Origin of the sequence: Nocardia sp. Root136, assembly GCF_001427185.1 — a bacterium.
Classification (GTDB): Bacteria; Actinomycetota; Actinomycetes; order Mycobacteriales; family Mycobacteriaceae; genus Nocardia; species Nocardia salmonicida.
Genome location: NZ_LMFE01000001.1, coordinates 1,948,265 through 2,005,935, shown reverse-complemented (window position 1 = coordinate 2,005,935; position 57,671 = coordinate 1,948,265). Strand labels below are relative to the sequence as shown.

The 57,671-nt window shown below is 68.5% G+C and carries 46 protein-coding genes and 1 tRNA gene (1 of these 47 cut by a window edge); 19 read left to right on the top strand and 28 right to left on the bottom strand.

Annotated features, from left to right (window positions below; all coding sequences use genetic code 11):
* Positions 1 to 90: 90 nt before the first annotated feature.
* The gene (locus ASD42_RS09325) at positions 91 to 990 is read left to right on the top strand and encodes a hypothetical protein (RefSeq protein WP_056812796.1); all 900 of its coding nucleotides are present in this window, start codon (positions 91 to 93) and stop codon (positions 988 to 990) included.
* Between the two features lie 12 nt (positions 991 to 1,002).
* Here the strand turns inward: ASD42_RS09325 and mtnC are convergent, their stop codons facing one another.
* From mtnC to ASD42_RS09305, 4 genes are all read right to left on the bottom strand, one after another.
* Positions 1,003 to 1,692 (bottom strand): acireductone synthase, encoded by a 690-nt coding sequence (gene mtnC / locus ASD42_RS09320; protein ID WP_056812793.1) that lies wholly within the window; start codon positions 1,690 to 1,692, stop codon positions 1,003 to 1,005.
* Complete coding sequence (locus tag ASD42_RS09315) at positions 1,689 to 2,258, bottom strand: 1,2-dihydroxy-3-keto-5-methylthiopentene dioxygenase (RefSeq protein ID WP_056812790.1); 570 nt, start codon at positions 2,256 to 2,258, stop codon at positions 1,689 to 1,691. Before ASD42_RS09315 ends, mtnC begins: the two co-directional genes overlap by 4 nt.
* Complete coding sequence (locus ASD42_RS09310) at positions 2,255 to 4,054, bottom strand: bifunctional S-methyl-5-thioribose-1-phosphate isomerase/methylthioribulose 1-phosphate dehydratase (RefSeq protein ID WP_056812787.1); 1,800 nt, start codon at positions 4,052 to 4,054, stop codon at positions 2,255 to 2,257. The genes ASD42_RS09315 and ASD42_RS09310 overlap by 4 nt, the downstream gene beginning before the upstream one ends.
* An 83-nt stretch (positions 4,055 to 4,137) precedes the next feature.
* Positions 4,138 to 6,498 carry an arylsulfatase gene (locus ASD42_RS09305; protein ID WP_056812784.1) on the bottom strand — a complete coding sequence of 787 codons (2,361 nt, stop codon included), beginning with the start codon at positions 6,496 to 6,498 and terminating at the stop codon, positions 4,138 to 4,140.
* 264 nt (positions 6,499 to 6,762) lie between these two features.
* On the opposite strand from ASD42_RS09305, the gene ASD42_RS09300 reads away from it, so the two are divergent.
* From ASD42_RS09300 to ASD42_RS35190, 4 genes are read left to right on the top strand one after another with little or no spacing between them, the layout of a single operon-like run.
* Positions 6,763 to 8,340 (top strand): ABC transporter substrate-binding protein, encoded by a 1,578-nt coding sequence (locus tag ASD42_RS09300; protein WP_056812780.1) that lies wholly within the window; start codon positions 6,763 to 6,765, stop codon positions 8,338 to 8,340.
* Complete coding sequence (locus tag ASD42_RS09295; protein ID WP_056812778.1) at positions 8,337 to 9,296, top strand: ABC transporter permease; 960 nt, start codon at positions 8,337 to 8,339, stop codon at positions 9,294 to 9,296. Before ASD42_RS09300 ends, ASD42_RS09295 begins: the two co-directional genes overlap by 4 nt.
* Positions 9,293 to 10,159 carry an ABC transporter permease gene (locus ASD42_RS09290; protein ID WP_056812776.1) on the top strand — a complete coding sequence of 289 codons (867 nt, stop codon included), beginning with the start codon at positions 9,293 to 9,295 and terminating at the stop codon, positions 10,157 to 10,159. The genes ASD42_RS09295 and ASD42_RS09290 overlap by 4 nt, the downstream gene beginning before the upstream one ends.
* A complete protein-coding gene (locus tag ASD42_RS35190; RefSeq protein ID WP_056812772.1) occupies positions 10,156 to 12,093 on the top strand; it encodes a dipeptide ABC transporter ATP-binding protein in 1,938 nt (645 codons plus the stop codon). Before ASD42_RS09290 ends, ASD42_RS35190 begins: the two co-directional genes overlap by 4 nt.
* A gap of 50 nt (positions 12,094 to 12,143) precedes the next feature.
* Here the strand turns inward: ASD42_RS35190 and ASD42_RS34320 are convergent, their stop codons facing one another.
* From ASD42_RS34320 to ASD42_RS09270, 4 genes are all read right to left on the bottom strand, one after another.
* Complete coding sequence (locus ASD42_RS34320) at positions 12,144 to 12,299, bottom strand: hypothetical protein (protein ID WP_156677410.1); 156 nt, start codon at positions 12,297 to 12,299, stop codon at positions 12,144 to 12,146.
* A 307-nt stretch (positions 12,300 to 12,606) separates the two neighbouring features.
* Entirely contained in the window at positions 12,607 to 14,349 is a 1,743-nt protein-coding gene (locus tag ASD42_RS09280; RefSeq protein WP_056812769.1) for an NTP transferase domain-containing protein, read from the bottom strand.
* A 96-nt stretch (positions 14,350 to 14,445) separates the two neighbouring features.
* Positions 14,446 to 14,736, bottom strand: coding sequence for an MGMT family protein (locus tag ASD42_RS09275; RefSeq protein WP_056812765.1), 291 nt, complete (start codon positions 14,734 to 14,736; stop codon positions 14,446 to 14,448).
* Positions 14,737 to 14,739: 3 nt separating this feature from the next.
* On the bottom strand, positions 14,740 to 15,528 hold the full coding sequence (locus ASD42_RS09270; protein ID WP_056812762.1) for an alpha/beta fold hydrolase: 789 nt from the start codon (positions 15,526 to 15,528) through the stop codon (positions 14,740 to 14,742).
* A gap of 115 nt (positions 15,529 to 15,643) precedes the next feature.
* On the opposite strand from ASD42_RS09270, the gene ASD42_RS33720 reads away from it, so the two are divergent.
* The 4 genes from ASD42_RS33720 to nudC all read left to right on the top strand — a co-directional run bounded on the left by ASD42_RS33720 (position 15,644) and on the right by nudC (position 25,422).
* The gene (locus tag ASD42_RS33720) at positions 15,644 to 19,468 is read left to right on the top strand and encodes an ATP-dependent helicase (RefSeq protein ID WP_084787124.1); all 3,825 of its coding nucleotides are present in this window, start codon (positions 15,644 to 15,646) and stop codon (positions 19,466 to 19,468) included.
* Positions 19,465 to 23,085, top strand: coding sequence for a UvrD-helicase domain-containing protein (locus ASD42_RS09260; RefSeq protein ID WP_056812759.1), 3,621 nt, complete (start codon positions 19,465 to 19,467; stop codon positions 23,083 to 23,085). The genes ASD42_RS33720 and ASD42_RS09260 overlap by 4 nt, the downstream gene beginning before the upstream one ends.
* Positions 23,086 to 23,280: 195 nt before the next feature.
* The gene (locus tag ASD42_RS09255; protein WP_056812756.1) at positions 23,281 to 24,336 is read left to right on the top strand and encodes a potassium channel family protein; all 1,056 of its coding nucleotides are present in this window, start codon (positions 23,281 to 23,283) and stop codon (positions 24,334 to 24,336) included.
* Between the two features lie 195 nt (positions 24,337 to 24,531).
* A complete protein-coding gene (gene nudC / locus ASD42_RS09250; RefSeq protein ID WP_235569351.1) occupies positions 24,532 to 25,422 on the top strand; it encodes an NAD(+) diphosphatase in 891 nt (296 codons plus the stop codon).
* 9 nt (positions 25,423 to 25,431) lie between these two features.
* On the opposite strand, the gene ASD42_RS09245 is transcribed toward nudC, so the two are convergent.
* A complete protein-coding gene (locus ASD42_RS09245; RefSeq protein WP_056812750.1) occupies positions 25,432 to 25,665 on the bottom strand; it encodes a mycoredoxin in 234 nt (77 codons plus the stop codon).
* 158 nt (positions 25,666 to 25,823) lie between these two features.
* Between ASD42_RS09245 and ASD42_RS09240 the strand changes: the two genes are divergently transcribed.
* From ASD42_RS09240 to ASD42_RS09230, 3 genes are all read left to right on the top strand, one after another.
* The gene (locus ASD42_RS09240) at positions 25,824 to 27,980 is read left to right on the top strand and encodes an ATP-dependent DNA helicase UvrD2 (protein ID WP_056812748.1); all 2,157 of its coding nucleotides are present in this window, start codon (positions 25,824 to 25,826) and stop codon (positions 27,978 to 27,980) included.
* A 110-nt stretch (positions 27,981 to 28,090) separates the two neighbouring features.
* Positions 28,091 to 28,417: a hypothetical protein gene (locus ASD42_RS09235; protein ID WP_156677409.1), complete on the top strand. Its 327-nt coding sequence runs from the start codon at positions 28,091 to 28,093 to the stop codon at positions 28,415 to 28,417.
* Positions 28,418 to 28,555: 138 nt separating this feature from the next.
* Positions 28,556 to 28,879 carry a WhiB family transcriptional regulator gene (locus ASD42_RS09230; protein WP_101468522.1) on the top strand — a complete coding sequence of 108 codons (324 nt, stop codon included), beginning with the start codon at positions 28,556 to 28,558 and terminating at the stop codon, positions 28,877 to 28,879.
* Positions 28,880 to 28,951: 72 nt separating this feature from the next.
* On the opposite strand, the gene ASD42_RS09225 is transcribed toward ASD42_RS09230, so the two are convergent.
* The 3 genes from ASD42_RS09225 to ASD42_RS09215 form a co-directional block, all read right to left on the bottom strand.
* Positions 28,952 to 30,304 carry an ABC1 kinase family protein gene (locus tag ASD42_RS09225; RefSeq protein ID WP_056812742.1) on the bottom strand — a complete coding sequence of 451 codons (1,353 nt, stop codon included), beginning with the start codon at positions 30,302 to 30,304 and terminating at the stop codon, positions 28,952 to 28,954.
* Positions 30,305 to 30,362: 58 nt separating this feature from the next.
* A complete protein-coding gene (locus tag ASD42_RS09220) occupies positions 30,363 to 31,244 on the bottom strand; it encodes a TOMM precursor leader peptide-binding protein (RefSeq protein WP_056812739.1) in 882 nt (293 codons plus the stop codon).
* 209 nt (positions 31,245 to 31,453) lie between these two features.
* On the bottom strand, positions 31,454 to 32,911 hold the full coding sequence (locus tag ASD42_RS09215; RefSeq protein WP_056812736.1) for a zinc-dependent metalloprotease: 1,458 nt from the start codon (positions 32,909 to 32,911) through the stop codon (positions 31,454 to 31,456).
* Between the two features lie 128 nt (positions 32,912 to 33,039).
* Here ASD42_RS09215 and ASD42_RS09210 point away from each other — a divergent pair, with 128 nt between their 5' ends.
* Complete coding sequence (locus ASD42_RS09210) at positions 33,040 to 34,065, top strand: YlbL family protein (protein ID WP_084787052.1); 1,026 nt, start codon at positions 33,040 to 33,042, stop codon at positions 34,063 to 34,065.
* Position 34,066: 1 nt separating this feature from the next.
* Here ASD42_RS09210 and ASD42_RS09205 read toward each other — a convergent pair whose 3' ends face one another.
* Positions 34,067 to 34,645, bottom strand: a complete 579-nt coding sequence (locus tag ASD42_RS09205; RefSeq protein ID WP_056815859.1) for a PPA1309 family protein — start codon at positions 34,643 to 34,645, stop codon at positions 34,067 to 34,069.
* Positions 34,646 to 34,801: 156 nt separating this feature from the next.
* Here ASD42_RS09205 and ASD42_RS09200 point away from each other — a divergent pair, with 156 nt between their 5' ends.
* Entirely contained in the window at positions 34,802 to 37,786 is a 2,985-nt protein-coding gene (locus ASD42_RS09200) for a UPF0182 family protein (RefSeq protein WP_056815857.1), read from the top strand.
* A 70-nt stretch (positions 37,787 to 37,856) separates the two neighbouring features.
* Here ASD42_RS09200 and ASD42_RS09195 read toward each other — a convergent pair whose 3' ends face one another.
* On the bottom strand, positions 37,857 to 38,399 hold the full coding sequence (locus ASD42_RS09195; protein WP_056812727.1) for a transglycosylase family protein: 543 nt from the start codon (positions 38,397 to 38,399) through the stop codon (positions 37,857 to 37,859).
* Positions 38,400 to 38,755: 356 nt separating this feature from the next.
* On the opposite strand from ASD42_RS09195, the gene ASD42_RS09190 reads away from it, so the two are divergent.
* Positions 38,756 to 38,829 (top strand) — tRNA-Met (locus tag ASD42_RS09190).
* A gap of 52 nt (positions 38,830 to 38,881) precedes the next feature.
* Here ASD42_RS09190 and ASD42_RS09185 read toward each other — a convergent pair.
* The 4 genes from ASD42_RS09185 to ASD42_RS09170 are packed head-to-tail and all read right to left on the bottom strand — an operon-like array spanning position 38,882 to position 43,177.
* Entirely contained in the window at positions 38,882 to 39,139 is a 258-nt protein-coding gene (locus ASD42_RS09185; protein ID WP_056812724.1) for an HPr family phosphocarrier protein, read from the bottom strand.
* A 26-nt stretch (positions 39,140 to 39,165) separates the two neighbouring features.
* Entirely contained in the window at positions 39,166 to 41,397 is a 2,232-nt protein-coding gene (locus tag ASD42_RS09180; RefSeq protein ID WP_056812720.1) for a PTS fructose transporter subunit IIABC, read from the bottom strand.
* 44 nt (positions 41,398 to 41,441) lie between these two features.
* Complete coding sequence (locus ASD42_RS09175) at positions 41,442 to 42,413, bottom strand: 1-phosphofructokinase family hexose kinase (protein ID WP_056812717.1); 972 nt, start codon at positions 42,411 to 42,413, stop codon at positions 41,442 to 41,444.
* Positions 42,410 to 43,177 carry a DeoR/GlpR family DNA-binding transcription regulator gene (locus ASD42_RS09170; protein WP_056812714.1) on the bottom strand — a complete coding sequence of 256 codons (768 nt, stop codon included), beginning with the start codon at positions 43,175 to 43,177 and terminating at the stop codon, positions 42,410 to 42,412. Before ASD42_RS09170 ends, ASD42_RS09175 begins: the two co-directional genes overlap by 4 nt.
* Positions 43,178 to 43,438: 261 nt before the next feature.
* Here ASD42_RS09170 and ASD42_RS09165 point away from each other — a divergent pair, with 261 nt between their 5' ends.
* Positions 43,439 to 44,257, top strand: coding sequence for an amino acid-binding protein (locus ASD42_RS09165; protein WP_056815855.1), 819 nt, complete (start codon positions 43,439 to 43,441; stop codon positions 44,255 to 44,257).
* 6 nt (positions 44,258 to 44,263) lie between these two features.
* Here the strand turns inward: ASD42_RS09165 and ASD42_RS09160 are convergent, their stop codons facing one another.
* Complete coding sequence (locus ASD42_RS09160) at positions 44,264 to 44,488, bottom strand: hypothetical protein (protein ID WP_131816792.1); 225 nt, start codon at positions 44,486 to 44,488, stop codon at positions 44,264 to 44,266.
* A gap of 79 nt (positions 44,489 to 44,567) precedes the next feature.
* Here ASD42_RS09160 and ASD42_RS09155 point away from each other — a divergent pair, with 79 nt between their 5' ends.
* Both ASD42_RS09155 and ASD42_RS09150 read left to right on the top strand, forming a co-directional pair.
* Positions 44,568 to 45,743 (top strand): alpha-hydroxy-acid oxidizing protein, encoded by a 1,176-nt coding sequence (locus tag ASD42_RS09155; RefSeq protein ID WP_056812708.1) that lies wholly within the window; start codon positions 44,568 to 44,570, stop codon positions 45,741 to 45,743.
* A 135-nt stretch (positions 45,744 to 45,878) separates the two neighbouring features.
* A complete protein-coding gene (locus ASD42_RS09150) occupies positions 45,879 to 46,634 on the top strand; it encodes a DUF6319 family protein (RefSeq protein WP_056812705.1) in 756 nt (251 codons plus the stop codon).
* 13 nt (positions 46,635 to 46,647) lie between these two features.
* On the opposite strand, the gene ASD42_RS09145 is transcribed toward ASD42_RS09150, so the two are convergent.
* Positions 46,648 to 48,153: a GGDEF domain-containing protein gene (locus tag ASD42_RS09145; RefSeq protein WP_056812702.1), complete on the bottom strand. Its 1,506-nt coding sequence runs from the start codon at positions 48,151 to 48,153 to the stop codon at positions 46,648 to 46,650.
* On the bottom strand, positions 48,153 to 48,314 hold the full coding sequence (locus tag ASD42_RS34315; RefSeq protein WP_156677408.1) for a hypothetical protein: 162 nt from the start codon (positions 48,312 to 48,314) through the stop codon (positions 48,153 to 48,155). Before ASD42_RS34315 ends, ASD42_RS09145 begins: the two co-directional genes overlap by 1 nt.
* A gap of 131 nt (positions 48,315 to 48,445) precedes the next feature.
* Between ASD42_RS34315 and galK the strand changes: the two genes are divergently transcribed.
* Positions 48,446 to 49,552, top strand: a complete 1,107-nt coding sequence (gene galK, locus ASD42_RS09140; RefSeq protein WP_084787123.1) for a galactokinase — start codon at positions 48,446 to 48,448, stop codon at positions 49,550 to 49,552.
* Between the two features lie 2 nt (positions 49,553 to 49,554).
* On the opposite strand, the gene ASD42_RS09135 is transcribed toward galK, so the two are convergent.
* The 7 genes from ASD42_RS09135 to ASD42_RS09105 all read right to left on the bottom strand — a co-directional run.
* Positions 49,555 to 51,135 (bottom strand): alkaline phosphatase D family protein, encoded by a 1,581-nt coding sequence (locus ASD42_RS09135; RefSeq protein WP_056812699.1) that lies wholly within the window; start codon positions 51,133 to 51,135, stop codon positions 49,555 to 49,557.
* A 37-nt stretch (positions 51,136 to 51,172) separates the two neighbouring features.
* On the bottom strand, positions 51,173 to 51,505 hold the full coding sequence (locus tag ASD42_RS09130) for a hypothetical protein (protein ID WP_131816791.1): 333 nt from the start codon (positions 51,503 to 51,505) through the stop codon (positions 51,173 to 51,175).
* A 65-nt stretch (positions 51,506 to 51,570) separates the two neighbouring features.
* Entirely contained in the window at positions 51,571 to 53,031 is a 1,461-nt protein-coding gene (locus tag ASD42_RS09125; RefSeq protein ID WP_056812693.1) for a PepSY-associated TM helix domain-containing protein, read from the bottom strand.
* 200 nt (positions 53,032 to 53,231) lie between these two features.
* Entirely contained in the window at positions 53,232 to 53,792 is a 561-nt protein-coding gene (locus ASD42_RS09120; RefSeq protein ID WP_056812690.1) for a hypothetical protein, read from the bottom strand.
* A gap of 55 nt (positions 53,793 to 53,847) precedes the next feature.
* The gene (locus tag ASD42_RS09115) at positions 53,848 to 55,506 is read right to left on the bottom strand and encodes an acyl-CoA synthetase (RefSeq protein ID WP_056812687.1); all 1,659 of its coding nucleotides are present in this window, start codon (positions 55,504 to 55,506) and stop codon (positions 53,848 to 53,850) included.
* A gap of 126 nt (positions 55,507 to 55,632) precedes the next feature.
* Entirely contained in the window at positions 55,633 to 57,261 is a 1,629-nt protein-coding gene (locus ASD42_RS09110; RefSeq protein ID WP_082843897.1) for an acyl-CoA synthetase, read from the bottom strand.
* A gap of 101 nt (positions 57,262 to 57,362) precedes the next feature.
* Positions 57,363 to 57,671, bottom strand: the 3' portion of a protein-coding gene (locus ASD42_RS09105; protein ID WP_056815846.1) for an ArsR/SmtB family transcription factor. The gene runs 186 nt beyond the window's last position; only the last 309 of its 495 coding nucleotides appear in the window; the start codon falls outside the window, past its right edge; it ends in the stop codon at positions 57,363 to 57,365.

Below are 57,671 nucleotides of genomic sequence, written 5' to 3'. Positions count from 1 at the left end.
TTTGTGCGCGCCCTGTGGACATGTCCGTTTGTGGCCGATTGGATAGGGATGTCGGTGACAGTCGGCTCGAATCGGAAAACGGGGATATTGATGAGGGTGACGGAGCATGGGCAGGATGCCCACATAAGTTTGGCCGCCGCGGGTGACAGCGTCTCGGCGACCTTCGCGGTCTGCGACGCGGAGGGCAGGGCGATCTGGTACGGCCCGTTCATCGACGCCGACGCCGACCATCCCCGCGGTGACCAGCTCGCGGCCGCGATGGGCGCCGCGGGCCGCGCGATCTGGCTCGCGGGCCGAGCCCGCGAGGACACCGGAGTCGAGAAGGTGACACTGCACCTGACAGTCAGCGAGGACGGACTCGACGCCATCACCCTGGCCTGCACCGCGTCGATGGCCGGGCTGGCCCTCGATCTGGTTGTCTCCGAAGATAATCCGGCACTGGACTGGTGCCAGGCGTTCGGCAGGCTCGACTGGACGTCGGGCCCGTTGATCGGCCTCGTCGATCCGGAAGTACCACAGACGATCCCGACGCTGCGGGCGATCACCGGCGGTCTCGATCAGCAGTCCGAACCACAGGAGAGGCTCGACATGCACGAACTAGCACTTGATCCCTCGATGGAATTGCGCTCGGCACTGGAAAGTTTGCTGCTGCACGACGCGATCGGCATGGACGCCAAGATGCGCCACGCCATCGCCGCCGTCGTCCACCTCGCCGTCGACACACCGCACGGCCCGCCCGAGGACGCCGAGGAATTCCTCGGCCGCCTCGACGCCTCCTGGCTGGTAGCGGCCTGGCTCGGCCACGACACCGAACTCTCCCTCATCGCCACCCTCGCCGCAGGCGAGATCCCCGCCCTGTCCTGGTGCGAACTGATGTTCACCACCACGCTGGCGCCGTGGTCGACGAGCCCGGTCGCCGTCCACGCACGACGGGTGTTCGGGACAGTCCAGCGGGGACCGCTCGGCGCGGTCAGGGCGCACGTCGGCTGAGAGCGCGCCACCTCAGTATTCGGCGACCTCGACCTCGGCGAACGAACTCACCCAACGATGCGGTGGCCGTGGTGGATTCGGTTCGCCGTGTCGGTGCACGCCGACAGCCTGCCAACCCGCGGCCACCGCGGCATCGAGTTCGTCGGCATGGTCGGACAGGAACAGGATGTCCCGCGCCGGGACGCCGATCCGGTCGGCGATGAGCTCATAGGAACCCGCCTCCCGTTTGGCGCCTGCGCTGACCAGGTCGAAGTGATCGGTGATCAAGCTGGACAGGTCGCCGGCCTCGGCGAAGGTGAACCAATCTCGTTGGTTGCGTTCGGAACCCGAGGAATAGACGAACAGTCGGTAGCCGTCGGCATGCCATGTTTTCAGCGCGGGTACCACATCGTCGAAGAAGCGTCCGTGTAGTGCGCCTGCGCGGAAGCCCTCGGCGCAGATCGCGCCCTGGGCGGCTTTGAGGGGCTCGGCCTTCACGTCGGAATGCAGCCAGGCGATGAGGATCGCGGCGACTCGGTCGGTGTCCGCGGTGGGTTCTCCGGCCAGTTCGCGGGTCCGCGCGATCACCGCTTCCGCGGGGCCGGAGGCATTGTCGGCCAGCCAGGCGGGCAGGTGCTGTTCGGTGTAGCCGTAGAGGTCGGTGCGGACCGCGTCGGTGGGGCTGGTGGTGCCCTCGATGTCGAGGACGATCGCGCGGGTCACGCGAGCAGTTCGTCGAGGGTCGGGAAGCCCGCGCTGATCTTGTCGCCGGTGAAGTCGCCGACCCAGCCGTCGGCCTCCTCGAAGAAGCGGATGGCGATGAAGTCGGGGGTGGTGCCCATGTCGAACCAGTGCAGGGTGCCCGCCGGGACCGAGAGCAGGTCGCCCGCTTCGCAGACCGTCGCCAGCACGGCGTCGCCCACGTGCAGGTAGAAGCAGCCGCGGCCGGCGGCGAAGAAGCGCACCTCGTCCTCGGCGTGGCGGTGCTCGTCGAGGAACTTCGCGCGCGCACCGGCGGCGGTGGCAGGCCACTCCGGGTTGTCGGCATCGGGATGGATGCGGGCGACGTCGATGTGCTCGTAGCGGCCCGAGGCGTTGAGTTCGGCGATCTGCGGGCCGTAGTGGGCGAGCAGGGTGTCGGAGTCGGTCGCGGCGGCATCGGCGAGCACGGCCCAGTGCGAGTAGGCGATGCCGTGTTGTGCCAGCTCGGCGCCGATCTCGGTGGGGTCGGTGGTGCGCACCCGGACGTCGGCGGGGTTGTCGGCGGCCATCACTTGCAACAGGGTCATGTCGGTCCGATCTCGAGAGGCATGGCGTCGGTACGTCCCGTACGGGCGATCAACTCGCACAGGGCTTCCAGGCATTCGGCGCGATCGCGCGCCTGGGCAAGAGTGTCACCCCAGGTGGTGATCCCGTGCCCGGTGATGAACAGAATCGGTGGGGCGTCGGGGTTTTCGCTGAGGTAGGTGTCGATGTCGGCGCCGATGCGCGCCACATCCGGCCAGTTCGGGAAGACCGGGATCACGACCGTCGACGGGTCGGTGAGGCCGAATCCCTTGAGCAGTTCGAAACCGCTGATCCGCAGCGGGGTCACCGCGCCGCCGGGCCGCGCGGAAGTAGTCGCCAGCGCGGTGGCGAACGGGGAGTGCACGTGCACGACCGCGCCGGCGGGACGGGTGCGGTAGACGGCGGTGTGAATGCTGGTCTCCGCGGACGGCTTCCGGCTCTGACCTGGGCGCGCGATGGTGTCGGCGATCGCGACGAGCACCGTGTCGTCCGCGCCGAGTTCGCCTTTGGACAGGCCGCTGGCGGTGACGAGGGCATCGGCGGGGTCGATCCGCACCGAGATATTGCCCGCGGTGCCCGGCATCCAGCCCCGCTCGTAGAGTTGGCGTGCGGTAGCGGCGATCGCCTGTCCCCGCGCGGCGAGGGGCCTGTCGGGGTTCTCGACGGTGGCCGCCGACGCACGGCCGTGCTCGTCATAGGTATCCGAGTTCCGGTAGACCACACCGTTTTCCGTGACGACGGCGGTGACCAGATCGGTCGGCGTCACATCGAAGGCCGGGTTGAACACCGCGGTCCCCGCCGGTGCGGTGTCGACGCCGCCGAAGCCGGTCACCTCGGCGGCGGCCCGCTGTTCCACCACGATCTGCGCGCCGGTGGCCATCGCGGTATCACGGGTGGATTCCGGGGCGACCACGATGAACGGGATGCCGTGGTGACGGGCGGCCAGGGCCAGGGTGAAGGTGCCGATCTTGTTGGCGACGTCGCCGTTGGCGGTGATCCGGTCGGCGCCGACCAGCACGGCGTCGACCTGTCCGGTCGCCATCGCCCAGGCGGCGGCGGAATCGATGGTCAGCCGATGCGGAATGCCCGCCTCGGCCAGCTCCCACGCGGTGAGCCGCGCGCCCTGCAACAGCGGGCGGGTCTCGTCGACGATCACGTCCTCGACGACACCGCGTTCGTGCAGCACCCGCAACGCACCGATCGCGGTCCCCACCGCGCTGGTGGCCAGGCGTCCGGTGTTGCAGTGGGTGAGCAGTCGGAGCGGCCGCGCACCGCACAGATGTTGCACCAGGTCAGCTGCATGGGTGGCGGCGGCCAGGTTGACCCGCCCGTCCTCGGCGAGCATCTCGAGGGTCTCGGCGAGCACCGCGTCGGCACCATCGGCGACCCTGCCACGCACCCGGTCAACTGCCCACGCCAGATTGACTGCCGTGGGGCGCGCTGCGGCGATGCGATCGGCTTCGGCCTGGACGGCAGCTACATCGACCACGCGGCGAGTGCGGATCTCGGTTTCGCCGGGCAGGCTCTGAACTGGGCTGCCCCCGTTATCGGGTATGCCGTCGGTCGAGTCACCCGCCTCGCCGGGCACGCCGTCGTGAGTGTGCGCCCTGGTCGCGATGACCACGCCGAACGCGCCAGCGATCCCGATCGCGGGAGCGCCGCGAATGGCGAGGGTGGTGATCGCCTCGATGACCTCGTCGACGGTGCGCAGGCGAAGTTCTCGCACCTCGTGCGGCAGTCCGCGCTGGTCGATGGTGACGAGGGCACCGTCGTCCCAGATCAGGGAACTGTCGTCCATCTCCGGCGTCCTGTCTGCGTGGCATTTTCTGGCTGGTAAACGGTATCCGACCTGGTCGCGACTCGATCCGCGGGGCCGGTCGATCACTCCGCGGCGTACTCGGCCTCCCGCTCCACCGCGTCGATCGTGCGCTGCGGGACCTGCACGGGACCGGGGGTGTAGGTGATCGCGCGCAGGCCGCCGGAATAGCGGAACGGTCCGCGGCGCTCGCGCAGCTCCCACGAGACCGGACCGCGCGCGTCGACGCCGACGGAGATCCCGGTCCACGGCGCCATGCCGACCAGTTGCACCTGGTCGGTGAGCTCCGCGAGCGGCGTGCCGTCTACCTGGATGGTGAAGTCCCAGCGCAGACGCGGCTCGACGGTGGCTCGCACGGTGATCTCGCGCGTCCCGATGGGCAGAGGCACGCCGACTGACGCGTACCGCCCGTAGCTGTTCACGCCGAGCACTACTTCGCCGTCCTCGATGTAGAGCAGGTACCCGCCGAGCAGGTCACCGTGTGCGACGAGGACTCCTTCGTCGCCGGGCTGATAGCCGTCGACCACCCGCTCATCGGGTACCGCCGTACCGCGTGCCGACGCCGTGCCGGTCAAGTCGGTGGTGATCGTGAAGTCGCGGAAGGCGATGAGGCGTTGGGAGCGGTAGCGCTCCAGGGTGGGGGTACCGGGCAGCAGCCGCACCGGAGCGGCGAAACGCGCCTCCTCCGGGCGACGGCGGAACAGGTCGGCGCGGGTCAGCAGCGGGAACACGGTGTTGGCCCACGCTGATTCGTCCCAGGCGTCGGCCAGTTCGGCGGCCTTGTCCGGGTACTGCGCCGAAAGATCGTGCAGCTCTGTGGGGTCGGCGCGCACGTCGAACAGCTGCCAGTTCGGCGCGTCGATGTCGGCGTCGGCATCGTGCAGCGACAGCAGCTTCCAGCCGTCGCGGTAGAAGCCGCGGTGACCGGTCATCTCCGAGTACTGCTCGGTGTGCCGCGTCGGGGCAGCCTGATCGCGCAGCAGCTCGGCCGCGGAGACGCCGTCGAAGTCTTTGGCGGGCAAGCCGTTACGCGCAGAAGGACGGTCCAGACCCGCCAGCTCGAGCAGTGTCGGCGCCAGATCGGTGACGTAGGCGTATTCGTGGCGGATGCCGGAATCGGTATCGGTGCGGGGCAACCCCTTCGGCCACGACACGACCAGCGGCACCCGCACACCACCGGCGAACGTCTGGCCCTTGTAGAACCGGAACGGTGTGTTGGACGCCTGACCCCAGCCGCGCGGGTAGTGCACGCCCAGCTTCGCGGTGCCGATCAGGTCTTCGTCGTGGGGGACATCGCCCACCCAGTCTGGGTCGTCGACGTGGGCGAATTCGGCGAAGTAGGAACGGGTGCCCTCCGGTCCGCCCTCCGCGGTGCCGCCGTTGTCGGAGGTGAACACGATGATGGTGTTGTCGAGTTCGCCGAGGTCTTCGAGCAGGTCGACGATGCGTCCCAGGCTCTGGTCGATGCTGTCGACCATGCCCGCGTACACCTCCATGTACTTGGCGTAGCGCCGCTGCTCGTCGGCCGACAGCGAATCCCACTCCGCCGCTTCGTAACCCGGCTCGGTGTTACGTGGCTTCTGCTCGGTACCCGGCGGGAACAACCCCTGCGCCAGCTGCTCGGCGAAGCGGCGCCTGCGCAGTTCGTCCCAGCCCTCGGCGTAGCGACCGCGATACTTGGCCTGGTCCTCGGCCTTGGCCTGCAGCGGTCCGTGCATCGCGACGTGCGCGAAGTACAGGAAGAAGGGCTTGTCCGTGTCGTGCGCGCGCAGATCCTTGATGTAGGACAGTGCCTTGTCGGTGAGATCGTCGGTGAGGTAATAGCCCTCCGGATACTCTTCGACATCGACCACCGAGCTGTCCGACACCAGCTGATTGGGGTAGTAGAAGGAGTTCAGCCCCTCCAGCGACCCGTAGTAGCGGTCGAATCCGCGCTGGGTCGGCCAGGAGTCCCGATGCGCGGACGGGTTCATCGTGGCGTCGCGCACCAGATGCCATTTGCCCACCGCGTAGGTGGCGTAACCGTTGTCGCGCAATATCTCCGGCAGCGTGAGTACGTCGTCGGCCAATTCCAGCCGCAGCCCCGGATAGCCGGGGTCGGCGTTGGCGACGAAGCCGAAACCCGCACGGTGGGAATTGATTCCGGTCAGCAGTGCCGCGCGCGAGGGCGAGCACAGCGGAGTCGTGTGATAGTTCGACAGCCGCACACCCTCGGCCGCGAGACGGTCCAGTGTCGGTGTCTCGATCTCCGAACCGAACGGGCCGATATCGCTGTAACCCATGTCGTCGACGGGGACGACGACGATGTTCGGCGAGCCCTCGGGCGCGGTGGGCGGGTAGGTCCAATCGGGAGTCGACTCCGCGGACGTGCGACCGGCCGAGCCGCCGAAGGATGCGTAACCGCGAGCATGGGGTGGAACAGGCATTCTGGCAGTAAAGGTGACGTATCCGCTGGTCACCAGGGTTATGTGCAGTGTGCGTGGAATCGGTGACCGGTACGTCGCAACTTGTTAGCGTCACTGCCGTGCCCACGAATCAGCCACCCTGCTGCTGTTCGTGTCGCGTCCTGCGCGGCTGACGAACGCCCACGACGTTCGCGGCCGAGCCGATGTGTTCCCTTTCCTGCGGTGCGCTGTGCGTACCCTCCTCGGCCCGCCGCGCGGGCCGATGCGTCTTCGAGGATCTTCACGATGAGTTCAACGGCGAGTGGCTTCGGCCGCCGAAATTTCTTGCGCACCAGCGGCATCGCCGCCGCGGCCATCTTCGGCGGCGCCGCACTGGCGGCCTGCACCTCGGCGGTCTCGGAACAGAAGGCGGGCGGCGACGACGCCACGCCGGTGCGCGGCGGCACCCTGAAGGTAGGCATCCGGGAGGACTTGGTGCCCGCGAACCTGCTCACCAACACCGCGGCGACCCCGGTCGTGATCGGCCTGGTCTACGAATCGCTGATCCGCTACCCGAACGACACCCTCGAACCGCAGCCGTTGCTGGCCAAGTCGTGGCAGCTCGCCGCCGACGGTCGTTCGCTGAGCCTGGACCTGCGCGACGACGTGAAGTTCCACAGCGGGCGCCCCTTCACCGCCAAGGACGTGGAGTTCTCGCTGCGCACCTACGCCGACGCCAAATGGTCAGCGCAGCTGCGTAGCTCGGCGGCCGCCGTCACCGGTTTCGACATCGTCTCGCCGACGCGGATCGTGTTGCAGCTCGCCCACCCGCTGAGCAATATCTACGACCTGCTCGACACCGTGCCGATCCTGGACAGCGAGACCGCCGACAAGCTCGGCACCGGCGACACCTATATCGGCACCGGCCCCTTCAAATATGTGCAGCGCGTGCCGAACTCGCAGCTGATCTTCGAGAAGAACCCGAACTACTGGGTGCCCGAGCGCCCGTACCTCGACCGGGTCGAGGTCTCGATCATCCCCGACCCGAACGCGCTGCTCAACGCGTTGAAGTCCGGTCAGATCGCCGCGGCGCGCGAACTCGGCTACCGCGATGCCGAAAACCTCGGCAAGAGCGGCGGATTCACGGTGCACGATCTCGAGGGCGCCGAGCTGCAAGCCTATGTCGGCGTCAATGTGACCGAGCCGTCGCTGGCCGATGTCCGGGTCCGCCAGGCCATCGCCTTCTCGCTCGACCGCGAACGCATCATCAACGAGGTGTTCCGGGGCGCGGGATATCCGCTGAACGTGCCGTGGCCGAAGAACTCGCCCGCCTTCGACGAATCCCGCAACGCCAAGTACAAGCGTGACATCGACAAGGCCAAGCAACTCCTCGGCCAGGCGGCCAAGCCGCCGAAGCTGCCGCTGACCTTCGCCCCCGGTTACGGCGAGGTCGCCCAGATCGTGCAGGCCAACCTCGCCGACGTGGGCATCGAGGTCGACCTCGACCCGGTCGACGCCGCCACCTTCGTCAAGCAGCTCACCGGCCAGCAATTCCGTGGCCTGTGGGTCACCGACCATTCGTGGGCGCAGTTCGTCCCGTCGACGCTCACGGTGAGCGCCTACCCGTTCAACGCCCGCCGCAATGCCTCGCGCTACGAATCACCGGCCTACACCGCGGCCGCCGACACGGCATGGCAGCTGGCGCAGGGCACCGGCCCCGATGCGGTGCGCGCCTACCAGGCCGTCACCGACCAGTTGCTGGAAGGGCTGTTCCTGATCGAGATCGGCGTGCGTTTCCAGCAGTACTCCACCGTCAACAAGGTGCACGGTTTCGCCTGGACCAAGCGCCGCGAACCTGTTCTCACCGACACCTTCCTGTCATGACGCGCTACCTGCTACACCGCCTCCCGTCGGCGCTGCTGGTGCTGTTCGGGGCCTCGGTGCTGATCTTCCTGCTGCTGCGGCTCGTCCCCGGTGACCCGGCCACCATCCTGGCCGGCAACGACGCGACACCGCAGACCATCGAGGTGATCCGTCATCAGCTCGGCCTCGACCGGTCGATCCCGGTGCAGTACCTGCAGTGGCTGGGCGAGGTGTTCACCCTCGACCTCGGTCGCTCCTACATCATCGGCGGTGAGATCACCGACCTGGTCGGCCGTGGGCTCACCAATACGCTGGTGCTCACCGTGACCGCGCTGCTGCTGGCCGTGCTGGTGAGTCTGATCGTGTCGGTGGCGTCGGTGCTGTGGCCGAGCCGCTGGTTGAATACGGTTGTCGCCGCGGCGAATACGGCCGCGGTCGCGTTGCCGACCTTCGTGGTCGGCCCGTTGCTGGTGCTGGTGTTCGCCGTCGCGATTCCGGTGCTGCCCGCCGGCGGGGTGCCGCCGGACGGATTCATCGCGCGACCCGATATCGCGGTGCAGTATCTGTTGCTGCCCGCGATCTGCCTCGCACTGCCGGTGTCGGCGGCGCTGACCCGGTTCCTCACCGAAGCGCTGCGCACCGAACTCGCGAAACAGTATGTGCTGACGGCACGTTCCCTCGGTGTCGGCTATCGCGAGATCGTCACCCGTGGCGCCCTGCGCAACGCGCTGCCGACCATGCTCACCGTGCTCGGCATCCAGGCCGGGCAATTGCTCGGTGGCGCGGTGCTGGTCGAAGCGGCCTTCGTGTGGCCGGGGATCGGGCAGCTCATCGAACAGGGCATCAGTCGTCGCGACTATCCGCTCGTGCAGGTGCTGTTGCTGCTGTCGGTGGCGGTGTTCGTGGTGATCCAGCTGATCACCGATGTCGCGCACGCGTGGCTGGACCCGCGGATTCGGATCGGAGGACGGTCATGACGACGACAACCGAGAAACCTGTTGTCACAGCGAATGATTCACCGCGCCGCGAAGGTCCGCTGTGGGCGCTGCGCCATGGACAGGGACTGGCCGGGGTGCTGCTGGTCGTCGTGGTGGCGCTGGCCGGGGTGTTCGCCGGACTGCTCAGCTCCTACGATCCGCTCACCCAGATCCCCGGCGCCAACCTGCTCGGGCCGAGCGCGCAACACTGGCTCGGCACCGACCATCTCAACCGTGATGTGGCCGCGCGCGTCCTGGCCGGTATCCGGATCGACCTGCTGATCGCGCTGCTCGCGGTGCCGATCGGCGCCGTGATCGGTGCGCTGATCGGGCTGGCCGCCACCGTCCACCCCGTCGCGGACGTGACCGTCCAGCGGGTGTTCGACCTGATTCTGGCCTTCCCCACACTGATCTTGGGCATCACGCTCGCCGCGATCACCGGGCCCGGCTGGCACGCGGTGGTCATCGTGATCGTCGCCGCCGAGATCCCGATCTTCGGTCGCCAGATCCGCACGGCGGTACTGGCCGTGCGCGAACAACCGTTCGTCGAAGCCTCGGAGGTGATCGGCGCCGACACCTGGTGGACCTTGCGCAAGCATGTGCTGCCCAATGTGATCGAGCCGCTCGGCGTGCAGTTCGCGCTGTCGCTGTCGGTGGCGGTGTTCATCGAGGGCGCGATGAGTTTCATCGGCATCGGCGTACTGCCGCCGCAGCCCTCGCTGGGATCGCTGATCGCGGCCTCGATCGCCAACCTGGACGCGAATCCGTGGATCGCGATCGGACCGTTGGTCGTGGTGGCCGCGTTGACCCTGGGATTCCTGTTGATCGCCCAAGCACTGGGCCGGGCAAGGAGATTGGCATGAGCGCACCATCTGATCCGCTCGACCCCGTGCTCGAGATCGACGAGTTGACGGTGGGGTTCGGCGACAAGATCGTCGTCGATGGGGTGAGCTTGCGGGTGCGCCGGGGTGAAGTCGTCGCCCTGGTCGGTGAGTCCGGTTCGGGGAAATCGCTCACCGCGCGATCGGTGCTCGGGCTGCTGCCGGAGACCGCGCGGGCAGGCGGGTCGATCCGGCTCGGGGGCACGCAGGTCATCGGGGCCGCCGAATCCGCGTTACGGGATCTGCGCGGTACCAAGGCCGCCATGGTCTTTCAAGAGCCGCAGACCGCGCTGAATCCGGTGCAGAAGATCGGCACCCAGATCGCGCAGGCGCTGCGCGCGCACGGCGTGACAGACAAGGCTGTCGCTCGCACCCGCGCGATCGATCTGCTGACGGCGGTGGATATTCCGGAACCGGACAAGCGCCTCGACTGGTACCCGCATCAACTCTCCGGCGGACAGAAGCAGCGCGTGGTGATCGCACTCGCCCTGTCCGGCGAGCCCGACCTGCTCATCGCCGACGAGCCGACCACCGCGCTCGATGTCACCGTGCAGGCCGAGATCCTCGATCTGCTGCGCTCCCTACAACGGCAGCGCGGCACGGCGATTCTGTTCATCACCCACAACCTCGGCGTGGTCGCGGAGATCGCCGACCGGGTCGTGGTGATGCGCGAGGGGCGGGTGGTCGAGGAACAGACGGTGTTCGGGTTGTTCGCCGAACCGGGCGAGGACTACACCCGGACGTTGCTGGCCGCGGTGCCGCGATTGCCCCCGGTGTCGTCGCGGGGCGAAGAGTCGGCGCCTGTCGCCGAGGTGGATGCAGTCAGCCCGGGTGGTGCGGAGGCCGAGCTCGCCACTGAGGCAACGGATGACGACCCGACGACGGTGCGGCACGAGGACGAAGCCGGTGAGGTCGACGCGTCCGACGGCGGCGACGACGAGTCGGCGGACCTCATCGACGATTCGGATGACGTCCCGGCGGAACCCTCGGACCGGAGCGTTCGCCGGATTCTGCGCCGGGTAGTGGTGCGTGGGCCCGCTGTTGTCGCCGAAAAGGGCGGGGGGCGAGGCGAATCCGAATACCGCGACGTGCTGCGGATCGACGACCTCTCGGTCGTCTACCCGGGCCGCCACGGCGCTGCGCCTTTCCCGGCACTGCAGGATATTTCGCTCACCCTCGGTCCACGTGAAGTTCTCGGGCTCGTCGGTGAATCCGGGTCGGGCAAGAGCACGCTGGGGCGCACCGCGCTCGGGCTCGTTCCCGCCACCTCGGGACGCGTCGAGCTACAAGGTGTCGTGCTGGCCGGATTGTCGCGCCGCGAGCTGCGCGGACTGCGCAAGCACGTCGCGCTGGTGCATCAGGACGTGAGCGCCTCACTCGATCCGCGGCGCACGGTCGCCGACGCGATCGGGGAACCCTTGCAGGTGCATCGGGCCGCGTCGGGCACGCTGTTGCAGGCCAAAGTCGCGACCTTGCTCGAATCGGTCCGACTGCCAAGGGATTACGCGCAGCGCAGGCCGGGAGAGTTGTCCGGTGGGCAGCGTCAGCGAGTGGCGTTGGCTCGCGCGCTGGCCTTGGCACCGCGACTGCTGGTCGCCGACGAGCCGACCAGCGCGCTCGACGTATCGGTGCAGGCGCAGGTGCTCGACCTCTTCGCCGACCTACGCGCCGAATACGGCTTCGCCAGTCTGTTCATCAGTCACGATCTGGCCGTGGTGCACCAGGTCGCCGACCGGGTAGTGGTGCTGCGGCAGGGCCGGATCGTCGAAACCGGCGAGGTGCGCGCGGTATTCGCCGCACCGGCTCAGGAGTACACCCGCCGCCTGGTCGACGCGGTGCCCGTCCCCGATCCGGCCACGGCTCGGCGTGAGCTGGACGGATCCGCGGCAGGCGCGCCAGTGCGCATCGGGGCATGACGTGGACGAGCCGCCGGTAGCGATACCGGCGGCTCGTCGACACACGTATATCAGTGATGGCCGGGGCGGCGCTGCTCACGCCGATCGTCCTGGCCTGCTCGCGTCATGCCTTGCGAGTCCTGCCCCTGCTCCTGCCGCTGCTCCTGCTGCTGGCGCGGCATCTGCTTGGGCATCTTCTTCGGTGCTTTTTTAGACTTGTCAGCCATCTCCACACGGTCCTTTCCGAGGGATAAGTGATTAAGCCTTCAACGCACTGTCCGACGCAATCCACCTCGCGTGCGGGGCGTCCCACGCCTGACTCGACCAACAATAAGCACCATTACGGCGTGAGGGTAGACCTGCGCTGAAAATAGGTTTCTGACCTGGGAAAATTCGGCGTGTCAGTCCTCGATCCATTCCGCATTACCGGAACGGACCCAGTGGACCACCTATTCCGGGCTTCGCCATTCTGTGACATTGCGAGAATTGCGGCGAGAACGGGGGATTCGATCTCGATCATTGTCGAGAACTCGGTCAGGAAGGGAGGGGGATGAATTCGACGGTTGCTCCGTCGGTGGCGTTCGGGGGAACGATGACCAAGCCGTCGCGGTCTATCAGGCCGGCCAGGTGAGCCGTGCGGACTACCGGGTCGCCGAGCCAGCCGCCGTCGGGGGCGTAGCGGGCGGGGGTGATGCGTTGGACCGGGGCGGTGATCTCGGCGGCGTTGTGGAGTGGGCCCAGGATCTTTCGGGGGAGGGGGGCGCCGGTGCGGGCGGCGACGATCGCGGGGGTGAGGGAGAGGAGGACGGCGATGGCGGCGAAGGGGTTGCCGGGGAGGCCGAGAACGGTGGGGCCCGTGGGGAGTTCGGCGACAACGGTGGAACCGCCTGGGCGCAGGGCGAGTCGGGGGACCAGGACCCGGGCCTCGGCTCGGGCGATGGCGGTACGGAGTTGGTCGGCAGCGCCGCCGCCGGTGGCGCCGACTACGACGAGTAGGTCGAAATCGGAGGTGTCGGTGAGCATGTCGTCGAATCCGTGCGCGGTGTCGCGCAGGTGGACCCGGTCGACGACGCGAACGCCGCAGCCCGCGAGGAGATCTGGCAGGACGGGGCCGATCGAGTCGCGGGTCTGGCCGGTCTGGAGGGGGCCGGTGCTGCGAATTTCGTCGCCGGTCATGACAATTCGCGCGCGAACGGGACCACGGACGGTGCCCGTGATGACCTCGACCGAGGCCGCGGCCGAACGGAGGGCGGCGGTGACCCGAGTGCCCGCCGGGGCGACGAGATCGCCGATCTTCCTGTCCTCGCCGCTTTTTCGGACATCGCCGCGAAACGGGGTGTCGGGGAGTCGGGCCAGCTCGTCGCCGGTGATGGTGGCGAATTCGTCGCGCACTACCGAGGTGGTGCCGTCCGGAACGTGGGCGCCGGTGGCGATGCGTACCGCCTCGCCCGAGCGCAGGCCCTCCGGCCGCGCGCCGCCAGCGAAGCCGACGTCGCGCCGCAACTGCCACGGACCGTCGCCGCAGACGGCGTAACCATCCATGGCGGAGACGTCGAAGCGGGGCAGTGGGCCCGCCGCGGTGATCGCCGCCGCCAGTGCGGCACCGGGGACTTCGCTCAGCGCGGCCTCGTAGGCGACCAGGGGAGTCAGGCCGGTGCCGAGGCGTTCGCGCGCTTCGGTGAGGTCGAGGCGGGCCGACGCGCGGTCGGTGGCCAAGGATTCACGGGCGCGGCGGACCTCTTCCTCGGTATCGCAGTCGGCGATATCGGGGAGTTCGACCAAGACGGTCTCGGCGGGCACGATGGCCTTCATCGGCTGGTTCACCAGTGAACCCAGTCCCGCCACCGCCGCCACCAGCGCGCTGCGTCGCCAGACGCCGACGAGGTATTGCGGGCGACCGGAGGCGTCGATCGCGAAAACGGCATCGGCGGTGGAATCGGTTGCCCTGCGCAGCAATTCGTGGACGGTGGCATCGGTGAGGAACGGCATATCGGCGGCCAGCACGACAATCCACGGGGCCGTGGTGTCGAGTGCGCTCAGACCGGTGCCGATCGCCGCGACGGGCCCGGAACCCGGCGGCACCTCACGAACCTGCCGGAACCGCGAATCGAGTGCGGGACGGTACGGGCCGACCACCACCACCTCGGCGCAGTCGCGCACCGAATCCAGCGCGGCATCGAGCATCGATCGCCCACCGATCACGATCGCCGGCTTGTCGACCCCACCCATCCGGCTGGCGCGTCCGCCCGCGAGCACGATGGCATCGACGGCGGTCATCGGCTGATCCTGAATCGGGTAAACGGCACGAAAGTCATGCTAGTAGGCGTGCTGCCGGTGCTCGAGCTGCCCGCGCGGTCGAGGGTGGCAGGTCGCTCAGAGTCGCGCGGTGCGCAGAACGACACGACCGTCGACGACCGGAACACCTTCTTCGGTGAGCAGCCGCAGCTGGCGGGTGGCCAGGTGCGCGGCGGGGCGGCCGCTGGCGCCGATGACGCGGTGCCACGGCAGATCCGCGGAGTCGGTGCGCATGATCCAGCCGACGGTGCGAGCCGAGGACAGCCCGGCCGCGGCGGCGATATCGCCGTAGGTCGAGACACGGCCCGGTGGGATGGCGGCGACGAGTTCACGGACCTTCTCCACCTGCTCCTCCGTCGTGACAGCCACGGGCTACAGGACCTTGGCGATCAGCGCGGCGGTGTCGGCGGGGCGGGCCTGGGCGACCATGTGGTCGCAGTCCCAGACCTCGGCGGTGAAGTCGTCGAGGTGGGCGGTGAGGGCGGCCAGGAACTCCTCGGTGACATAGGGCGGCTGCACCTTGGCGGCGCGGACCAGCACCGTCGGCAGGTCGGCGGGCGGCAGGACGAACCCTCGCGCCAGCTGGCCCCAGTAAGAGGTGATCGCGGGCTGGAAAATGCGCCAACCCACGCGGCCACCCTCGGTCGGCACGAGGTGCTCGGCCAACTCCCGTTCCAGGGTCTCTGGATCGACTTCGTCGGGTCCCCACGCGCTGACCTGCTTGTCGGAGCGGGCTTCGGCGAGATCGGTGTAATCCGGGGAGGCGAGATTGGCCAGGGCGATCTGCTCGATCAGCTTCGCGTCGATGCCGATGGCGGGATCGAGCAGGACCAGCGCACGCACGAGGTCGGGGTGCTGCCTGGCCAGATGGATGCCGGTGGCGCCACCGAACGAGTGGCCGACCACGACGACGGGTCCGTCGGTCTCGGCACGAAGCAGCTCCGCGAGATCGGCGACGATCGTTTCGAAATCCCATGGCGGCAGCGAGGTGGAGCGGCCGTGTCCACGCAGGTCGGGGGCGATGATCCTGGCCTCGGGCAGGTGCTCGGCGGCCAGGGTTTCCCACCGGTTGCCGTGGCCGGTGAGACCGTGCAGGGCGAGGACGACGGGACCGTCGGCGGGGCCGAATCGGTGCACATGAAGCGACGACACGACACCCATTCTGGCCGGTCGCGCACAGTCTCGCAGCGTGTCCCTCCGGTAGGGGTGCGCCGGAGTGTCGGACTGGTCTGTTGCAATAGCCGATGTGGTGCGATCGGATAGCTCGGTGCGACTCGTGCGCCGGACAACGCGGGCGCCCCGGCCGCGGGCCTGGGGTGCGTCCGTTCGCGCGCTGTTCGCCGAGCAGGCCCAGCCCGCGCCGCCACGTCCGGGGTGGCGGCCGTGGCAGGTGATGGGCGGGCCGGGGACGGGTAAGACCTCGCTGCTGATCGACCTGGTGACCGCGCGGATCGTCGACGGCGCCGACCCGGCCTCGGTGCTCGTCCTCACCCACACCAAGCACGCCGCGGCCGCGTTGCGCGATGCGATCACCCATCAGCTCGGTCCGGCCGCGGGTGGCATTCCGGGCGCGAGCCGGGAACCGATGGTGCGCACGCTGCACTCCTACGCGTTCTCGGTACTGCGTCGGCATGCGGAGCTGCACGGCAATCCGCCGCCGCGACTGCTCACCGGTGCCGAACAGGACGCGGTGCTCCGGGAGATGCTGCGCGGCGATCTCGCCGACATCGAAGCCGGGGCCGGGGGATTGTGGCCGCCGCGCCTGCAGCCCGCGCTCGCATTGGGTGGGTTCGCCGAGCAACTGCGCGATCTGATGTTGCGCGCCACCGAGCGCGGACTCGGGCCGGAGGACCTGATGGCACTCGGTCGTGAACACTACAACGACGCGTGGGTGGCGGCCGGGCGGTTCTTCCAGCGCTACGAACAGGCGTCGATGCTGCGCTGGTCGGTCGGTGTCGCCGCGCCGGAGGCCACCGCGCCCGCCCTCGACGCCGCCGAACTGGTCGGTGCGGCGCTCGACGCCCTGGCCGGTGACCGGAATCTGCTTGCCGCCGAACGAGATCGGATTCGCTACCTGCTCGTCGACGACGCACAGCACCTCGACCCGCAGGCCGCGACACTTGTGCGCGCCATCGGCAGCGGCAGCGCGAGCACCGTCGTCACCGGCGACCCCGACCAGGCGGTCTTCACCTTCCGCGGCGCGGATTCGCACTTCCTCACCGACCTCGACACCGCCGCGTCGCGTCGAATCATCTTGCGGCACAACCATCGCAGTGGCGCGCCGATTCGCTTGGCGAACGCCCGCATCGCGGCGAGGTTGCCGGGCAGTGCCCGACACCGGGTGCTGCCGGGGCAGGAGAACGAACCACCCGAGCCCGTAGCAGGTCAGGAGCCGGGACTCGAGGGTGACGTCGATCTGTTCGCGCACGCCGACCTACCCGAGGAACCACGCCGTCAGCGGGCAGCGGACCGCGAAGTCAGCGCGGAATCCGCGCGGCCCGATTCAGCGGCATTCGACGAAATACCCGACAAGGACATCTGGCCGGGGCATCTGCCGCCCGATGACGAGCCGCCGCCCGATGACGAATGGGCGGCCCCGGAGGATCCGCATCCCGTCGACGAGTCGAGTGTGCGGGTGCGGGTGCTGTCGACGCCGGCCAAGGAAGCGGCGCTGATCGCTGATCACCTCCGCCGCGCGCACCTCACCGATGGGGTGCCGTGGTCGGCGATGGCGGTGATCGTGCGGTCGGTGCCGTTGTCGCTGGCGCCGTTGCGGCGGGCATTGCTGGCGGCGGGGGTGCCGGTGCGCAGGCCCGCGGTGGCCGAGCCGTTGGCGCGGCGGCGTGGAGCGGCGTGGATGGTGCTCGCGCTGCGGGTGCTATTGGCGGGGGACCCGTCGCGGCCGGGCTCGCGGCGGGCGATCGACGCGATGTTCTCGCCCGACGATGCGATGGATCTGCTGTCCGGGCCGCTCGGCGGGGCCGACCAGATCGCGCTGCGCCGACTGCGCCGGGGTGTGCGACGCAGCGTGCTCGACCTGGAACGCACGGGTGCGCTCGCCGAGCCCTTCGTCGACGGCGCCGACCAGTTCCTGCTCTGGGAGGAGGCCGCGCCCCCGCCGGAAATGCCGGAGCCCGAACCGGATCCGGTCGACGACGAATGGCTCCCGCCACCGGACCCGGACGACCCGCTGCGCCCGGAACCCGAACCGGACTGGGATATCGCCGAGCGACTACCCGACGATATCGACCTCCTCGATGTCGAGAACCCGCCTGCCGCGAACACCGTCGTGGAAGTAGTACGCCCCGAAGCGCCCGCGGTGGCGCTGATCGACCAATCCTCTGCCGAGGTCCTGCGCGACCTGATCGTCGGCGTCGGCGAACAGCGGTTGCTCGACGGGCTCACCGAAGTCGAAGCCGCGCCGCTGCGTCGGGTGTTGCGTGCGGTGGCGAAGGCCAAGGAGACGCAGGCCAGAGGACAGGGTCTCGAAGACGTGCTGTGGACGCTGTGGACGAATTCGCGGCTGGAGCGGCGCTGGTTCCGGCAGTCACGGCGCGGCGGGGCCTCGGGCATGCAGGCCGATCGTGATCTCGATGCCGCCGTCGAATTGTTCGACGCCGCAGCCGCTTACGTCGACCGGCTGCCGAAGGCGAGCATCGACGGGTTCGTCGAATACCTTCTGCACCAGCAACTTCCACAGCAGGGTAGGCCGCTGACCGCGGAAGGCGAGGCGGTGACCCTGCTCAGCGCGCACGCCGCCGCGGGCCGGGAATGGGACGTGGTGGCGGTGGCCGCCGTGCAGGAGGGCATCTGGCCGAACCCGCGATCGCGGGGCACGTTGCTCCACACCGAGGACCTCGTCGACCTGGTCGGCGGGGTCGATCCGAGCGCGACGGTGAGCCGGGCCGCGCCGATCCTGGCCGAGGAACGCAGGCTGTTGCTCGTGGCGTGCAGTCGGGCTCGGCAGTCACTGCTGGTCACCGCTGTCGAATCCGCCGCGGGAGACCAGGATCTGGTGCCGTCGCGGTTTCTCACCGAACTCGTCGGTGACGACGACAGCGGCGAACCCGGCGCGCTGCCGGTCGCCGATCCCGGACGTGCGCTGGTCATGCACGCGCTGGTCGCCGAATTGCGCGGGGTGGTGTGTGATCCCGGGGGCGACCCCGAACGTCGTGATCGGGCGGCACGTCAACTGGCCCGGCTGGCCGACGCGGGCGTGCCCGGCACCGACCCCGGCGACTGGTACGGCACCGCCGAACTCAGCTCGCAGCGCGAGCTCTGGGACGACGACGATTCGCCGATCGGGCTGTCTCCGTCGACGGTCGAGCTGTTGCGCACCTGTCCGCTGCGGTGGGCGCTGGAACGGCACGGCGGTACCGACGGCGACAACCCGCACGCCGTGAAGGGCAATCTCGTGCACACGCTCGTGCAGGCGCTGGCGGGCGATGTCCCCGAGGCGCAGGTGCGCGCGGCACTGGACCAGGCGTGGAAAACGGTCGACCCGGCCGACGGCTGGCATTCGCGACAGGAACTGCGCCGCACCGAGACGATGCTGGAGACCTTCCTCTCCTGGGTCCGCACCACGCGCGGTGAGCTCACCCAGGCCGGAGTGGAAGTGCCGGTGGACTGCGTGTTGCCCGCGCGCACCGAAGGCGCACGAGCCGTGCGGATTCGGGGGCGCATCGATCGGCTCGAACGAGATGCGCAGGGGCGCTTCGTCATCGTCGACGTGAAGACGGGCAAGACGCCGGTCAGTGAGAAGGCGGTGGCCGATCACGCTCAGCTGGCGACCTACCAGGTGGCGGCCGCGCACGGCGCGCTGGACGAGGAGGAGTCCGAGGAGCCGACCCCGGTGGTCGATCCCGGTGGCGCGCGGCTGGTCTATGTCGCCAAACCGAACCGCAAGACCGGCGCGGCCGAACGCACACAGAACGCGCTCGACAGCGACGGACTCGACCAGTGGCGCACCACCATTCACGATGCGGCCGACGCGACGCGCGGTCCCGGATATCTGGCGGTGCGCAACGACGGGTGCAGGCACTGCCCGGTCGCGGGCAGTTGCCCGGTGCAGGACACCGGACGGCAGGTGACCGACGAGTGAGCGGCGTGCGCGTCACCCCGCAGCGGTTGGCCGACGCGCTCGGCCTGCCACCACCGACCGATGAGCAGGCGGCGGTGATCGCCGCGCCACCAGGGCCCACGTTGGTCGTCGCGGGCGCGGGCGCGGGCAAGACCGAGACGATGGCCGCGCGGGTGGTGTGGATGGTGGCCAACCAGCTGGTCGCCCCGGACGAAGTGCTCGGGCTGACCTTCACCCGAAAAGCCGCCCAGCAGTTGACTTCTCGTATCCGTACCCGGCTGGCCCGGTTGGCGGGCGCGCCGCTACTGCGCGAGATCGACCCCAGCGGCGCGCTGCGCACGATCGTCGCCGGGGCCGAGCCGGAGATCAGCACCTACCACTCGTACGCGGGCAGGCTGCTCACCGCGCACGGGCTGCTGCTGCCGGTGGAGCCCTCGGCGGCCCTGCTCACCCAGACCCAGCTGTGGCAGCTCGCGCACGAGGTGGTGCGGTCCTGGGACGGCGACCTCGACACCGACCGCACCCCGGTCTCGGTGACCGAGGCGGTGCTCGCCCTGTCCGGGCAGCTCGCCGAGCACCTGGTGGAGCCGGAGCAATTGGCCGAGGCGCACGCGGAGCTGGAGAAACTCGTCTACACGCTGCCCGCCGGTCCACGTCAACGCGGCGGGCCGAGTCAGGCGCTGATCGGCGTCGTGACCGCGCAGCGTGAGCGCGTCGCCCTGTTACCGCTGGTCGGCCAGCTCGCCGAAGCCCTGAATCGTCGCGGCGCACTGGATTTCGGCTCCCAGATGTCGCTGGCCGCGCAGCTCGCCGTCGACCACCCGGAAGTCGCCGCCGCCGAACGCGCTCGATTCAAGCTGGTCCTGCTCGACGAATACCAGGACACCGGGCACGCGCAGCGCGTCCTGCTCTCGGCGCTGTTCGGCAATGCCGAGGCGGTGCGACAGGATCGGCCGAGGCAAGCGGTTCGGATTCGGGGTGACGCGCAGCCGACTCGTGCGCACGCGGCCGACACCTTGTTCGGGGTGGACGATCAGGACCCGGCATCCCCGCAGGGGCGCGGCGACGGACCTGGACACGTGGGCATCCTGTCGCTCCGTGGTGACTCTGTCGGTGACGTACCCGGACCATCGCAGGCCCTCGCGGTGACGGCGGTGGGCGACCCGATGCAATCCATCTACGGGTGGCGTGGCGCTTCGGCGGCCAATCTGCCGCGGTTCGCCACCGACTTCCCCGCTGCGCCAGGGGTTCCCGCACCGGTGCTGCCACTGCTGACCAGTTGGCGGAATCCGCCCGAGGCGTTGGCGTTGGCGAATCTTGTGGCCGACCCGTTGCGGATGGTGGCACGGGCCGCCGGCGGAGCGACGGTGGACGCGTTGCGGGCCAAGCCGCAATCGCATGCGGGGGTAGTCGAGTTCGGGCTCACTGAAACCATTGCGCAGGAGCGCGACTGGATCGCCGAGCGGATCGCGCGAGAGTGGGCGAGCGCACGGGAGAACGAAGCGCCGCCGCCCACCTCTGCGGTGCTGGTGCGACGCAATGCCGATGCCGCGCCGCTGGCCGAGGCACTGCGTGAGCAGGGGCTGCCGGTGGAGATCGTCGGGCTCGGCGGGTTGCTGGCGACCCCGGAGGTCGCCGATATCGTCGCCACACTGCGGTTGATCGCCGAACCGGGGACCGGGAGCGCGGCGGTTCGGATTCTCACGGGGGCCCGGTGGCGGATCGGGGTGGCCGACCTCGCCGCCCTGGCGCGACGCGCGCGGATGTTGTCCATCAGCAGTGTGTCCGGTGGCGACGCGAACGCGATCACCGATGCCGCCGGGCTGGCGACGGCGCTGCGTGAGGTGGCGCCCGAACCGACCGAGCAGGCCGGGCTGGCCGATGCCATCGCCGATCCCGGTGCGGCGGACCAGTATTCGGAGCCCGGGTTCGCGCGGATCGCCGCCTTGAGTGAGGAGCTGGCCGCGCTACGCGAGCGCAGCGGACAACCGCTGGTCGAACTCGTCGCCGATGTCGAACGCACCATCGGCGTCGGCGTCGAGACCCAGGCGAGGCGCGCTATCGCCGGTGGCGGTGCGGGTCGCGAGCATCTCGACGCCTTCGCCGAGGTGGTCGCCGGATACGCGGCCGACTCCAGGGCATCGCTGAGCGGTCTGCTCGCCTTCTTCACCGCGGCCGAATCGGTCGAAAACGGTTTGGAGCCCGGCGAAGTCGAGGTCGCGCGCGATCGCGTGCAGATTCTCACCGTGCACGCCGCCAAGGGCCTCGAATGGGAAGTCGTCGCCGTGCCGCATGTGAGTGCCACGGTGTTCCCATCGACGACCGCGTTGAGCACCTGGCTCGGCGCACTCACCGAACTCCCCACCACCCTGCGCGGTGACCGCGCCCAGCCGGACGCGTCCGAAGGCGTGCCCGTGCTCGACCTGAGCGCGGTGGGGGACCGCTCCGAACTCGAACACGCGATCGCCCACCACAAGGACGCGCTCAAGAGTCGCCGCCTCGACGAAGAACGTCGCCTGTTCTACGTAGCGCTCACCAGAACCGAACGGGTGCTGCTTGTTTCGGCCTACTACTGGCCCGAGACGGGCAGTTCGCAGAAGGGTCCGTCGGAGTTCCTGCTCGAGCTCAAGGAGGCGAACGAGAACCCGGACAGCGCGGCCTACGGCGTCGCCACCATCGCCCGCTGGGACGATAAGCCCGCACCGGACGCCGTGAACCCCTTCGCCGACAACCCGCCGACCGCCCAGTGGCCGCGTGACCCACTAGGCAACCGTCGCGACCCCATCGAACAGGGCGCCGCGCTGGTTCGCGAGGCTCTCGACACCTTGCGCAGCGGCACAACGGTTTCCAGCAGTGCGTCGGGTGATCAACTCGAGTCGGCGGAGCTGGCCGAGGACGACCCGGAAGGGTGGGTCAACGACGTCGACGCGCTCCTCGCCGAATTCACCGCCGCCGAACTCACCGAACAACAGGTGGAACTTCCGGGCCAACTTCCCGCCACCGCCCTGGTCGAACTCCGCGCCGACCCGACCCGCTTGGCCGCTCGTCTGCGCCGCCCCCTTCCGTATCCTCCGAACCCGATGGCCAGGCGTGGCACCGCTTTTCACGCCTGGGTGCAGTCCTGGTTCGGCACCGAACAGCTGCTCGGCCTCGACGAGCTACCCGGCGCCGCCGACAGCACCACCGAGATGGGCCGCGCCGATCAGGAACTCGCCGCCATGCAGTCGGCCTTCCGCCGGTCGCCGTGGGCGCACCGCAATCCTGTCGACGTGGAAGTGCCGTTCGAAACCAGCATCGCGGGCACGGTGATCCGTGGCCGCATGGACGCCGTGTTTTCCGAACCCGGTGGGCGCTGGATCGTGGTCGACTGGAAGACCGGCGCCGAACCCGGCCCCGCCGACGAGCCCGCCGTCGCCATGCAGCTGGCCGTCTACCGCCTCGCCTGGGCCCGCCTGATGGCCGCCCGCACCGGCGAGACCGAGGACCGGATGCTCCAACGAGTCGGCGCCGCATTCCATTACATCCGCTCCGGCCGCACCATCGCCCCCGAGCAACTGGCGGGCCCAGCCGAACTGGCGCGCCTCATCCACGACGCCGCACCGGAAAACGCCGACACCGATCCACACGAGGCCCACTGAGCCGATAGTGTTGCGCTCGCCGAGGAAAGCTCGAGGCGAACAGGGCCGGTCACCCGGCGGCGAAGCCGCCAGTTTTCGGCCGCCTTGATCTGGACTGACCAGAGGGTGCGACGAAGGAGTACCCGGCGGGAGGGAAGATCAAGGTACCCAGGCCGAAAACCCGCGGCGCCAGCCGCCAGAGATACAGGAGCAGGCATGTTCGGTGACACGCGCAACCCGGTCGGGTTGAGCAGCAGTCCCGACTACGCCCTGGTCGGTCTGTTGCGGATCCCGGTGGCGCAGTCGAGCCCGTGGGTCTCGCTCACCCGCCGCGTGCTGTTCGCGATCGCGCTGCTGTTCACCGCTGCGACAGTGGTATACGTCGGTCGCGACGGTTATAGCGACAACACCGGCGACGAGCTGTCTTTCCTGGACGCGATGTACTACGCCACGGTGTCCTTGTCGACCACCGGCTACGGCGATATCGCCCCGGTGACCCCGTCGGCACGGTTGGTGAACATCATCGTCATCACCCCACTGCGCGTCCTGTTCCTCATCGTGTTGGTCGGTACCACTCTCGGCGTGCTGACCGAACGGTCGCGGCAGGCATTCAAGATTCAGCGATGGAGGCACACCGTGCGTAATCACACCGTCGTAGTCGGCTACGGCACCAAGGGCCGCACGGCGATCGATGCGATGGTCGGTGACGGGATCCAGCTGTCCGACATCGTGGTGGTCGATACCGACCCCATCGCGCTGGAGGCCGCCGCCGCCGCGGGTCTGGTGACCGTGCACGGTTCGGCGACCAAATCCGATGTCCTGCGGCTGACCGGCGTGCAGCGTGCCGCCGCGGTCATCGTCGCCACCAATCGCGACGACACCGCCGTGCTGGTGACGCTCACCGCCCGCGAACTGAACAAGACGGCCAAGATCTCCGTGGCCATCCGCGAAGCGGAGAACACCCACCTGGTCCGTCAGTCCGGCGCCGACTCGGTGGTGGTGTCCTCGGAGACCGCGGGCCGACTGCTCGGTATCTCCACCACCACACCCACTGTCGTGGAGATGATGGAGGACCTGCTCACGCCCGAGCAGGGCTTCGCCGTCGCCGAACGCGAGGTGGAGGAGAGCGAAGTGGGCGGATCGCCGCGCCATCTCAGCGACATCGTGCTCGGTGTGGTGCGCAACGGGGCACTGATCCGGGTCGGTGAACCCGAGGTCGACGCCCTCGACGCGGGCGACAAACTGCTCTACATCCGTAGCACCGGAAAGTAGTCACCCGCCCGAGCAAGGCGTACCTTCGCCTTCGCTGCGGCCGTGCGCGGCTGAGGAACGCTGTCGCGGCTGCGCCCATTAGGCGTACCTTCGCCTTCGCTGCGGCCGTGCGCGGCTGAGGAACGCTGTCGCGGCTGCGCCCACTAGGCGTACCTCCGCATTCGCCGCGGCCGTGCGCGGCCTATGCTCGGCAACGTGTCATTCCGGCTGAAAGACGTTCCGCTGCTGTCACGTTCCACCATCGACCGGGCCGAGCACGCCCGGCTCGATCCCGGCGCCCTGCGCGAAGGGTGGGGCAAAGCCAAGATTCTGCGTATCGACCCGCGCGGGAAAGTGCGGGTCGAGGGCGACAAGATCGTCCTCGACGCGGCTGTTTCGGTGGCCGCGGAGCCCGGTGACAGGACGGTGTTCCTCGGTGTCGTCGACGGCAGCCACCTGTGGGCGACGCGGGCGACCGACCTCGACGGCACGCTGAGGGATCTGCGTACGCTCGGGGCCGTCGACGATTTCACCGCTGAGCTGCTGTCCACCGCGTACGCGCTGCTCAACTGGCACGATCGGGCCGGATACCACGGTGGCGACGGCACGGCCACCACGTCGGCGCGCGGCGGTTGGTCGCGGCTCACCGCGACCGGGGAGGAAGAATTCCCGCGGATCGACCCTGCGGTGATCTGCCTGGTCCACGACGGTGCCGATCGCGTGCTGCTCGCCCGCCAGCAGAGCTGGCCGGAGACGATGTTCTCGCTGCTGGCCGGCTTCGTTGAAGTGGGCGAATCGCTGGAGCACTGTGTGGAACGGGAGGTCCGCGAGGAGGTGGGCGTCGACCTGCGCGATATCCACTACCTCGGCAGCCAGCCGTGGCCGTTCCCGCGCTCGCTGATGGTCGGCTTCGCCGCGGTCGGCGACCCCGCCCAGGAACTCGTGTTCTCCGATGGCGAGATCGCCGAAGCGCATTGGTTCACGCGCGAAGAGGTCCGCGCCGCCTTGCAGGTCGGCGACTGGTCGGCGCGCGAACCCGGCGCACGGCTGCTCGTCCCCGGATCCATCTCGATCGCGCGATCGATCATCGAGTCCTGGGCGGACTGACTCGGCGGATCAGGCCTGCTGGGCGGCCAACGCCTGCTTGACTGCGGCCAAAGACGGGTTGGTCGCGGTGGAGCCGTCGCGGTACTTGATCGTCGGCACGACGTGGTTGCCGTTGTTGACGCTGCCGACGAACTCGGCCGACGCGGGATCGTCTTCGATATCGATCACCGTGTAGGTGATGCCCGCCTCGTCGAGCTGGGTCCGCAGGCGTCGGCAATAGCCGCACCAGGTGGTCGAGTACATCGTCAGATCTGCCGTTGCTTCAGTCACGCGATGTGCAACGTCGCGACGCGGCTCGGTGTTCCTTGCCCGATCCGGGACCGACGGGTGACGGTGCTCTATCGCGCGATCGTGGCCGTGGGATCGGCGGGCGTCGCGGCAAGTTGTCGGGGGGCGCTGTCATGATGGTGCGCGTGCCAGCACTCGATCTCACCGCCCTCGACCCGGAACAGGCCGCCGCGGTGCGGGCACCGAGGGGGCCGGTCTGTGTGCTCGCCGGTGCGGGCACCGGGAAGACCAGGACGATCACACATCGTATCGCCCACCTGATCGCGGGTGGGCATGTGAAGGCCGACCAGGTGCTGGCGGTGACCTTCACGGCGCGGGCCGCGGGGGAGATGCGCAATCGGTTGCGCACGATGGGGCTCGGCGGCGACGCCGGACAGGTGCAGGCGCGCACCTTCCACGCCGCGGCGCTGCGGCAGTTGCGGTATTTCTGGCCGCAGGTGGTGGGGGATGTGCCGTGGCGACTGATCGACAGCAAGTTCCCCATCGTTTCGCAGGCCGCGCAGCGGGCGGGGCTGCGCGCCTCCACCGAAATGGTGCGTGACCTGCTCAGCGAAATCGAATGGGCCAAGGCCTCGCTGATCGCGCCGGAGGACTATCCGGCCGCCGCTGCCCGCCATCATCGTGACGCGCCGGTCGACGTGGCCAAGGTCGCCGAGGTGTACCAGGGCTACGAATCCGCGAAAGCCTCCGCCGACGGTCTGCTGCTCGACTTCGACGATCTGCTCCTGCACACCGCGGCCGCGCTCGAGGACTATCCGGCCGTCGCCGACGAGTTCCGCGGTCGCTATCGCAGTTTCGTCGTCGACGAATACCAGGACGTCACGCCGCTGCAGCAGCGGGTGCTCGACGCATGGCTGGGCGAACGCGACGACCTCACCGTCGTGGGTGACGCGAACCAGACCATCTACTCGTTCACCGGCGCCACCCCGTCCTACCTGCTCGATTTCTCCCGGCGCTTCCCCGACGCCACGGTGGTCCGGCTCGAACGCGACTACCGGTCGACTCCCCAGGTGGTGTCGCTGGCCAACCAGGTGATCGGGGCCGCGCGCGGACGCATCGCGGGCACCCGCCTCGCCCTGATCGGTCAGCGGCCCGCCGGGCCGGAACCGGAGTTCGCCGAGTACGCCGATGCGCAGGCCGAGGCCGTCGCCGTCGCCGTGCAGATCCAGAAACTGATCGCCGCCGGGACGCCGGCTTCCGAGATCGCGGTGCTCTACCGGACCAACGCGCTGTCCGAACCGTTCGAACAGGTGCTCGGCGCCCGCGAGATTCCGTTCCAGGTGCGCGGTGGCGAGGGGTTCTTCCACCGTCAGGAGGTGCGGCAGGCGGTGTCGGCGTTGCGTCAGGTCGACGCGCGCGACGACCTGCCCGATGCGGCGCGCAGCGGATCGTCGCTGATCACGTTGGTACGGGCCGCGCTGGCGCCGGTCGGTCTCACCGCGGAGGAACCGGCCGGTGCGCAGGCGAAGGAACGGTGGTCCTCGCTGCTGGCACTGGTGCAGCTCACCGAGGAACTGGTCAGCCACGACGACGAGATGGACCTCACGGCGCTGCTGCGCGAGCTCGCGACCCGTGCCGAGGCCAAGCATCCGCCGACCGTCGACGGTGTCACCCTGGCCTCGCTGCACGCGGCGAAGGGCCTGGAATGGGACGCGGTGTTCCTGGCCGGTCTCACCGACGGCACGCTGCCGATCTTCCACGTGCTCGGCAAGAAGAACACGGCTGTCGACGAAGCGGGACTGGAAGAGGAACGACGGCTGCTCTACGTCGGTGTCACGCGGGCACGCGAACATCTGAGCCTGTCGTGGACTCAGCGGCGGCTGCAAGCAGGCGGGGACTACCGGCCGGTGACCAGGTCACGATTCCTCAACGGGCTGATCCCGGACAGTTCCTCGGCCTCGCGGATCGCCGTCGAGATCCCGGCCGAGTCAGAGGCCCCACGTCCGCTGTGCCGGGTGTGCCTCAAGCCGTTGATCGGCACTCATGCCACCATGCTCGGCCGCTGCCGGCGCTGCCCGGGCGAAGTCGACCCCCAGTTGCTCGAGGCGCTGAAGGAATGGCGAGCCGAGAAGGCCGAGGCCCTGCAGCGGCGCGACTTCGTGGTCTTCACCGACACCACCCTCACCGCCATCGCCGAGCAACTGCCCGCCGACGACGCCGCGCTGGCGGCAATCGCGGGCATCGGTGCGAAGAAGATCGAACAGTACGGTGCCGACGTGCTCGCGATCGTCGCATCACGTGTGAAGACAACGGCACAAAACCCCAGGTAGAAAATAAGTTGTTCGGTTCTCGATCATTGCCTATGGTGGAGAACACGCACCGAGAGTGATCCCGGTGCGCGGTAATTGTTCACACACGAGTTCAGGAGGGAGGCAGACACATGAACACGAACACCACGTTCGATGCGATGAGCAATCGCGTCCTGGTGAACGCATTTGTCATGTCCGCCTCCCGGGGGGTCCTCGCTCTGCAGGGGACCGGCCTGTCCGGCGTCGATGTCAAAGCTGTGCCGATGACTGTCGTCCATCAGCACACTCCGATTCGTCTCCAGGACAAGCCCAACGTGGGTTGGCAGCCGACCGCTGTTGCGGCACCGGCAGCTATCGCCGATGAAGCCGGTTACGCACCGGAGTTCATCGGCGCAATCCGCCTCCGCGTCCACCCAGCGACCGTGATCAGGTCTCGACAGAAATGTCGAACTAGGTAGGGAACACCTCCCAGACCTCCTGGCCACGGATCGCGAGAAGCGAAATCCGTGGCCATCTTTATATCGGCTCCTCAGCCGTAGGCACCGGGTTCGCACACCGAACATTCCACCGCTGCAAACGAGCTGAAGGAGAACGACGTGTTCACCGCCCAGGACTGGCCGACGGCCACTACTGACGTGACATGCCGAACCGTGGCGCAGACCCCTCGCGTCCGTGAGGTCACCAAGACTCTGCCCTGTAGGGGCGGAAACCCCGATCTGTGGTTCGCCGAGAGCCCCACCGATCTCGAGCAGGCCAAGGAACTGTGCGCGGCCTGCCCGATCCGCAAGGGCTGCCTGACCGCGGCCATCGATCGTGCCGAGCCGTGGGGCGTGTGGGGCGGTGAGATCTTCGACCAGGGTGTCGTGATCGCCCGCAAGCGCCCCCGCGGTCGCCCGCGCAAGGTCGCGATCATGGCATGAACCCGGGAAAAGGGTTGTACCGCAAGCGAACCGCTCACCTCGTCATGGTGAGCGGTTCGTTTTGCTTTGTGCTTACGAGGCCTGTTCGGCGCGGAAGCCCGGCACCCAGGTGCGTACCAGGTCCATGAAGCCGAGTTCCGCGTCGAGTTGGGCCAGGATGCCGACCGAACCACCGAGCACCCGGAAAACGGTGAGGTACTCGGCCGGAAGTTGCAGGGCGCGAGCGGTTTTCATCTCCGGGCTGGAGAACTCGGACGCCTTGCCCGCCACCCGCTGCATCCACGAGCGGGTGAAGTGGAAGGTGTCGGTGCGAATCGGGTCGCTGAACGGGCGCAGGTACGCCTCGATCTCCTCGTGGGTGACCACACGTCCCGGAATGACCCAGCCGTGCTCGTAGAGCAGTTCGGTGAGCGCCGCGTGCTCGTCGGCGACAGCGAGGGCCAGCATGCGGCCCAGGATCTCCGGGAAGCCGTCCGGCATCGGCGCACAGGCGCCGAAGTCGAGCACGGCCAGGGTGCCGTCGTCGCGCACCAGGAAATTGCCGGGGTGCGGGTCGCCGTGCAGCAGGCCGACCAGTTCGGGCGAGCTGAAATGGAAGGTCCCCATCAGCTCGGCGATCCGGTTGCGCTGGGCCAGGGTGCCCTCGGGATCCTCGGCGCCCGCCTTGATCAGTGCCGATACCGGGGTGCCGTCGAGCCATTCGGTGACGATCACCTTCGGGGATCCGGCCACCACCTTCGGGACCGAGATGGTGGGATGCCCCTCGAACGCGGCCGCGAATCGGCGCTGGTTGGCGGCCTCGATGCGGTAGTCGAGTTCTTCTTCGGTGCGTTCGGTGATCTCGGCGAGCAGCGGCTTCACATCGGCGCCGGGGATCACCGACGAGAGCAGTCCGGTCATCCGGGACAGCGTCTTGAGGTCGGCGCGCAGCGCGTCGTCGGCGCCGGGATACTGCACCTTCACCGCCACCGCGCGTCCGTCGGCCCACACCGCGCGGTGCACCTGGCCGATGCTGGCCGAGGCGGCGGGGGTGTCGTCGAAGGACTCGAAGCGGTCCCGCCATTTGGTGCCCAGCTGCTGGTCGAGCACGCGGTGCACCGTCTCCGCTGCCATCGGCGGCGCCGCGGCCTGCAACTTGGTCAGCGCCTCGCGATAGTGCTCACCGAACTCCTCCGGAACGGCGGCCTCCATCACACTCAGCGCCTGCCCGAACTTCATCGCGCCGCCCTTGAGCTCACCGAGCACGGTGAACAGCTGCTCGGCGGCTTTCTGGTTCAGGTTGGCGTTGATCTGCTTCTTGTCACCACCGACGAGCTTCTTACCGAACCCGACAGCGGCTCGTCCGGCGATGCCAAGGGGAATCTTGGCCATCTTGGCATTGCGGCTGGAACTGCGGCGCACGATCTCGGACACGGTACCCATCATGGCCGAACCTGCGGGGTGTGTGCCATAAGAATGCTCACACCGGCCGGTGCGACGCCCGTCACCGCGAGGTTCCAGGCGTGTGCGCGGCCATGTTCCGGCACCCGCATTCCTGATGCGGCAGCCACGGCCGACGCTGGATCTCATGGGTGTCGAGGTCCAATTCCACGGTGGCGTCGAACGTGCGCGGTTCCCGCCGCGGGGAACAGGCGATGATCGCCTCGAGTTCGCCGAGCGCCAGCGCGGTCGTCGCCGCGATGCCCGCCGGGGAGGCGTGTCCGGTGCGGCCGAGTAGCTGGGCGGCCAGGTGCGGCCACTCGACATCGAATCCGGCCCGGGTCAGATCGGCACAGCGAAGGCAGCTGGTCTCGCCGGGCAGGACGAGCGGGCCGACCACGCCGACCCCGTCGCGGACCCGCACCTGCAGGTGCGGCACCCGGCGCAACATCAGATCCACCGACAGTGCCGGGTCGATCATCAACGCGTCGGTGAGCACCACCAGATCGTCCGAGCCGGTGCCGACCGGCATGTCCGGTCGGTATTCGCGCGAGCGGGTCGGCCGAAAACCCATGCGCCGCAATCCGATCGCCACGGCATCGGAGAGCGGCCCGAGGCCGTGCACGGTGATGGCGCGAATCTTGCCGAGAGCGGGTTCGGATTCGGGTTCGAGCAGTAGACCCGCACGCTCGATCGCGGCGAGCATGCCCATGGTGCGGTCGGGACTGATGCCGAATTCGCCCGCACGCCAAATGATCTGGGGTCGTGATTGCAAGCCGTCGAGCAGGCGCAGGAAGGCGAGCACGGTACCGGTGTCGTGATCGGTGGTGTGGAGCAGCAGCGCGCGTTCGGGGTCCCAGCCGAGTTGTACCGTGCCGGACGGGCGAACCAGGGTGGTCACTCGCGGGTGGAGCATCGGGCCGCGCAGTGGGGAGGTGGTCGTCATGGCTGAAGTATCGGCACTCGGCAGCGGCTCATCGTGCGCCGAAAGTGCAGTTATCCACAGGGTTTCGGCGTGTCGGTTCGAGAATTACGAATTGTGAACAGCCGATGTACCGGGGGTCGTCACGGCATTTTCCGACGAACGCGCGCCACGCGACCGTGTCGCGCCACCGAGATCGGAAGATTTCTCCCCGACCTCGGTGGCGGTGCGGATCAGGACTTGCCCGCGCCGGAATCGGGGTGGGCATCGCCCTCGTCGCGCGGGGTTTCGTCGGACTCGTCAGCCTTGGCTTTGTCGCGATCGGCCGCGTCGCGTTCGCGCGCCTCGGTCTCGGCCAACTGTGCCAGCGGATCGTCGAAAGCGCCTGTGCCGCCGCCGATAATGGAGTCGATGAAACCGGCGGGCGAGTCGAGATCGGTGGAATCGGGCAGCAGATCGGGGTGTTCCCACACCTTGTCGCGTCGCTCCATCCCCGCATCGGTGGTCAGCCGCCGCCACAGCGCGGAAGCCTCACGAACCTTGCGTGGACGCAACTCCAGTCCGACGAGCGTCGCGAACGTCTGCTCGGCGGGCCCACCCGTCGCCCGGCGGCGACGCAGCGTCTCCGACAGCGCGCCCGCGCCCGGCAGGCGCTCACCCAGCGCATCGGTGACCACGACATCGACCCAGCCCTCGATCAGCGCCAGCAGGGTCTCGAGTCGCTCCAGCGCCTGCTTCTGCTCCGGCGTGGTCTGCGGCTCGAACGTGCCCTGGGAGAGCAGTTCCTCCAGCTTGGACGGGTCGCTCAGCGACATCGGGTCGATGCCCTGCGCGGCTTCCTCGATCGCGGAGAAGTCCATCTTGATACCGCGCGCGTAGTCCTCGACGGCACCGAGCACTTGCTGACGCAGCCACGGCACATGGGCGAAAAGTCGCTGGTGGGCGGCCTCGCGTGCCGCCAGGAAGACGATGATCTCGCTCTCGGGCTGCTCGAGCCCCTCGCTGAACGCCGCGATCGCGGTCGGCAGCAGCGCCGCGGTACCGGCCGGGCCGAGCGGCAGGCCGATATCGGTGGAGGTCAGCACCTCCTTGGCCAGCTGGCCGAGCGCCTGACCGAGCTGGGAACCGAACGCCAGCCCGCCCATCTGGCCGAGCATGCCGACCATCGGCCCGGCGAACTGCTTGGCCTCCTCGGGTAACTGCGCGGTCCACATGCCCGAGATCTGCTCTGCCACCGGGTCGCACAGGCGCTTCCAGGTGGGCAGGGTCTCTTCGATCCAGTCGTTCGGGGTCCACGTGACCGTCTTGGTGGCGCCCGCGGGCAGCACGGTGGCGCCGTCGAGCCACAGCTCGGCCAGATGCGCCGCGTCGGTCACCGCGGTGGTGGTGCCGGCGGCGATCGGAGCGATGGTGGAGCCGAGCTGCTGGCGGGCCAGTCGCTTGGCGACGTCGTAGTTGACCGGGCCGGACTGCGTGCCGCCGGGACCCATGCCCTGGCCCATGCCGCTGATCATCTGCCCGAGCTGGCTCAGCATCTGGCCCAGCTGCGACGGATCGAATCCGCCCGCGCCGCCGACGCCGCCCGCTCCGAACCCGAACGGATCGTTTCCGCCAGGTCCGTTGCCCTCGTCGCGACGCTTGCCGGAATCGTCGTCGTCGCCGGTCGAGAAGCCGAAGGGGAGATCGCTCATACCTATTACGTTACGCGGGACCCCCGGGCCCACGGTGTTCGCGCATCGCGAAATCGCGCGACAACGGCCACGCCGCAAAAGCGTGCCACTACCGTCGGTCCCGGTCGCTGATCACTACTGTGGTCCGAGTGAATCGTCGGATCCTCACCCTGATCGTCGCCCTCGTTCCCGTACTCGTGCTCGGCGTGGTCGGCAGCGTGGTCACCGTGCCGTTCGTCGCCCTCGGCCCCGGTCCCACCTTCGACACCCTCGGCCAGGTCGAGGGCAAACAGGTGGTCGATGTCACCGGCGCGCCACTGGATCCCACGAGCGGGCACCTCAATATGACGACCGTGTCGGTGCGCGACGGGCTGAACCTGTTCGAGGCATTCGGGTTCTGGGTCAGCGGTGAGCACGGCCTCGTGCCGCGCGCCGAGGTGTACCCGCCTGGCGTGTCGCGCGAGGAGGTGGACAAGTCCAATCAGCAGGACTTCAAGGACTCCGAGAGCGATGCCGAGGTCGCCGCGCTGCACTACCTGAAGATGCCGACCGTCGTGCTGGTGCGCGGACTCGGTGAAGAGGGCCCGGCCAAGGGCGTGCTCGAAGTCGGCGACGAGCTGATCAGCATCGACGGCACCCCGATCACCACGCCCAAGGATGTGATCGACATCGTCGGCACCAAGGCTCCCGGCGACACCATCACCGTGGTCTACCGCCGCGGTGACGCGGAGCAGACCAGCCAGATCACCCTCGCGCCACGTCCCGGCGACGAGGCCAAGGGCTACCTCGGCATCACCCCCGGTGAAGGTGGACGTCCGCCGCTGCAGGTCGAGTTCAACCTCGCCGATATCGGCGGCCCGTCGGCCGGACTGATGTTCAGCCTCTCGCTGATCGACAAGCTCTCGCCGGGCGAACTCAACGGCGGCAAGTTCGTCGCGGGCACCGGCACCATCGACCAGGACGGCAAGGTCGGCCCGATCGGTGGCATCCAGTACAAGATGATCGCCGCGCGCGAGGCAGGCGCGGAAACGTTCCTCGTTCCCGCCGACAACTGCAACGAGGCCGGTCAGCGGGCGCCCGACGGCCTTCGCTTGGTGAAGGTCGACACCCTCGACAGCGCGATCACCGGACTGGCCGACATCAACGCCGGCCGCGAGGCGATCGGCTGCGGGTAGGTCACTCCAGCGTGTGGTGCAGGGCCTCGATCAGGCCCGGCGCCAGGTTGGGGTAGGTGCGCAGATCGAGATCGCCGAAGCCGTCGTCGTCCTCGGGGCGGATCTGCAGCAGGCACAGGGTGGCGCCCTGGCGCAGGACGCCCGCGATGAGTCGCGCGTCGCGGCGACCCGGATGCGCGTGCGCGGCGGCACGCCCGGCGGCGTCGGCGGCTTCGTCGTCGGCGAGTAGCGGAACCAGCGCCTCGTCGAGATCGCTCTCGGCGTCGGGCGGCAGCACCACGATCTCCTGCACCAGCACGCAGCCCTCGACCGCGGGCGGCCAGGTGGTGGTGGCCAGGAACTCGTCGAGCGCCATCGACCCGCCGGTGATGTCGTCGGGAAATGCCTCCTGGGCAACGGGGGTCAGCTCGCTGCCGTCGTCGAGCTGATCCTGCAGGTCGGGTTCGGCTGCGGCCAGGTCGGCGGTCGGCACCAACGCGAACATCTGCGGCGGGTTTCCCCAGCCCTCGGCGTCGGCGAACTCGACGACCTCGCGCACACAGCGGGCGAGGAGAACTTCGGCGTGCTCGTCTTCGGTCACCCGCACATCCAATCATTTTCGGCCCAGACGCCTGCACGGTGTCCGATTTCCGTACAGTGGGCGCCAACGGTCCGGTAACGGATCACCCGCAACATTCGGACTGCGGTGACTGCGCCGATCACGGTGTGGAACCGCCGGAACATGGAGAGTGGCACCGTGGGCATGCGGCCCCCCACCGGCTTACCTTCGCTGTCCCGACGCAGCCGTGTGCTGCTGGTGACAGCAGTCGTCCTCGCGGCGTTGCTGCTGCTCGGGCCCCGCTTCACCGATGCCTATACCAATTGGTTGTGGTTCGGCGAGGTCGGATATCGCAGTGTGTATCTCGGCGTCTTGCGCACGCGTCTGATCCTGTTCGTGGTCGTCGCGTTGCTCGTCGGTCTGGTGGTCTGGGCAGCGCTGCTGCTGGCCTACCGGTCGCGTCCGGTCTTCGTGCCGGTCGCCGGGCCCAACGATCCGATCGCGCGCTACCGCACGACCGTGATGAGCAAGCTGCGGCTGTTCGGCGTCGGCATCCCGGTGCTGCTCGGCGTGCTGTCGGGACTGGTCGCGCAGTCGAACTGGGCGACGGTGCAGCTGTTCCTGCACGGTGGCGAGTTCGGTCAGCAAGACCCGCAGTTCCACCTCGACATCGGTTTCTACACCTTCGACCTGCCGTTCTACCGGATGGTGCTGAACTGGCTGTTCGTCGCCGTGGTGATCGCGTTCTTCGCGAACCTGGTTACCCACTACGTGTTCGGCGGCCTGCGGCTGGCCGGGCGTGAGGGCACGCTCACCAGGGCCGCGCGCGTGCAGCTCGCGGTGATCGCCGGAATCTTCGTGCTGCTCAAGGCGGTGGCGTACTGGTTCGACCGGTACGACCTCTTGTCGAGTACGCGCAAGGAACCGACCTTCGGCGGTCCGTCGTTCACCGATATCAACGCGGTGCTGCCCGCCAAGCTGATCCTGCTGTCGATCGCGGTGATCTGCGCGGTGGCGTTCTTCGCCGGGATCGTGCTGCGCGATCTGCGGGTTCCCGCGATGGCGGCCGCGCTGCTCGTACTGTCGTCGATCCTGGTCGGTGCGGTGTGGCCGATGGTGGTCGAGCAGTTCTCGGTGCGCCCGAACGCGGCCGAGAAGGAGAGCCCCTACATTGAGCGCAACATCATGGCCACGCGCGAGGCGTACGGGATAACGGACGACAAGGTCGAGTATCAGAACTACCGGGGCAGCTCGACCAAGAGCCCGCTCGAGGTCCCCGCGGACGCGGCGACCATCGGCAACGCCCGCCTGCTCGACCCGAATATCCTCTCGCCCACCTTCACTCAGCTGCAGCAGCGCAAGAACTTCTACGGCTTCCCGGAGTCGCTGGACATCGACCGCTACAACCTCAACGGTGACCTGCAGGACTACATCGTCGCCGCGCGCGAGCTGCATCCTCAGGCGCTGTCGGGCAACCAGAAGGACTGGATCAACCAGCACACCGTCTATACCCACGGCAACGGTTTCGTCGCCGCGCCCGCCAACCGGGTGAACAAGCCGCAATCCGAGGCGCAGAGCGCGGCGGGCGGCAGCGATTCGGGTTATCCGCTGTTCATGGTGAGTGACCTGTTCACCAAGGTCGAGGACCAGCAGATCAAGGTCGACCAGCCGCGCATCTACTACGGCGAGCTGATTTCCCAGACCGACCCCGACTACGCCATCGTCGGTACCGCCGAAGGGCAGGCCCCGCGCGAGTACGACTCCGACGAGGCGCAGTTCACCTACGACGGCAGCGGCGGCGTGCCGATCGGGAACTGGTTCAACCGGCTCGCTTTCGCGGCCAAGTACGCCGAGCGCAACATCTTGTTCTCCTCCGCGATCAGCGAGGACTCCAAGATCCTGTTCAACCGCGGTCCGCGTGATCGGGTGCAGAAGGTCGCACCGTGGCTGACGACCGACGGCAACGCCTACCCGGCGGTGATCGATGGTCGCGTCAAGTGGATCGTCGATGCCTACACCACGCTCGACAAGTACCCCTACGCCCAGCCGACCTCGCTCGACGGCGCGGTCGAGGACAGCATCGACAAGAAGACCGGGCGCGTGATCCCGCGCAAGGAGGTCAGCTACATCCGTAACTCGGTGAAGGCCACCGTCGACGCCTACGACGGCACCGTCACCCTGTACGAGACCGACACCGTCGACCCGGTGCTCAAGGCTTGGCGTGGGGTGTTCCCAGACGCGGTGAAGCCGCAGAGCGAGATCTCGCCCGAGCTGCGCGCGCACTTCCGCTACCCGGAGGACCTGTTCAAGGTCCAGCGCGACATGCTCACGAAGTACCACGTGGACAACCCGCGCGAGTTCTTCACCAACAACGCGTTCTGGTCGGTGCCCAGTGATCCGACGATCGAGGGCGGCACGTTCAACCAGCCGCCGTACTACGTGCTGCTCGGTGATCCGAAGACCACCAAACCGGTCTTCAACCTGACCTCGGCGATGGTCGGCTACAACCGGCAGTTCCTCTCGGCCTATATCTCGGTCCGCTCGGATCCCGAGAACTACGGCAAGTTCACCGTGTTGCAGTTGCCGACCGACTCCCAGACCCAGGGTCCGCAACAGACGCAGAACTCGATGACCACCGCCGACGCGGTGTCGCGAGAGAAGACACTGCTGTCGAACTCGAACAAGATCCGCTACGGCAACCTGCTCACCCTGCCGGTGGCCGACGGCGGCATCCTCTACGTCGAACCGTTCTACAACGAACGCAACACCGGTTCGTCGACCTTCCCGCAGCTGTTGCGCGTGCTGGTGAGCTACCGCGACGCGGCGGGCAGCGTGAAGGTCGGGTATGCGCCGACGCTGGCCGAAGCCCTGAACCAGGTGATGCCGGGTGCGGGTTCGCTGGCGACACCGTTCGGTGGCGATCCGTCGGTGAAGCCGAAACCGGGAGCGACCCCACCGGTCGACCCGGGCACGGTCACTCCGCCCGGCGGTGGCACGACGCCGCAGCCGGGGACGACACCCCCCGTGGGTTCGACCGGCGGGGAGGCCGCGGCTGCCGAACTCAGCCGCAAGATCGAGGCGGTGCGCACGGCGATGCGGACGGGCAACTTCACCGATTTCGGTAAGGCGCTGGAAGAACTGGACGCCGCGGTGAAGGCGTATCAGGACGCCGGCGGCCGATAGCCGACCGCGCAGCAGCAAGAAAGGCCCCGTCTGGATGACGGGGCCTTTCTTGTGCAGGGGGAACGGTGGATCAGCCGCCGATCGAGGCGATCAGCGGAGCATTGGCGTTCAGCAGGTCCTGGTACTGACCGGCGACACCGTACTGGTCGGCCAGGGCCTTGCCCGTGGCCTTGGCCTGGTCGACGGCAGCCTGGACATCGGTCTTCGCCTCGGCGGGCAGCTCGACCGGCAGTTCGACGGCGGGCTCCTCGACAACCTCGGGCTCGGACGCGCCCGACTGGAGGAATTTGCCGCAGTGCGGCCACGCGCCGACGCCCTGGCTGGCGAGCACGTTCTCCGCGACGCGGATCTGCTCTTCCTTGCTGGCGTTGTGCGCCGAACCCTGGCCGCCGTTGGCAGCCCAGGTGCTCTGCGAGAACTGCAGCCCGCCGTAGTAGCCGTTGCCGGTGTTGATGCCCCAGTTGCCACCGCTCTCGCACTGGGCGACGCCGTCCCAGTTGTAGGCGGCGGCAGAAGCGGTACCGGTGGCGAGGCCGAACGGAACGGCAACAAGGGCGCCGGCGATGGCGGCGACGCCAAGGGCGCGGGTGCTGAATTTCCGGGTCTCAGTCATGGAGGAGACGCTAACCAATGAATCGATGCCGATCACATCTTGATAACGGGCGGATTCTATGAATGGAATAGCCGCCTTTTCGATGTTTACACCGCATAACCAGTGGGAATACCTAGATTCCGTGCGGTCTGTAATTGGGCCGTTATGTGTTCGGGATCACGAGGTGATAGTGACGCCGCTCACCGAAACTCCGCCCCGACACGTGCGATTGCCGGAATGTGTGATGGCTGCCACATTCGACGGACTCGGGCGGTGGTATTGCTCGGCGCGGATTGCGCGAATCTGCCGGAAAACGCATGCTGACCTCACGATTTGGCGCCTGCGCGCACCTGTGTGTAATGTTGTGTTCACACCGACGCGGGGTGGAGCAGCTCGGTAGCTCGCTGGGCTCATAACCCAGAGGTCGCAGGTTCAAATCCTGTCCCCGCTACAAAACGAAAGGCCCGGAACCACTGGTTCCGGGCCTTTCGCGTTATTCGAGACTAGGCGTCGAGGTCGCTGGCGACGAGTTCGGCGATCTTGTCCAGGGTCGGCTGGTCGTCGCTGCTGATCACGACTTCCGCGCCCTGGCCTGCGCCGAGGGTCATGATCATGAGCGCTGAGCCGGCGTCTACCGGGTCGCCGCCCGTGACCGCGATGGTGACGGGAACACCTGCTGCGCCGACCGCTTCGGCGATCAGGGCCGCGGGGCGGGCGTGCAGGCCGACCGAGGAGCCGACGGTGACGGTGGTGCTTGCCATGGGATATCTCCTTGTGTGCGAACGGATTACGCGGTGGTGAGAACAGGGGCGACGGACTGCTTGCGGGTGAATTGCTTGGCGAGGGTGACGCAGGCCGCGGCGACGAGAGTGCCCGCGACCAGCGACACCAGGAACCAGCCGAGGTGTCCGATCGCGAAGAACACGAAGATGCCGCCGTGCGGCGCGCTCAGGGTGACGTCGGTGGCCATGATCAGCCCGCCGGTCACCGCGCCGCCGACCATCATCGACGGCAGCACCCGAAGCGGGTCGGCGGCGGCGAACGGGATCGCGCCCTCGGAGATGAACGAGGCGCCGAGTAGCCAGGCGGCCTTGCCGTTCTCGCGCTCGGCCTCGGTATAGAGGCCAGGGCGCAGGACGGTCGACAGTGCCATCGCCAGTGGCGGGACCATGCCCGCGGCCATCACCGCGGCCATGATCCGCAGGGTGGCGGTGTCGGTCACCGACAGGCCCGCGGCGGCGAACGCGTAGGCGGCCTTGTTGACGGGCCCACCGAGGTCGAAGCACATCATCACGCCCAGGATGACACCCAGCGCGACAGCGGAGCTGCCGGACAGGCCGTTGAGCCAGTCGGTGAGCCCGTTGGTCACGGCGGCGAGGGGCTTGCCGAGCAGGACCAACATCAAGATGCCGACGATCGCCGAGGCCAGCAGCGGGATGACCACCACCGGCATCAGTCCGCGAGCCCACGTCGGGACCGGCAGCTTGCTCACCCACAGGGCCGCGAATCCGGCCACCAGACCGCCGACCAAGCCGCCGAGGAAGCCCGCGCCGACGAAGATCGCGATCGCGCCTGCCGTGAACCCCGGTGCCAGACCGGGACGGTCGGCGATCGCGAACGCGATGTATCCGGCCAGTGCCGGAACGAGGAAGCTGAAGGCGAGTGAGCCGATCTGGAAGAGCACCGCACCGAAATAGGTGGCCAGACCACCGTCGGGCAGGTCGGTAATCGAGTTGTCGAGCACGATCGTTTTCGCGCCGTCGGAGATCTCGTAGCCGCCGAGCAGGAAGCTCAGCGCGATGAGCAGACCGCCCGCGGCGACGAACGGGATCATGTAACTGACGCCGGTGAGCAGGATCTGGCGCAGGCGGGTACCCCAGCCGATGCCCTTGGCCGCTGTCCGCGAGGGCGAGGGCGCGGTACCGCCTACCGCGGCAGCGCCGGCGGTGGCGCTCGCCGCGACGGCCTCCGCGATCATCTGGTCGGGCTCGCTGATGGCGCGTTTGACGCCGGACTCGATCACGGGCTTGCCCGCGAACCGACCGCGATCCTTCACCCCGACATCGGTGGCGAAGATGACGGCGTCGGCGGCGGCGATCGTCGACGGGTCGAGTGTGTCGCCGCCGCTCGACCCCTGGGTTTCCACTGCCACGTCGACTCCGGCGCGTTCGCCCGCGGCGACCAGCGAGTCGGCGGCCATGTAGGTGTGGGCGATACCGGTGGGGCAGGCGGTCACGGCGACGATCCTCTTCGGTGCGCCGGATGCCGGTGCGTTGTCTGCCGACGCACCGCTGGCGGCGCCCCCGGCTGACGCCGAACTGTCGGCTCCGCCCGCGTCCCCGAGGGGCGCAGTCGTGCCATCACCGGCCCCCGCGCCGGAAACAGCCACACCAGTCGCGGCACCAGCGACGGTTGCCGCACCGGCGGCGGATGGATCGGAGGCGGGAGGACTGCCGGTCTCACCAGCAGCGGCGGACGACCCTGCGCCGTCTGCGGTCGAATCGGACCCAGCCGTCGACCCGGCAGGACTCGCCGAACCCGCGGCGGCGGTGGATCCGGCCGGCGGGGGATTGATGACGCCGTCGACGAGGGCGACCACCTCTGCCGGGGTCGCGGCGGCACGCAGGTCGGCGACGAACGCGGGCCGGACCAGCGCACGAGCCAGGGAGGACAGCAGTTTCATGTGCTCGGCCCCCGCTCCGTCCGGGGCGGCGATCAGGAAGACCAGGTCGGCGGGCCCGTCGGGGGCGCCGAAGTCGACGGCGGGGGCGAGGCGGGCGAAGGCCAGCGACGCCGTCGAGACGGCGGCCGATCGACAGTGGGGGATCGCGATGCCGCCGGGGAGGCCGGTGGCCGACTGCGACTCCCTGGCCGAGGCGGCCTCCGCGACCGCGGCGGCATCGGTGGCGCGGTCCGCGGCGGCGAGTCGGCCCGCGAGCGCGGTGATCACCGCGCTCTTGTCGGCGCCGAGGTCGGCGTCCAGTGCGATCAAGGTGGGAGTGATGATCGAATCGGCCATCGTCGTGTCTTTCCGGAGTGGGGGTGGAGCAGGCTGGGCGGTGTTTATGGCGTGGAGTGTTCGGAGGCGGTGAGTGGGTGGGCCGTCACGGCCTCGAGGACGACGTCGGCGGGGCCTGGCAGTTCGGTGCCGGGCAACGCGGTGGCGGCGCTGCCGTAGGCGACGGCGGTGCGGAGTCGATCCGCGGGGGAGGCGCCCGCGAGATCGGCGAGCAGGTAGCCGGCCAGCGCCGAGTCACCCGCACCGACGGTGCTGCGCGCGACGATCGGCGGGGCCGCGGCGAACCAGGCGCCATCGGCGGTGACCAGCACCGCGCCCGCCGCACCGAGGGTGGCCAGGACCGCGCCGATGCCGCGGTCGATCAGGGTCGAGGCGGCTTCGGCCGCGGCCGTGGGGTTTTCGAGGTCGACCGGGTCCAGGCCGGTGAGCTGGGCCAGTTCCTCGGAATTCGGTTTGATCAGATCCGTTGCGGCACCTACTGATTCGTCGAACAGGGCAAGCAGGGGAGCGTCCGAGGTGTCGACGGCGACGCGGGTACGCCGAGTTCGGCTGGATGACACCGTCGCGACGAGCTCCGCGTACCAGCCGACGGGCACCCCCGGCGGCAGCGACCCGGACAGCACGATCCACTCCGCTTCCGCGGCCGACTCGACGAGCAGCGCCGTGAGCGCGGCCAGATCGCGCGCGGTCAACGGATGGCCGGGCTCGTTGATCTTGGTCGTGGTGCCGTCGGTTTCGGCGATGGTCAGATTCACCCTCGGCCCGCCCGCCACCGGCACCGTGCGGAATGCGATTCCCGCCGTGCGCAATCCGTGTACCACGGGGTCGTCGTCGGACCCTGGTAATACAGCCAGCACCGGCGCCCCGCTGTCGGCCACCACCCGTGCGACGTTGACCCCTTTACCGCCGGGATGCGATGTGACGCTCGCCGCGCGATGCACCTGCCCGCGCCGCAACGGCTCGGTGAGGGTGACCGTGCGGTCGACACTCGGATTCGCGGTCAGTGTGACGATCATGCGAGCACCACCTCGATTCCCGCGGCGACCAGTTCCGCGTGCGCGGTGGCCGGGATGTCGGCATCGGTGACCAGGACGTCGATATCGGCGGCATCGCCGAAGCGCACGAAGTCCTCGCGTCCGATCTTGCTCGCGTCGGCGACCACGACCACCCGATCGGCGGCGGCGATCATCGCGCGTTTCACGGCCGCCTCATCGGGATCGGGAGTGGACAGCCCATGCCGCACCGTCAGCGCGTTGGTACCGAGAAACGCGACGTCGACCCGCAATTCGCCGAGCAGCCGCAGGGTCTCGGCGCCGACGGCGGCCTGGGTGATTCCGCGCACCCGTCCGCCGAGCAGATGCAACCGCACACCGGCGAACCCGGTGAGCCGCGCGGCGACCGGCAGCGAGTTGGTGACGGTGACCAGATCGATGTCGATCGCCATGGCCGCGGCCACCCGCACGGTGGTCGTGCCCGCGTCGAACAGCACGCTGCCGCCGGAGCCCGGCAGGTACCGCTGCGCGAGTTCGGCGATGCGGTCCTTCTCCGCGGCGCGGGTGCTGTCGCGCTCGGCGGTGCCCGGTTCGAACGTGGTGAGCGCGCCGGAACCCACCGCGCCGCCGTGTACCCGCCGGATCACCCCGAGCCGGTCCAGCACCGCGAGATCGCGGCGCACGGTTTCGGTGGTGACTCCGTACTGGTCGGCGAGTTCGGCGACGGAGACGCGCCCGCGATGCCCGATGAGGGTCGCGATCGCCTGCTGCCGTTCCTCGGCGTACATGGTTTCCTCCGGTCTCAGCGAATCTGTACTTATGTTGTTTTATGCCCGTTTGTGTTGGTTTGTCAATGATTTTTGGTGATGCGAGTCACAATCGTTGCTGCGGACTATCGAGTAAAGGGTGCTGACGGTCACAGTCGAGACTCGCGGGTGTTCGGTATCACCGGGGAAGTCTTTGCAGGTCAACAGTTTTCGCGTCGGCTTTCACATCGCCGTTACGCACGTCGTCCAAGATCGACACGAATGCCGGAGACGCTGACCCGCATGAGGCGATTCGCAGTGCGTCCCCGTGTCACGGTCCTGGCCTGCGAGGTCTGCGGCAGACTGCCGCATCCGGGGCGAACCAGGCTCACCCTCGCCAAACTCGCCGCGGTGTTCCCGGTGGAACTGGCGCTGCACGCGCTGGTGGTCCACCTGCACCCGCCGTACCTGCTCACTGTCGCGCTGCTGACGATCACCACCACGATCCTGGTGATCTGGGTGGTGGAACCGTCGGCGATGCGGATGCTCGGCGGCTGGCTGCACAGCCCGGAGCTCCGCACGCGCGACCGCATCGACGCCGCGCCCGCGCTCTGGCGGATCCGTGTGCGCCTGGCCGACCGCCCCGGCGCGCTCGAGACGCTGGCCAAGCATCTCGCCCACCGCGACGCCAACATTCTCACCGTGCACGTGCACCAACTCGAGGACGCGGTACTCGACGAACTCGTCGTCGCCGCGCCCGCCGAGATCACCGCGCAGGTGATCACCATCGCCGTGGAGCACGCGGGAGGTTCGGGGGTGCGGGTGTGGCCTGCGACGGTGCTGTCGCTGATCGACGGGCAGACCAAAGCGCTCGCGATCGCCGCCCGCATCGTCGGCGATCCGGACGAACTGCCCCTGGCCGTCGCCGAACTACTCGGCGCGCGCTACCTCGCGCCGGGCACGGCGGAGGTGGCCGAACCGGGCGAGGGCACCCTGCTGGAATTGGACCGCGACGACCGTCGCTGGGGTTTCGTGCGCCCGGACGAACCGTTCACCCCCGCGGAGATCGCCCGCGCGCATCGGCTCGCCGATCTGGCGGCGCTCACCGCGCGGCGGCGGTGACGAGCTTCAGTCGTAGCCGAGGTCGCTGGTGAGTGGATCGCGCAGGGCGCCCTCGGCGGCCCGCAGTCGATCGGTGACCGAGGTCAGCAGATCCATCGAATCCTGGGAGAGCCCGAGCGCGAGGCGGGTCAAGTGACGGATGGCATCGCAATGGACGCGGTCGGCGAGTAGGGCGTCCGGATCGGCGGACGCAGCCGAGTGTTCGACGACGGTCACGACAGGGGCACTCACAATCTCGTATTTTCGAGTATGACGCACCTTACATCCCCCTGCGGTCGGTGAACGCCGGTCGGCGTGCGAAAGTGCAGCAATGAGTCAGTTCGCCGACTATCAGAACGAGATCTACCTGGCCGCGCTCGGTGGGATCCAGCCCGAATTTCCCATGGATTACGCGACCCTCGAGCGCAAAGCCACTGCGGCACTGCCGGATTCGTTGCTGAACTATATAGCAGGCGGGGCGGGCGACGAGCTCACACAGCGGCGCAACGCCGAAGCCTTCGCCGACTGGGGTCTGGTGCCGCGGATGCTGGTCGGCGCTACCGAGCGCGACCTCACCGTCACCGCGTTCGGCCACACCTTCGCCAGCCCGCTGTTCCTCGCGCCGGTGGGCGTGATCGGTCTGGTCGGCGAGAAGGGCCACGGTGACATCGCGGTGGCCGAGGCGTCGGCGCAGACCGGTGTGCCCGCGATGTACTCCACGCTGATGGAGGATCCGCTCGAAGACGTGCGTCCGCACGCGGGCGATACGCCCGCCTTCTTCCAGCTCTACACGCCGAAGAACCGGGAACTCGCCGAGAGCCTGGTGCACCGCGCCGAGGCCGCGGGCTACGCGGGCATCACCGTCACCCTCGACACCTGGGTGCCCGGTTGGCGGCCGCGCGACCTGGCCAGTGGCAACTTCCCACAGTTGCGTGGGCACGTGCTGAAGAACTACACCAGCGACCCGGTCTTCCAGAAGATGGTGGGCTCCGACGACCCCAAAATGATTGTCCTGCACTGGATCGCGACCTTCGGAAATTCGTTGACCTGGGACGACCTCGGCTGGTTGCGCTCGATCACCGACCTGCCGCTCATCCTCAAGGGCATCTCCCACCCCGACGACGCGCGCAAGGCGATCGACCTCGGCGCCGACGGCATCTACTGCTCCAATCACGGTGGGCGCCAGGCCAACGGTGGTCTGAGCGCGCTGGAGACCTTGCCCGCGGTCGTGGCCGCCTGCGATGATCGGGTGCCGGTGCTGTTCGACTCCGGAGTGCGCTCGGGTGCCGATGTGGTGAAGGCGCTCGGACTCGGGGCGACGATGGTCGGGCTCGGTAGGCCCTATGTGTACGCGCTCGCACTGGGCGGTGTGCGCGGTCTGGTGCATCTGCTGCGCAGCTACGCCGCCGAAGCGGACCTGTTGATGGCGGTCAACGGCTATCGGGATGTGGCCGCGGTGCGCGAGAACATTCGGCCCACGACGCGCGGCAACGCCACTCGCGGCTGATCGTATCGCGGTCCGGAATACCCGTGCGGGAGGGGTTTTCGGGCCGTGTGGGCGGCTCGGGGGAGAACTTGTCGGTGCTGTGGGGCATCATCGGTGCCACAGACCACGCTGTAGCACCAACCCCCGGAGTCCACGATGTCCTCGCCGAGCACCAAGTCCGCATCCCGCCGATCAGCACCGCCGGTACTGTCCGACGCCGAGCTCGCGCGAATCGCAGGCGAGCTCGCCGAGGGCAAACCGCCGATGGTGTGGTTCACCGCCGCCGCTGTCGGCGTCGCCGAGGGGAAGTCGGGCAAGGTAGTCGCGCTCGACGATCCGTCCGCCGGCGACTTCTTGCAGGTGCGGCCGACCGGTTCCAAAGATGTGCTCTCGTTCGGCCCGAGCGAGGTGACGCTCACCAAGCCGGCCCGCGGGACTACCGTAACGCCGGGTGGTTCCGCGAAGACCCGCCCGGAAAGTACCCCCGCCCCGAGCAACCGAAAGGACAACACTGTGACCCAGCCGTCGACCCTGCCGAGCGCTGCTACGCCCGCGCCGAGGTCGCTCGCCCCGGTATCCGATGACGCCGCCAAGACCGCTCCGGCCGCACCGCGGCCCGCGAAAACCGCTGCGGCGCGCAAGGCGAAGGCCCCCGAGGTAACTGTCACGCTCACCGGTACCGCCGACGGGGAGTGGACCGTCGATGTGGTCAACGGCAAGAAGCGCAGTGTGAAGGGGATGGCCGTCAGTAGCGCGGCTGTTGCCCAGGCGGCGAAGATCCTGCATCCCGAGGTGGAGGAAGTGGTGGCCGGGATTCTGGAGGCTGCTCGGGGCGTTCAGCAGGCGAAGGTCGCGCAGTTGCAGGCCGAGCTGGAGGCCGCTCGAAAGCTGTTGGAGGAGTTGGGGGATTGAGCGAACCGTCGAGCTACCGCGCGACTCGCTGAATTCGCGGGGCGGCGGAACTCAGGCGACGGATCGAGGGCTTACTCAATTCATCGTGAAAGGTGAGGCCGAGGCGGTATTCCTTGGCGTGATACATCGCGGCGTCGGCGGTGCGGATGAGGTCGTAGATCGTCTTCTCCGTGGGGCAGGTGGTCAGGCAGGCGACGCCGATGCTGGCGGTGATCGGGATTTCGCCACAGCTCAGTGCGAAGGGGCGGATGAACGCGCCGAGGATGTGTTCGGCCAGGACCGCGGCTTCGGTGCGGGTGCGGGGCGCCAGCACCACGAATTCGTCGCCTCCGTAGCGGGCGGTGAGGTCGGCGCTGGTGGTGGTGCGGCGGATGCGGGAGGCGGCGTTGGCGATGAGTTCGTCGCCGACGGCGTGTCCGTAGCTGTCGTTGACCATCTTGAAGCCGTCGAGGTCGATGAACAGCAGACACATCGGGTTTCCGGCCCACTGCTCGCGGTAGCGGTGCGGCGCGCGCAGCAGGGCGGCGCGGTTGACCAGGCCGGTGAGCAGGTCGTGGTCGGCCTGGTATTGCGCTCGGCGTTCGCTGCGCATGCTGCGGGTGATGGCGCGTTCGCTGCGCACCAGCACGCCGACCAGCAGCAGCGTGAGCAGCGAACAGATCACCACCCGGTCGACGACCGCGAGATCGGCACCCACCACGCTGACCAGCGAGGCTGCCACCAGTGCCACCGCGATCATTCCGGCCCGCTGCCGCGAACGATGCGGTCCCACATCCTCGGCGTCACGCAGCGCACCCATCGTCGGCTGTACCGCGGCCAGCCCGGCCAGCAGATACGCCCACTGCTGCGGCACCAACGCGAACTCGGGATCTATCGTGAACGTGCCTGCGGCAGTGAGGCTTTCGATCAATCCGCCGAAGAGCACAGTGATCAGCGCCGCTTGCAGCAACCGCAGTGAGGTCTCCGAGCGAACCACCGTCGCCAGCGAATGCGCGAGCACGGTCGCCAGCAAGGCGTGGATCACCGGATAGCTCGCGGCCAACGCGGTATCGACGAACCCGGTGCAGTGGCGCAGAATCGGCGAGATCAGGAAGGTCCACGAGGCCAGCAGCGCGCTGAGTCCGATGAGCGTCGAGTCCAGCCACAGGTCACGGGCGTGGCGGAGTCTGCGCGGCTGTAGCCAGCCGACGGCGGCGAGGCCGAGACACAGGTACGCCGCCAAGGTGCACAGATCGTCGACCGGGTGCCAGCTCGGGTGCACTCCGAGTGCGCGTATCGCGGTGCCCGCGGCGAACAGCGGAACCGAGGCTGCCAGCAGGTACCACGGCAGCCGGTGCGCGGGTCGGTGGCTGTACATGCCGTACCCGATCATCGCCAGCGAGCCGGCGACGATCACGATGAGCAGCAGAAACGGCAGCGCCCGGCCACCCGCCAACGGCGCGATCAGCACGGCCCCCGCCGCCCCGATCAGCACCACGCATCGTCGCAGGCTCCCGTAGCGTATCTCGCTGATGGTCATCAGCCCCCCTCGATCTTGCTGCGCACGCGACGAGCGTCGATCGAATGGGAGGCCGGTGAATCACTCGAAGTATCGGCCGAGAGCACCGAGTGTTGTTGTTCGAGCACTGTCCCCGGCCGGCCGGCGCCGACGCTCAAAACCTTTACAACCCAGTCGATCATGACACGTCCACGGCCCTGCTGTCGATGCGTTGTGAGCATTGCCGGATACCGATTCGGCACCCGGTGTCGCACGATCGCCCGCCGCGGTGTTCGGTGGTGGCATCGTCGCAGGAAGCGGAAGGGAAGAACGGGTGGACAAGTGGATCGCGCCGGGCCGGGTCAACATCATCGGCGAGCACACCGACTACAACAACGGGTTCGTGCTCCCGATCGCGCTGTCGCTCGGTGTGGTCTGCGGGGCCGCGCCCCGCGGCGACGGGCTGGTGCGGCTCACCTCGGCGCAGCGGCCGGGCGAGGTCGTCGAGGTGCGGATCGATGAGCTTGTGGCGCAACGGGATCGGTTGCCGGGCTGGGCGCGCTATCCGCTCGGCGTCGTCGACGAGTTCGTCCGCGGGGGTCATGGAGTCGACGGCGTGACCCTCGAACTCGACGGTGCGGTGCCGATCGGGGCCGGGCTGTCCTCGTCGGCGGCCCTGTGCTGCGCGGTGACGATCGCGCTGCGCGATCTGTTCGCGCCCGAACTCACCGATCGGAACATGGTCGAGATCGCCAGGGCGGCGGAGAACGGTTTCGCCGGAGTGCCGACCGGCCTGCTCGATCAGTCGGCCTCGATCCTGTGCACCGAAGGCCATGCCCTGTTCCTCGACATCCGCGCCTTCACCGGCGCGGAACCCGCTGCCGCCGCACAGATTCCGTTCGATCTCGATGCCGCCGGACTGGCCCTGCTCGTCGCCGACACCGGTAGCCCGCACGACCTGGCCGACGGCGGATACGCCGAGCGCAGAGCGCAATGCGAAGCCGCCGCCGATGCGCTGAACCTGCCTGCACTACGCGACGCCACCTCCGAAGACCTTCTACGCCTGAAGGATCCGCTGCTTCGCCGCCGCGCGACCCACGTGGTCACCGAGAACGCGCGAGTACTCGCTGTCGTACACCGGCTACGCGCCGGTGCGGACCCGCGGACGATCGGTGAGCTGCTCACCGCCTCACATCGTTCGCTCCGACAAGACTTCGAAGTATCAGCGCCCACACTGGATCTCGCGGTCGAAGCGGCCCTCGACGCGGGCGCGCACGGTGCGCGAATGGTCGGCGGCGGCTTCGGCGGCAGCGTTATCGCCTTGGTTGACCAGAACGCGGAGGTCGCCGAGGCCATCACGGACCGTTTCGCCGCATCAGGTTTCGCCCCGCCCCGCGTCTTCGCCGTCGAGCCCGCCGCGGGTGCGCACAAACTGGAGTGACCTCACGCTGGGGTCGCGCCGGGGACTGCGTTCTCGACGACGAAACTCGCGCGCGTGCTGATCGGCGCGCCTGGTCGGCTGACATACGGGACCACGCGGAAGTCGTTGCGCCACTGTCGATGATCGAGGTCCACGCGGACATAGCCGCGCTGGCGGTTGTAGAACTTCAGGTCCGGATTGCCGGCGAGCAGGGCGCGCCCCGCGTCGGTGAGGTCGGCGCCGTCGCTGCCGGTGCTGATCGAGGTTCCGGTGAACTCGGTTGCTACGACCGGTGATTCGGGATCGGCGTAGTCACGGCGTAGGTCGGCGACGTAGTTCTCGTGGCGGTCGCCGGTGATCACGACCAGATTGTCGACCGCGTGGTCGGCCGCCGCGGCCAGGACTGTATTGCGGTCGGCGACATAACCGTCCCACGCATCCGTGCCGAGGAGCAGGTCGGGGCCGGGGTCGTAGTCGGACTGGGCCATGGCGACCTGGTTGCCGAGTACCTGCCAGCGCGCGGTCGAGGTGGCGAAGCCGTCGACGAGCCAATCACGTTGGGCCGCACCGAGAAGGGTGCGGTCGGTGTCGAACCGCTCGGCGCAGCCGAGCACCGCGGAGCCGTCGCCGCAGGCCTGGGGGGTTCGGTACTGCCGGGTGTCGATCATGGTGAACTCGGCCAGATCGCCGAACCGGTAGCGGCGGTGCAGGTGCATCGACGGGCCGGAGGGGAGCTGGGCCAGACGCATCGGCTGGTGCTCGTACATGGCTTGGAAGGCGGCGGCTTTGCGGCGTCGGAACAGCGGCGGGATGCGGTACACGTCGAGTCCGAGGCCGGGACTGTCACCGGCCCAGTTGTTGTCGAGTTCGTGGTCGTCGAGGGTGACCAGCCAGGGGAACGCCGCGTGCGCGGCCTGCAGCGGCGCTTCGCCTTTGGCTTGGGCGTAGCGCAATCGGTAGCCGGCCAGATCCACTGCCTCGCCGGCGAGTTGCGGCGGCATGTGCGCACCGCGCCGGGCCAGCACCCAGGAGGATTCGTAGATGTAGTCGCCGAGATGGACGACGAGGTCGAGATCTTCGGCGCTGAGGTGTTCATAGGCGGTGTAGTAGCCCGAACTCCACGACTGGCACGACGCGAAGGCGAACCGGAGCCGCTCGGTCGGGCTGTTCGGTGGCGGGGAGGTGCGGGTGCGGCCGATCGGGGAGATCGCCGAGCCGGCCCGGAATCGGTAGTAGTACCAGCGATCCGGCGCCAGCCCGGCAACCTCGGGATGCACGCTGTGGCCCAATGCGCGGGTGGCCACCGCCGAACCCCGGACCACGATGTCGGTGAATTGTTCGTCCTCGGCGACCTCGTAGTCGACGGTCACCGGGTCGACCGTCATCCCGCCGTACCCGTCGGGTGCGAGCGGATCGGGGGCCAGGCGGGTCCACAACACCACCCCGTCCGGAGTCGGTTCGCCGGAAGCTACCCCGAGGGAGAACGGTTCGCCGAGCCACCGTGGCGCGGCGAACCTCGCGCTGCTCACCGCCGACACCCCCACCAGCGCCGCGACCGATCCGGCCACGCCGGTGCGCAGGAGTTGTCGACGGGACAGCGGCATCATCGGATCCTAGGTGCCTCGTCCGTGCGGCGCGGCGTCAGAGCCGGAAGATCCGCGAACCCACCGCCCAGCCCGCGCTGGACCAGTTCGGTCCGAAGCACGCCACCGTGCCTGCCTGGCCGACGGGCAGGTCCTGGCGGATCGTGTACGGCCCGACGGCGAAGGGCGCGATGTTGTATCCGATGCAATCGACCTCGAGCCGGTAGGTGCCCTCGCCGCCGTAACACCCACCGTTGAACGCCCACGGGCCGTTCATCGACCCCTGGCAGCCGGAATCAGCGGCGGCTGTACCCGCGGTGACGCCGGACAAGGCGATCGCGACGGCCGGAGCGGCCAGGCACATCGCCACTGCGCGAGCTGAGGTTCTCATAGACGAGCTCCGATCATCGAGTGTCATGGGTTACATGGGATGTTTCCTCGATAGTTAGCCATGCGTTACACCTTGTCCGCGCGAGCGGCGAGCCCCAAGGCGATATCGATGAGCCCGAAGACGAGCAGACTCACCCCGATGAGCGGGATGAACCACGCGACGGCGACCGCGACGCCGGCCAGCGGAACGGTGATCCACAGCGACGTGCGGCGAAGCACACCACGTCGTGGCGGGACGGGCAGGGCGGCCCTTCGGGTGGGTCGGCGCTGCCACCACATGCGGTAGCCGAGCACGATCACGGTGACGAGGCCACCCATGATCGCGAGCAGCAGCAGCTGGTTGGCCAGGCCGAACAGCAGACCCATGTGGAAGGCGATGCCCCAGTTGGTGAGCTTGGCCATCAGCGGCCAGTCGGCGAACGCCAGTCGATCGGTGACTGTGCCGGTCGACCCGTCGACGGCGAGCGAATCGACCGTATAGGTGCCGGGCAGGCGCAGTTCCTTGACGCCGAACGCCTTCGCGGGCGTCGCCGGAACGGCGATTTCGGCGCCCTGGGTGATGCCGTTGGCGCGTGCCGCCTCGTAGACGCGGTCGAGTTGTGCGATCTGAGTCGCGGGGTCGACCGGTGCGGGTGCGGTGTGGCCCGCGCTGTGATGTTCGCTCGGCGCGGGCACGGCACCGGACTCGGCGCCCGGCAGGGCGACGCTCACCGCGGGCGTGGTCCAGCTGAGTTCTTCGCGCAGCTTCGTGACGTTCTCGCCCGCATAGGTCGACCAGGTCATGCCGGTGGCGGAGAGCAGCAGTACTACGGGCAGGATCCAGACCCCGATCGCGCCGTGCCAGTTCATCTTTCGACGCTTCGGCTGGGAAAGGTCCGGCTTGAGCAACCACTGCGCGGATCTGCGCTCGCGCCGCTTACGGACCCGATGCACCCACAGCACCAGCCCGAACAGCGCGATCACCCACAGCCACGACGCGGCCAGTTCGCTGTAGAGCCTGCCGGTTTCGCCCAGGTGCAGGCTGCGATGGAACTCGCTGAGCCAGGTGCGCAGCGGCAGCGCGCCGCCGCTTCCGTAGACCACGGACTCGCCGACCGGCTGGGCGGTGTGCGGGTCGACGAACACCGACAGCCGCTCGGAATCGCCGAGCGTCGGATCGTTGAACAGGACGCGAGTGGTCTCGCCCGCGTTCGGGGCGGGAGCGACGGCGACCAGCGTGAGGTCAGGGCGGGCCGCGACAGCCGCGCCGACCTGGGCGGACAGCGCCTGATCGGGACCAGTCGTCTCGACCGTCAACAGGTCACGCGAGACGAACCCTTCGATCGTCGGCGCGATCGCGTACAGCGCGCCGGTGAGCGCGGCGATCAGGATGAACGGGGCGACGAAGATACCCGCGTAGAAGTGCAGGCGCATGGCCAGCGGATAGAGGTGGCGGCCCCGGCGTGCGCCGGAGCGCGGACTGTCACCGGAGATCGGTGGTGCCGAGGGGGAGTTCTCCTCGACCGGACGAGTGTCCGTGATGCTCATGCTGATTCATTTCTGGAGTACTGGAATCCGGTGCGCGCGGATCGGGGCGAACGCGGCCGACCGACGCCGCACGTCGACCGCTTCGCTCATCTCGAGAGATCTGGCTCAGCGGGTGACGTCGGCACATCGGGTCGACAAGGAGGCGCGTGTTCGATACGCGGATAGCGCACGACGAGTGCGTGCACCGGGTGAGGGAAAGGTCAGAAAGGAATCGCGAGCGGGGGAGCGCGGGTGCGCAGCGATGTCGTGGCGAAGATTCGCAGGACGACGCGATCGCGGTGGGCCAGGCGCAACGGCGCCGGGTCGGGGATGCGGGGAGTGCGGTAGCGCAGCGGCAGAATGCGCGCGAGGGCGGCACTGCCGATCCGGTACGCGGCCTCGGCGCCGACGATGACGACGGCGGCGAGCAGCGCCGCGACGGTGTGGGCGGTGAGCATGCCGAGGCCGAGGGAATCGTCGGCCGAGTGCGAGTGACCGGACCAGCTCATCGTGGTGTGGCCGATCAGCTGACCGCCCAACAACACCGCCGCCAGACCGAGCGCACCGTCGCGCAACGGCCCGACCCCGGCGACGAGCGCGCCGACCACCGCCGAGGCCGCCGCCAGCAACACGATCGCCGTGCTGCCCGGCAGCGCCCCACCGGCGGCCACCCCGTGCGCCGCCAGCGACAGCGCACCCGACATCGAGCCCGCGCAGGCACCACGCAGCCGCGCGCCGAAAGCACGCGACGGCGCGGACGCCTGCTCGAACCCGATGATCACGCGCTGATAGTAGTCGACCGGGATACCCGGCCCAGGTCAGACGGTCGAAACGAGCTCAGTCCGCGTCGACTGCCATTTCGGTGAGCGGCTTGCGCAGCAGCTTGCCGGTCGCGTTGCGGGGCAGTTCGTCGACGAAGATCACCTCGCGCGGCACCTTGTATCGGGCCAGGTTCTCGCGGACGTAGTCCTTGATCTCCTTGGCGTCACGCTTGGAATCCGGGCCGGGCACCACGATCGCGCGCAGGCGTTTGCCGTAGTCGTGGTCGTCGACGCCGACCACCGCCGCTTCGAAGACGTCGGCGCGACCCGCGATGAGGTTCTCCACCTCGAGGGGGAAGACGTTCTCGCCGCCGGAAACGATCATGTCGTCGTCGCGGCCGTCGATGTAGAGCAGGCCGTCGGCGTCGAAATGACCCACGTCGCCGCTGGACATCATCCCGCCGACCATCTCCTTGGTGCGACCGTCGGTGTAGCCGGTGAAGGCGAAACCGTTGTCGACGAAGATCGTGCCGGTGACATTCGGCGCGGTGATCGGCTTGCGGTTCTCGTCGAGCAACACGATCCGGATGCCGACCGGCGCCTTGCCCGCGGTGGTCGGCGCCTTGCGCAGATCCTCCGGAGTGGCCACGGTCATCACGGCGCATTCGGTGGAGCCGTAGAGGTTGTAGAGCGAATCACCGAAGTAGTCGAGGGTGCGGGTCACCACGTCGGGCGCGATCGCCGAGCCCGCGGCGAAGATGACCTTCATCGTCGACGGGTCGTACTTCGCCAGGACCTGCTCGTCCAGGTCGAGGATGCGCTGCAGCATCGTGGGCACCACGACCAGCGAATCCGCCTTGTACTTCACCACATTGGCCAGGGTCTGCTCCGGATCGAACCGGCGCTGCTGGAAGATGACCCGGTTACCCAGGGCGAGCCCGAGGGTGAACTGCGACAGGCCGGTGCCGTGGAAGATCGGCGCCGCCATGATCATGGTGCCGTTGTTGGGCAGCGGCACCCGATCCACGAACTGCGCCGAGGCGAACGGGCTCACCTTGTCGCGCGGTGCGCCCTTGGGGGTGCCGGTGGTGCCGCTGGTCAGGATCACCATGCCGCCGGGCTTGCTCGGCGCGGTGATCGCGGCCGTCGAACGGTCCGCCGACAGCGAGGCCACGGTCGGGATCGACGGGTCGGCGCCGTGCGCTTCGTCGACCCAGGTGAGTACGCGCGGGATCTCGGTGGGGATGGCGCTCATCAGGTCGAGGAACTCGCTGTCGTGCAGCACCGCCTTGACCTTCTCGCGGGCGGCCACGTCGGCGAACTGCGGCTTGGCGAACCCGGTGTTCATCAGCACCGCGCGCACGCCGAGCTTGCCCGCCGCGAGCAGGCTCAACACCATGCCGCGATGGTCGCGGGCCAGCACGGCGATCACGTCGCCCTCGCTGATCCCGCTCGCGCGCAGGCCGCGGGCGAAGGCGTTGGACTGTGCGTCGAGTTCGCCGAAGGTGATCTCACCCAGTTCGTCGACGATCGCGCCCGCCTGCGGCCTGCTCTGCGCGGCATGCATGACGACGCCGGCGAACGGGCCGAACTTCGAGACATTGCGGAACGAACGGGCGGCGTGGTCGAGGCGCAGCGGGTTGAACAGCTTGCGATCCACCATGACCTTGACGCCGAGCGCGAAGTCACCGGCACGTCGGGCGGAGGAACCTAGCGCGGGCAGAGACAGAGACATCGAACAGCCTTCCGGCAGACCGAGCCCACGCAGAACCGCAGGCCGGACCGCGTCTTCGAGATCCAGTGCTGTTGCTAACACTAGCAAGCGATCCGGCCGCGCTGTCTACTCCGTGTCGGCCAGGGCCTATCCCTGTGAGACCTCATAGTCGATGAGCGTGCGGCGCACGATCTTGCCGGTGGCGTTGCGGGGCAGTTCGTCGAGGAAGACCACCTCGCGCGGCACCTTGAACCTGGCCAGGTTCGCCTTGACGTGTGCCTGGAGTTCGGCTGCCTCGACGGTGTGACCTTCTTCGAGAACGACGAAGGCGCGCAAGCGTTTTCCGAATTCCGGGTCGTCGACGCCGACCACCGCCACGTCGAAGATCTCGGGCCGCTCGACCAGCAGGTTCTCGACTTCCTGTGGGTACACGTTCTCGCCACCGGAGACGATCATGTCGTCGTCGCGGCCGTCGACCATGAGCAGCCCGGAGTCGGTGAAATGGCCCATGTCGCCGCTGGACATGAAGCCGTCGATGATCTGCTTGTGCCTGCCGTCGGTGTAGCCCTCGAACGGCGCGCCACTGCGCACGAAGATCCGGGCGCGGGTCCCGGGTGTGCGGACCGGCTGGTCCTGATCGTCGTAGAGGCGGACCTCGCAGGTGATCGGCGACCGGCCGACCGTGCCCGGCGCTTCCGCCAACTCGGCCGGGTTCGCGATGGTCGCGATGGCCACCTCGGTCGACCCGTAGAGGTTGTAGAGCACCGGTCCGAAGACCTCGGTGGCGCGGATGCACAGCTCGGGGGTGAGCGCGGAACCGGCGAACAGGATCACCTTCAGCGACGACAGATCGTATTTCGCGTGGACCTCCGGCGGCAGCTCGGTCATCCGGTGCAGCATCGTCGGCACGCAGACGAGCATCTCGACCTTGTGCTCGGCGATCGCGGCGAGGGTGGCCTCGGCGTCGAATCGACGGCGCATGACGATCTTGTTCGACAGGATCGTGTTGACCAGCCAGGTGCCGAGGCCCGTGCTGTGGAAAATCGGCGACACGATCATCGCCGTTCCCCGCCGGGGGAACGGTATGCGGTCGACGAACTGGGCGGTGGCCATCGGCGTGACCTTGGTGCGCGGTGCGCCCTTCGGCAGGCCGGTCGTGCCGCTGGTGAGGATGATGAAGCCGCCCGGCTTGCTCGGCGGGGGCAGATCATCGGTGGAATTTCCTGCGATGAGGTCGTCGAATGTCGTCGCACCAGAAGGAAGCTCGGTGCCTTCGTCGACCCAGGTGAGATAGCGCGGTAGGTCGTCGGGTAAGGCGTCGAGCAGGCCGAGGAACTCGCTGTCGTGCAGCACCGCACGCACGTTCTCGCGTTCGCATACCTCGGCGAACTGCGGCTTGGCGAAGCCGGTGTTCATCAGCGCGATCCGCGCACCCAGCTTGCCCGCCGCGATCATCGACATGATCAGGCCGCGGTGGTCGCGGGCCAGCACGGCGATGACCGTGCCCTCGCCGATGCCCTTTTCGCGCAGACCGCGGGCGATGGCGGTGGACTGCTGGTCGAGTTCGCGGTAGGTGAGTTCACCGCGCTCGTCCACGAGGGCCACCTGATCGGGGGCGATCCGGGCCGAATGGCGCACGAGGGTGGCCTGCGGGCCGTAGATCTTGGATTCCTTCATCGTCCGCAGTGTCTCGAGCGGCGTCTTGGGGTCGGAGACCCCGCGTGCGCGCAGCACGCCGAGCGCCTTCACGCTTTCGAGCAGATGTGACACGTTCACTCGACTACCTCCGCTGATGTGATCACTCGACGCTCACCGTAGCAGTCGATGTGCCTTGCGTCACAGTAGTCTATCCGGGCAATTGGGACATCTCCACAAGATCAGCGCTGAGCCGCCGCCAGCACCGCGAGGAGCGGAACGAGCCTGCCCTCCGGCACCTCGAAACGGCCCAAGCCCGCGGTCTGCAACCAGCCGACGGCGGCCAGCTGGCGCAGGTGCTGGTAGATCTCGGGCGAGGTGCCCAATTCCGCGATGGCGGCCAGATCGGCGGCGGTTCTGCGTCCGTAGACGATTTCCTGAAGCAGCCGCAATCGAACCGGATCGGCAAGTGCGGCAAGGCAATTGGCCGCCTCGATGGTCCAGACGTCACCGACGATGGCGTCGGTGGGGTACTGCGCTTGCCAATCGAA

What these genes read in the sequence shown, in the direction of transcription:
- ASD42_RS09325 (WP_056812796.1), top strand. Translation starts at nt 91, where the DNA reads ATGAGGGTGACGGAGCATGGGCAGGATGCCCACATAAGTTTGGCCGCC.
- ASD42_RS09315 (WP_056812790.1), bottom strand. Translation starts at nt 2,258, where the DNA reads ATGACCCTGTTGCAAGTGATGGCCGCCGACAACCCCGCCGACGTCCGG.
- ASD42_RS09310 (WP_056812787.1), bottom strand. Translation starts at nt 4,054, where the DNA reads ATGGACGACAGTTCCCTGATCTGGGACGACGGTGCCCTCGTCACCATC.
- ASD42_RS09305 (WP_056812784.1), bottom strand. Translation starts at nt 6,498, where the DNA reads ATGCCTGTTCCACCCCATGCTCGCGGTTACGCATCCTTCGGCGGCTCG.
- ASD42_RS09300 (WP_056812780.1), top strand. Translation starts at nt 6,763, where the DNA reads ATGAGTTCAACGGCGAGTGGCTTCGGCCGCCGAAATTTCTTGCGCACC.
- ASD42_RS09295 (WP_056812778.1), top strand. Translation starts at nt 8,337, where the DNA reads ATGACGCGCTACCTGCTACACCGCCTCCCGTCGGCGCTGCTGGTGCTG.
- ASD42_RS09290 (WP_056812776.1), top strand. Translation starts at nt 9,293, where the DNA reads ATGACGACGACAACCGAGAAACCTGTTGTCACAGCGAATGATTCACCG.
- ASD42_RS35190 (WP_056812772.1), top strand. Translation starts at nt 10,156, where the DNA reads ATGAGCGCACCATCTGATCCGCTCGACCCCGTGCTCGAGATCGACGAG.
- ASD42_RS34320 (WP_156677410.1), bottom strand. Translation starts at nt 12,299, where the DNA reads ATGGCTGACAAGTCTAAAAAAGCACCGAAGAAGATGCCCAAGCAGATG.
- ASD42_RS09280 (WP_056812769.1), bottom strand. Translation starts at nt 14,349, where the DNA reads ATGACCGCCGTCGATGCCATCGTGCTCGCGGGCGGACGCGCCAGCCGG.
- ASD42_RS09270 (WP_056812762.1), bottom strand. Translation starts at nt 15,528, where the DNA reads ATGGGTGTCGTGTCGTCGCTTCATGTGCACCGATTCGGCCCCGCCGAC.
- ASD42_RS09255 (WP_056812756.1), top strand. Translation starts at nt 23,281, where the DNA reads ATGTTCGGTGACACGCGCAACCCGGTCGGGTTGAGCAGCAGTCCCGAC.
- ASD42_RS09245 (WP_056812750.1), bottom strand. Translation starts at nt 25,665, where the DNA reads ATGTACTCGACCACCTGGTGCGGCTATTGCCGACGCCTGCGGACCCAG.
- ASD42_RS09240 (WP_056812748.1), top strand. Translation starts at nt 25,824, where the DNA reads ATGATGGTGCGCGTGCCAGCACTCGATCTCACCGCCCTCGACCCGGAA.
- ASD42_RS09235 (WP_156677409.1), top strand. Translation starts at nt 28,091, where the DNA reads ATGAACACGAACACCACGTTCGATGCGATGAGCAATCGCGTCCTGGTG.
- ASD42_RS09225 (WP_056812742.1), bottom strand. Translation starts at nt 30,304, where the DNA reads ATGATGGGTACCGTGTCCGAGATCGTGCGCCGCAGTTCCAGCCGCAAT.
- ASD42_RS09220 (WP_056812739.1), bottom strand. Translation starts at nt 31,244, where the DNA reads ATGACGACCACCTCCCCACTGCGCGGCCCGATGCTCCACCCGCGAGTG.
- ASD42_RS09215 (WP_056812736.1), bottom strand. Translation starts at nt 32,911, where the DNA reads ATGAGCGATCTCCCCTTCGGCTTCTCGACCGGCGACGACGACGATTCC.
- ASD42_RS09195 (WP_056812727.1), bottom strand. Translation starts at nt 38,399, where the DNA reads ATGACTGAGACCCGGAAATTCAGCACCCGCGCCCTTGGCGTCGCCGCC.
- ASD42_RS09185 (WP_056812724.1), bottom strand. Translation starts at nt 39,139, where the DNA reads ATGGCAAGCACCACCGTCACCGTCGGCTCCTCGGTCGGCCTGCACGCC.
- ASD42_RS09180 (WP_056812720.1), bottom strand. Translation starts at nt 41,397, where the DNA reads ATGGCCGATTCGATCATCACTCCCACCTTGATCGCACTGGACGCCGAC.
- ASD42_RS09175 (WP_056812717.1), bottom strand. Translation starts at nt 42,413, where the DNA reads ATGATCGTCACACTGACCGCGAATCCGAGTGTCGACCGCACGGTCACC.
- ASD42_RS09170 (WP_056812714.1), bottom strand. Translation starts at nt 43,177, where the DNA reads ATGTACGCCGAGGAACGGCAGCAGGCGATCGCGACCCTCATCGGGCAT.
- ASD42_RS09165 (WP_056815855.1), top strand. Translation starts at nt 43,439, where the DNA reads ATGAGGCGATTCGCAGTGCGTCCCCGTGTCACGGTCCTGGCCTGCGAG.
- ASD42_RS09155 (WP_056812708.1), top strand. Translation starts at nt 44,568, where the DNA reads ATGAGTCAGTTCGCCGACTATCAGAACGAGATCTACCTGGCCGCGCTC.
- ASD42_RS09150 (WP_056812705.1), top strand. Translation starts at nt 45,879, where the DNA reads ATGTCCTCGCCGAGCACCAAGTCCGCATCCCGCCGATCAGCACCGCCG.
- ASD42_RS09145 (WP_056812702.1), bottom strand. Translation starts at nt 48,153, where the DNA reads ATGACCATCAGCGAGATACGCTACGGGAGCCTGCGACGATGCGTGGTG.
- ASD42_RS34315 (WP_156677408.1), bottom strand. Translation starts at nt 48,314, where the DNA reads ATGATCGACTGGGTTGTAAAGGTTTTGAGCGTCGGCGCCGGCCGGCCG.
- ASD42_RS09135 (WP_056812699.1), bottom strand. Translation starts at nt 51,135, where the DNA reads ATGCCGCTGTCCCGTCGACAACTCCTGCGCACCGGCGTGGCCGGATCG.
- ASD42_RS09130 (WP_131816791.1), bottom strand. Translation starts at nt 51,505, where the DNA reads ATGAGAACCTCAGCTCGCGCAGTGGCGATGTGCCTGGCCGCTCCGGCC.
- ASD42_RS09125 (WP_056812693.1), bottom strand. Translation starts at nt 53,031, where the DNA reads ATGAGCATCACGGACACTCGTCCGGTCGAGGAGAACTCCCCCTCGGCA.
- ASD42_RS09115 (WP_056812687.1), bottom strand. Translation starts at nt 55,506, where the DNA reads ATGTCTCTGTCTCTGCCCGCGCTAGGTTCCTCCGCCCGACGTGCCGGT.